Here is a 56,280-nt window from a genome sequence, read left to right on the forward strand (position 1 = left end):
GAGCGTAACGGTTAAACCAATGTGTTCGGGGCGCAACTCGCCGCAGGTATGAGTCCGGAGCATTTTGTTAGAGCTGAGAAGTGAGACCTTAGCACTAAGAGGATAGAAGTAGCGCGGGCCGGTCGGCTTTTCTCACTTCTGGCTCCTCAGAGCTAAGTTCTATAATAGCGGCGAAGGTAGGCAGGAAATTCAGTCAAATGCTGAAAAAACGTCGGGCCGGGAACGGTACTGCAGCGGTACTGAGTTGAGGAAAACGATGATTTCATCGGTGCCACTGGCTTTTTTGTCGGCTACCCCTAAATCCGGCACGGAGTATGCAAACCGCATTTCCAGAACCAACATTCAGGTGCCACAACCTTTTTTACGCTATATGAAACGCCCCGTTCTGCTCGCCCTGGCTGCCACGCTGCTCTCTTTTTCAGCCGCCCAGGCCCAGACCAAGGTTAAAACCAAATCCAAGGCTGCTAATGGCACGGAAGTAAAGGCCAAGTCGGAGGTAGAGCCGGTAACGCTGAACGGGCCCATTAAGCGCGTGGAAACACTCTCGGGTATTGATGTATTCCCGTCGTCAAGCGGCCAGAGCATCATGCTTAGCTTCACCCAACAGTTTACCAAGCCCGGTACGCTGGTGATGACCAACTATAAGAAGCAGGCTGTGTATACCACCGAGCTCGACCCGCAGAACAACACCGGGGAGCCCGTAGATCTGGGGCGCATTCCGGCTGGTACTTACCTCATCGAGGCTAAAACCGGCAACTACGTGTACTGGAAGAAAGTGAGCATCAAGTACCCATCGGCTCCGGTTTCCAAGAAGCGCCGCTAAATCACGGACTAAACGGATTTGTCGGATTGCACGGGTTCGTTTTGTTGTTTGATCCCCGTTAGGGCAGATTTTTTTACGCTCCGAAGTCGTTAGGGCTTCGGAGCTTTGCTTTTGCGGAGCGCCGGCTATTCAGTCCAGACCTAGTAGGCTGGCGTTTCCCTACCCCCTCTCGCCTTCTGAACCCTCTATGACCATGACTCGTTTTTTCCGATTTACTTCCTTGCTGCTGGCGCTGGGTGCTCTGGTGGCTTTTGCCGGGCCCAAGCTTAAAAAAACGGCCATTGGGCAAAACATTACGCTCGGGGTACCAGAAGGCTTCGCGGCCCTGCCCGATGATGGTATTGCCGCCAAGTACCCGGCAGCGCGTAAGCCCCTGGCTGTATTCAGCAACCCCAGCGGCCGCATCGACCTGAGCGTGGCCCAGAAGCCGACCACCTTCAGCAACCGTGACTACGCCCTGCTGCTCAAGATTTACAAGGCCAGCATCCAGAACATGTACTCCAAGGTGCAGTTTTTGCAGGAAGACATTCGCACCGTGAATAAGCGCGACTACGTGGCCCTGGAATTCGTTTCGACGGTAACCGACAACCGCCGGGGTGGCAACTTGGCGCCCGTGCGCAAGTACCAGTTCGTGCAGTACGCCATTGAAGGCAACCAACTCTACGTTTTCACCTTCGTGGCCCCCGCCGAAGAGCAGGCTCAGTGGCAACCTACCGCCCAGGCCGTAATGGGCAGCGTAACGATGAAGTGAAATGGTGAGATGGTGAAATAGTGAGTTTGATGTTCTATTTGCACCCTTGAAGTTACCCAAACATCAAACTCACTATTTCACCGCCCATGACTCTTTCGCTTTATTCCGACGAGCAGTACATGCGGGAGGCGCTGAAACAGGCGCGCTACGCTTTTGAGGAGGAAGAAATTCCGATTGGTGCGGTGGTCGTGCTGGACAAGCGCATTATTGCCCGGGCCTATAACCAAACCGAGAAGCTGCAGGACGTAACGGCCCACGCCGAAATGCTGGCCCTGACGGCCGCGGCCAACCACCTGGGCAACAAATACCTCACCGACTGCACCCTGTACGTGACCGTGGAGCCCTGCGTAATGTGCGCCGGCGCCACGGCCTGGGCTCAGGTACGGCGGGTGGTGTATGGAGCCCACGAGCCCAAGTTCGGGTTTCGGCGGCACGGCAACCTGCTGCACCCCCGGGCCGAGCTGGTAAGCGGCATCTTGAGCCACGAGAGTGAGGAGTTGATGCGGGAATTCTTCGCGCAAAAGCGGAAATAGCCTACTTTTGGCCGCCTCCGTAACCCTGAGGTGCCCGCGGCGGTTATAGCTGCAGGTACCCCGGAGCGGCGGCGTCGCTTCCTCTTTCCACCAATCAAACCTTTCTGTTATGGCTTTCGAACTGCCCCAACTGCCCTACGCCCACGATGCCCTGGAGCCGCACATTGATGCGCAAACCATGGAAATTCACCATACCAAGCACCACCAGGCCTACGTAACCAACCTCAACAATGCCATTGCCGGCACCGAGCTGGAAGGCAAGAGCCTGGAAGAGCTGATGCACAACATTGCCTCGGCTCCGGCCGCCGTGCGCAACAACGGCGGTGGTCACTGGAACCACTCCCTGTTCTGGACCATCCTGGGCCCGAACGGCGGCGGCGAGCCCACCGGCCCTATCGGTGAGGCTATTACCAAAGCTTTCGGCAGCTACGAGAAGTTCAAGGAAGAATTCACGAAGGCCGCTACTACCCGCTTCGGCTCGGGCTGGGCCTGGCTCTGCAAACAGTCCGATGGCTCGGTGCAGATTTGCTCGACGCCCAACCAGGATAACCCCCTGATGCCCGATTCTGGCTGCAAAGGCACTCCGGTTCTGGGCCTGGATGTGTGGGAGCACGCCTACTACCTCAAGTATCAGAACAAGCGCCCCGACTACATTGCGGCCTTCTACAACCTCATTAACTGGGACGAAGTGAACCGTCGCTTCTCGCAGGAGGCGTAGCTTAGTATCTGCCCACAAAAAAGCCTTCTAGAACAGCTAGAAGGCTTTTTTGTGGGCAGATATTACCAGCTCAGCCGCTGCTCAAGCGCTGGCCAGAGCGTGGTAGCGGACCAGGGCTTCCAGACAATATGCCGTGGTCATTTCTTCTGAGCCCCATCCGACGGCTAGCTTAGGGCCGCCATAGTATAGTAGCCAGCGCGGCCATTCTCCGGTAGCTCCCTGGGCCTGCAGAATATAGTGGATAGCGGCTTTCAGCTCAGGCGGCTGACACCCCAGGTTCAGTAAGCTACACACGGCCCAGGCCGTGTCAACCAGCGTTTCTCCCAAACGGCCGTCGGGCTTAGCCTGGGCCAGAATCCGGTCAATGATGGGCTGGCGCAGGGGCTCCAGCTTTGTAATACCCGAGTAATAACACCGGGTAAAGGAGTAGTACACGAAGAGGGGGTCCCGGTACCACAGGTCGCAGTTGCCTTCCCGTTGCTCAGCAATGATGCGCAGTAGGAAGGTAATTACCGGCTGAGTTTCTGGAATATCTCCCAGGTAGTAGAGCACGTTGGCATTTACTACCCCATCAACATCGTTGCGGCTGGCCTCCACTGACCGCCAAAACAGTATGCTCTGGATAGGGTGAAGCAATTCGCGCGCGGTTACCCGCCAGAAGGTTCGGCTCGGTATCCAGCGCAGCCGCATAATAAACCACGAATAGAACAAGCCCTGCCGGTTCCGGTTCATCAAAAACAGGGGCACGTTCGTTGGTACCGGGCAGTCAATTCCGCGGGCCCGCAGTATTGCTGATATACAGGCGGTGTCGTCCAAATCAAGCGGGCACAGATGCCGCAGCCGATGCGTGGTCGTGAAGTGGTTCCATAAGCCCCCAAAGTTCATTTGGTTTCGCAGAAACAAAGTTGTCCGGCTTAGCATCTGATCGGCCAGCGGATGTTCTGCTACGTGCAATAAGCAGTGCGCAATCAGGGCCGTCGGAAACAGGGTGCTATCCGTGGAAATCCAGCCCTGCATGGGCCCGTCGCCAGCGCAGTACGATGCAAATTGTCCTTCCGGAAACTGATGCTGATGTAAATAGCTCAGGGCAAGCTCAATAGCTTGCTCCAACTGTTTTTTATCGGGGGCTACCGTGGGCACCAGCCCAGCTGCGAGGTCCGCGTTTTTCTCCTGATTGCGTGTTGCGTTCAGCACGTAGATAAGCTTTAATCTCTTTTAGCCTGCAAGGTACCATTTGCTTTCCCGGCTTCAGGTCAGTCGGTAGTTAATATTAAAAAAGTTATAAAACTGTATTTCTGTCTTATATTTGAACTACAAGAATCCTACTATTCATCCAGTTAATAACGTCTGCTTGATGGCGGACGGCCTTTCATGTCACAAACAGCGTCTGCTTACGCCCCAACGTTAGGCAGTAAATTAGTTCAGATTACTCGGGTGCATTCGTGGTGGAGCTATAAGTTTTCGCCTGTTCTAGCTACTTTCTACGCAACGGCCTGCTTTGCTCACGCTCCCGTCTGGCCGTTGGTTCCCCGGCTGCTGCTGCTGCTGGGTGCCCTGGTAGTGGGCGCCATCTATGTTAGCGTAATCAACGACTGGACCGACCTCGACGATGACCGCCTGGGCGGGAAGTACAATCATATGGCCGACAGGTCAAAAGTTTTTCCGACCCTGCTGATTTTGGGATGCCTGTTGGCGGGTTTGGGCATGGGCGTTTACTTCTGGCACCGGAACCCTGTCAGCAGCTTGCTGTACTTGGGGTCGTGGGTAGCTTTTTCCTTATACTCCCTACCTCCCATCCGGGTCAAAAACCGGGGGCTTTTGGGTGTGCTGGCCGATGCTTCCGGCTCTCACCTGTTTCCTCAGCTGCTTACCGCCTCGTTGGCGGCAGCCTGGACCGGTCATACCTTACCCATCTTGTGGTACGTAGCGTTAGGGACCTGGGCCTGGGCTTGCGGCATCCGCAATATTCTGCTGCATCAGCTGGATGATGTGGAGGCCGACGCCAAGGCTGGCGTATATACCTGGGTGCGGGTGCGAGGTCCACAATTCACCCGCCGAATAGGTCAGGCAGTTATTTTTCCGGTAGAGGTAGTGAGCTTTAGTCTCCTGCTGGTACTAAATCAGCAGCTCTGGCCAGCATTATTTTTACTACCCTATCTGCTGCTGGAAGGCTTCAAGTGGCGCCTGTGGGGCAACCGGGCTCAAGTGCTGGAGCCGGGGGCGCGGGTGTTGCTTAATGAGTACTACGAGGTGTTTTACCCCCTCGGACTTTTGCTGGTGCTAAGCAGTCAGCACACCTCAGACCTACTGGTGCTTGGCTTGCACCTTCTGCTATTCGGCCGTTGTTTTTGGCAAACCGCAAAATACCTGGGCTGGGCCGGCGCCTTAACGGCCCGCAAAACCCTAGACCGGCTGTACTAGCGACAGACTATTCTGATACGAAAGGGCTGCCGCCTGTTTCGGCACAAGCTGGGCTTCGTACACTGCATTAAGCAGCTTACCGGCAAATGCTTCCAGGGCGTTGGCCGGTACAGCGGCCCGCGCCTGTCGCGCCGCCTCTGCCCCTACCACGGGCCAATCAGCCCGGGCAGCCCAGGCCTTCTCCAAGGCCTCGTCCAGCGCTTTTACCGTAAGCCCAGCCGCTAAAAACCCGGTTGCTCCGTCCGTCAGTAGCTCCGCTATACCACCGGCGTCAGCCGCAATAGCAGGCCGCCCCGCTAACATTGCCTCCACTAAAGCCAGTGGCAGGCCTTCGTAGCGCGAAGGTAACACCAGGGCATGGTGGGTGCGCCATATCTGCTCAACCTGGGTGTGGGATACATGACCGCCAAAATGCACCTGCTTCTGCAGGCCCAGAAAGTTTACCATCCCCCGAAGTGCCGCTTCATCGGGGCCAGCACCGTATAAAGTAAGCGTGAGGGGGCGTTGGCGCCACTTCGCCTGGGCCAACGTCTGGAGCAGAATGTCCTGGCCTTTGTCGGATAAAAACAAGCGAGCCACGCACGCCAGGCGCAACACTCCATCTGCCGCTACCGGCCAGGGCAGTGCCCCGTCGAAGGCAACGTTGTACGGGTTTCTGATTACCTCTGCCGCTGGTAACGGCATGCCCAGCTGAAGCTGGGTTAGCTCTAGGTTATGCTGCGACACAAAGTAGCTCCGCCGGGCCTGCCGATATACCTCCTGCGCCAAGTCACGCTCCAGTGCATCAGGGGCCCGCGAGTTGGTGGCCTTCTGCGCTACCAGTACATAAGGAATGCATAGCCGACGAGATACATCGGCAAATGCAATACCGTCGTAGTTCGACCCCTGCGACACTACCACTACGTGGGGCCGCAGGCGCTGCAGGTGCCTGAACAGCAGCTCCCGGCTGTTCTTTTGCCGAGTGTAGTGCCATTTATTAGGCAGCAGCCGGTTCGTTATGCGGTTAACTAAGGGAGGAGCCTTATCTAACTCGATAACACGGCAACCCGCGGCTCGTAGCTCCGCAATTCGTGGCTGGCACTCATCTACGTTGGTTTTGAAGGCATGAATGCTATGCCCGGCTTTTGCCAGCCACAAGGCAGTACCAGCCCATAATTCCTCACTGCCGCCCCAGCTGCCATCACAGGAGCTAATGAAAACAATGCGTAGGCCGGCGACGGTGACGGGCGTGTTGGGGTAGAAATTAACCACGAAATAGTAGCTCTACAGTATCCTTGAGGCTGATTGTTCTTGTTCACCGCTCAGCTCAACTAAGTTGCACCTCAAATATAGCTACTCCCCCGCTAGCAGACACAACCCGGCTCCTGCCCACTGCGGCGCGCACTCTATGGGTAGGAGCTGGGTTGTGTCTGCTAGCTTGACCAGGAGCAGTGCTCAAGGGTGGAGTTGGGGTGAGAGAACGTCCTTTTTCAAACTTCTCAGCAGCCCGGTTCATAGAACGAGCTATTGCCGCAGGCGCACCGATGCGCTTTCTGGAGGAACAACTTTGGTTTCCGGGCGAATTTTCACAGGACAGATTTCTTGTATCTTTAGGATCAAAATTGTGTTCCCCCCTCTTCTTCTCAACCGTAGTTGCATGAGTACCAAGCTGCGTCTCATTATTCTGAGCTTTTTACAGTTTTTTATCTGGGGCTCGTGGCTGATTACCATTGGCGCGTATTGGTTTCAGACAAAGCAATGGTCGGGGGCTCAATTCGGGGCTATTTTTTCCACCATGGGCATTGCTTCCATCTTCATGCCCTCGCTCATGGGGATTGTGGCCGATAAGTGGTTTAATGCCGAGAAACTCTACGGCCTGCTGCACATCCTGGGCGGGGCGGTACTGTGCACGGTTCCGCTGGTTACGGACCCCGGCACTATGTTCTGGGTGATGCAGCTAGCTATGATTTTCTATATGCCCACGCTGGCCCTGAGCATTGCCGTTTCTTACTCGGTACTGAAGCGCGAAGGCCTGGATGTGGTGAAAGACTACCCCCCTATTCGGGTGTGGGGCACCATCGGCTTCATTGCGGCCATGTGGACGGTAAGCGGCCTGGACTTTGAAAAATCGGCTAATCAGTTTTATGTAGCGGCGGCCGCGGCTTTTGCTCTCGGGGTGTATTCGTTCACGCTGCCCGCCTGTCCCCCACCCTCCAAGGGCACGGCTAGCCGCTCTTTGGTTGATGCATTCGGGCTGAAGTCGTTCGCGCTGCTGCGCGACCCGAAGATGCTTACCTTTTTCCTGTTTGCCCTGCTGCTGGGCGCCGCCCTGCAGCTCACCAACGCCTACGGCGACACCTTCCTGCATGATTTCGACAAGGTGCCTGCCTACCAGAACACGTTTGCCGTAAAGCACCCGGCCGTTATCATGTCCATCTCTCAGATTTCCGAGACGCTGTTCATCTTGGCTATTCCGTTCTTCCTGCGCCGTTTCGGCATCAAGCAGGTAATGCTGTTCAGTATGATTGCCTGGGTGCTGCGCTTTGGCCTGCTGGCGTACGGCACCCCCGATTTCCCTGGCATTACCCTGATCATTCTGTCGTGCATTGTGTACGGCATGGCCTTCGATTTCTTTAATATCTCCGGCTCGTTGTTCGTGGAAACTCAGACGGCTTCCTCCATCCGGGCCAGCGCGCAAGGCTTGTTTATGATGATGACCAACGGCTTCGGGGCTGTACTGGGCAGCTCGGTCAGTGGCATTGTCATCGAGAAGTATTTCACTGCTCCTGATGGCGTAACCAAAGATTGGCAAAGCATCTGGCTGACGTTTGCGGCCTACGCCCTGGTGATTGCCGTGCTGTTCGTCATCCTATTCAAGCACAAGCATAATCCGCAGGATGTAGAGGAAACGGCCCACGAGCCGTTGCTGAGCGTGGAGCAGGCATAGCGTACCGGCCGCGCCTACCCCCGCCTCCGGCCTGAACCGCTGGCTGGTCTGCTCAGGCAGGCCGACCAGCGGTTCTTTGGGTCCGACACGCAGTTCTATACTTCGCAAGCCTCTGATACTAACCCGACTTGTCCTTGCCCACTAAAAGGCGGCCCATAGTATGCCAGTAGTATATAATAAGTCTATAAACAGTCTGTTTTGAGTACACAAAAAAACCCGCACTGCGCGGCTGCAATGCGGGTTTCTAAATGCTCTGGGCTTCGGGTAGGAAGCAAGCCTCTCTACCTAAGCCGCTGACTTAGAACTGTTCGTCGGCGGTGAAGAAGAAGTTGCCTTCAATCTGAGCGTTTTCGTCGGAGTCGGAGCCGTGTACGGCGTTGGCTTCAATGCTCTTGGCATACTTCTTCCGGATGGTGCCTTCGGCGGCCTGGGCAGGGTTGGTGGCGCCAATCAGGGTACGGAAGTCAGCTACGGCGTTGTCCTTCTCCAGAATAGCCGCCACAATGGGACCCGACGACATGTACTTCACCAGGTCCTGGTAGAAGGGGCGCTCCTTGTGTACTTCGTAGAACTGGCCGGCGCGCTCGGGGGTCAGCAGTACTTTTTTCAGGCTTACGATGCGGAAGCCGCCCTCTTCAATCATGCTCAGGATACCACCGATGTGGTTTTCCTGGGTTGCGTCGGGCTTAATCATCGTGAACGTGCGGTTCGTGGCCATGGGGCTGTCGTATGGTTGGGGTTGAAATGGAATACTGCGTGAAAGGCAACCCGGAGTTTGCGGGCGCAAAAGTAGCGGGTTTAGCCGGCATTGCGAGGTGGAACTGAAGGATTACCCAAAAGTGTCTTGCTAATCTACCCCGGGCAACGAGCGCCTTAAACGCACCTTTCCTCCCGGGGTTTTGTTGGAACCCAGAATATTTACGACTTTTGCCGCCTTTGTACGCGGCCTAATCGACCGAAATTCAGTCACCTACCCCGTAGGCAATGTCCACAATATCTGAGCTGAAGGAGCTGCTGGCGCACCCCCGACAGATTTTCATTACCACTCACCACAAGCCCGATGCTGACGCGCTGGGCTCGTCGCTGGGCCTGGCCGGCTACCTGCGCAAGAAGGGCCACTCCGTCACGGTGGTTACGCCCTCGGACTACCCCAACTTCCTGGCCTGGATGCCCGGCAATGAGGAGGTAGTGGTATATGAGCCCACGGAAAACGACGCGCAGGTCCGTGAAATCATCGGGACGGCGGAGGTACTGTTCTGCCTTGATTTCTCCTGCCTGGGCCGCATCAACGAGCTGGGCGAGTACATCCGGCAGGCCCCCGGCACCAAAGTCCTCATCGACCACCACCAGGAGCCGGAGCAGTTTGCCGACCTCGACTACTCCAACTCCAAAGCCGCCGCTACTGCCGAGCTGGTTTTTGAAGTTATCCGCGACCTAGGCGACCAGGACCTGATTGATACGGGCATCGGGGAGTGCCTCTACGCGGGCATCATGACGGATACGGGCTCGTTCCGTCACCCCAGCACCTCGCGCAACGTGCACCTCATTATTGCCGAGCTGCTCAACGCCGGCATCAACCTCTCCGACGTGCACCGCCGCATCTACGACTCCCACTCCGAGGAACGCCTGCGTTTCCTGGGCTTCGTGCTGAAGGACAAGCTGACGGTGCTGCGCGAGTATAATACGGCCTATATTGCCATTACGGCCGACGAGCTGCGCCAGTACCACTCGAAAACCGGCGACACGGAAGGTCTTGTCAATTTCGCCCTCAGCATCGAAGGCATCGTGTTTGCCGCCATCCTCATTGACCGCACCCAGGCCGTGAAGATTTCCTTCCGCTCAGTGGGCGACTTCTCGGTCAGTGAGTTTTCGCGCCGACACTTCAACGGGGGCGGGCATCACAACGCCGCCGGCGGCATCAGCCATGAGCCGCTGCAGGCTACCGTGGACCGCTTCCTGAGCCTGCTGCCCGATTACCAGACGAAGTTGGTGACGGCCCCGCTGGCCGCCGCGCCGCCGTCGGCATAATTCAGTGTAACTTGGGCCCTCATTCCGTCATAACGCTAAACCCTTTCATGTTCCTTCAACGCAACTTCCTGAGCCTGGCCCTTGCTGCCGGCGTTCTGGGCCTCGCCTCCTGCAACAAAGGCGGTGATTTCAGCAAGACCAAATCGGGGATTGAATACCAGGTTTTCAAAAGCACCGGCGGCGGTAAGTATGACTCCCGCGAAGTAGGCGCCGAAGGAGATGCCACCTACAAAGACCGGGTGGGCAAAATCATGGCCCTGCACGTGGAGTACCGCACGGCCAAGGATTCCATCCTGTTCAACTCGCGCAAGCAACAGTTCGGCTATCCCGTACGCGTGCCCCTGGACTCGGTGCGGAAGGAGCAGCGCGGCGGCCTGGAAGAAGCCATCAGCCTGTTGCAGCCCGGCGACTCGGCCGTGTTCCGCTTCAACGTGGACAGCATTTTTGCCAAGTCGTTCCGCCAGCCGGTGCCGCCGTTCATGAAGAAGGCCGGCGCCACCATGACCATGTTCGTGAAGGTGGATAAGGTGCAGACGCGCGAGGAGGCCATGGCCGACGTGCAGAAAATGCAGGCCGAGCTGCCCCAGAAAATGCAGGCCCACGCCAAGCAGCAAATCAAAACCGATGATGTGGAGCTGCAGGCCTACATCAAGAAAAATAACCTGACGGTTCAGAAAGACACCTCGGGTGTGTACTACGCCGTGACTATCCCCGGCACGGGCGCCAAGCCCAAAGCCGGCCAGCTGGTATCGGTACTCTACAAGGGTTCCTTGCTGAAAAACGGCAAAGTGTTCGACTCGTCAGAAAAGATGGGCAATAAGCCCTTCGACTTTGTGCTGGGCCAGGGCCAGGTAATTCCGGGCTGGGATGTGGGCATTGCGCAGTTCGCGAAGGGTGCGAAAGGCTTCCTGCTGGTACCTTCGTCGCTGGCCTACGGGCAGCGCGGCGCCGGCGCCGACATTCCGGCCGATGCCATTCTGCGCTTCGACGTGGAGCTGGTGGACGTGAAAAACGCCCCGCCGGCCCCCGCCAGCCAGCAGCCCAACGCCGCGGACATCCAGCGCCAGCTGGAGGAGCTGCAGCGCCAGCAGCAGGGTAAATAGTTTACCCTAGCGCATCTACCAGAAAAGCCCCCGGTCCGGTGCAACCGGGTCGGGGGCTTTTTGCTCTTATCCGTAAACTGCCTTTTCTTTTGTAAGTATGCGCACATTTCTTCTCCGCTTCCGGGCGGCCGCCTGGCTTCCGGTATTCCTGCTCGGCTTCCTTGCGGTGGCGCTGTCGGCCTGCGAAAAAACCGAGGAAGACAACACGGACTACGCCGCCCGCGACGAAGCCACCATTCAATCCTACATTACTGATAACAAGCTTACGGGCTTCCAGCGTCAGGCCTCGGGCCTCTACGTGAACATTACCCAGCCCGGCACCGGCGCCCTGGCCAAAACAGACCAAGTGGTGCTTACCCGCTACAAAGCCACGCTGCTCGACGGCACCGTCTTCGAGTCGAACATGACTACGCTGGGCAGCTTTGAATTCGTACTGGGCAAGGGCAAGAATGCGGGCTGGGATGAGGGCTTTGCCTTGCTGAATAAGGGGGCTAAGGCGACCTTCCTGGTGCCCTCACCCCTGGCCTATGGCTCTTTGAGCAGCAACGTGGTACCCCCGCACGCCATCATCCGCTACGACGTGGAAGTGGTGGACGTTATTGATATTCCGGCCCGCGACGAGGCCAGCATTCAGGCCTACATTGCGGCCAACAACCTGACGGGTTTCCAGCGCCAGCCCTCCGGCTTGTACGTGGCCATTACCAAGCCCGGCACCGGCGACAACGCTAAGAAAAACCAGACAGTATCAGCCCGCTACACGGGCACTACTCTCGATGGGAAAGTGTTTGACAGCAATGCCAACGCCGCCAACCCTTTCTCCTTTACGGTGGGGGCCGGCCAGGTAATTGCCGGCTGGGACGAAGGATTTCTGCTGCTCAACAAGGGTAGCAAAGCCATCCTGCTGATTCCCTCGGGTCTGGCTTACGGCAGCCGGGCTGTCAGCACCATTCCGGCTAACTCTGTTTTGCGCTTCGACGTGGAAGCAGCGGACATTAAATAAGTTTCCATCTTCGGAAGGTTTTTTGTGACCTCCGGTTACCCTTTGCGTTTACCCCCATGAAGAAGTTTGCGCTGGCCCTTTCTTTTCTGGTGTTGCCGCTTGCTACCGTGCCGGCCCTGACCAGCTGCAACACGGAGCCGGACTATATCAAGCGGACGCGGCAGCTGGAAGAGGAGCAGAAAAAGAACGATGATGTTCTTATTCAGGACTACCTCACCCGCAACAGCATCACGAACTATACCCGTCTTACCTCGGGCATATACCTGATACCCGTAACGGAAGGCCCCACCAGCAACCCACTTATTAAAGCCGGCAACAAAGTAACCACCAAGTACATTGGCAGCTTTATTGGCAAAGACAATGAGGGGCTGGTGTTTGAGGCCTCCAGCGACAACCGCACTACCTGCGGCTGCTTTGGCTTTGTGAACGGCCAGACGGGAACTATTTCAGGCTGGAACACGGCCACGCTGGAAATGCGCAAAGGCGACCGGAAAAAGGTGATTATTCCTTCGTACCTGGCGTACGGGGCCGCGGGCTCGGCAGTTATTCCGCCCAATACGCCTCTGCTCTTCGACATGGAGATTCTGGATGTGCAGTAAGCAGCGCGGCAGGTGGCTGGTAGGGGCCGGCAGCCTGGTGTTAAGCCTGGGCGCTGTGCCTCTGGTTGGGCAGGCGCAGCAGATTCTGCCCGTGGCCGTGCCCACGGCCGACACCCTACTGGCGCAAGCCATTACTACTCCCTCCGGCCTGCGCTACCTGATTCGGCAACCCGGCACGGGCCCTACGCCCCGTCCCGGCGATAAAGTGCTGGTGCACTACACCGGTTTCCTGGGCAATGGGCGTATTTTCGACGCATCGGTCAGGCAAGGCGGACCGCTGAAAGTCCGGGCTGGCCGGGGCGAGGTAGTAAAAGGGTGGGACGAGGTGCTGCTGCTGCTACCCCAGGGCAGCCGGGCCCGCGTCTGGATTCCGGCCGCGCTGGGCTACGGCCCCGAGGGGCGCCCCGACCCCGACGATGAGCAACGCTACCTGATTCCGCCCAATGCTGACTTGGTATTCGAGCTGGAAGTGCTGAAAATAAAATAACTGCCGGCCCACTGGTTTCCCGCCAGTGGGCCGGCTTGTTTTTAACGGCTGCCCGCCGGCTGCGGCAACTGTTTCGGCTGGTGCCATAAATCCGGGCTAACTTGGCTTTCTGATTTGCTCTTTTCCTTGCTATGCTGCTCCTTCCGTTTCGTTACCGCCTTTCACTTCTGGCCCTGCTGGGCAGCACGTTCCTGATGGGCTTCCAGGGCGAGCCTACCCCGTTCAACCGGTTACGCTCCGGGCTGGAATACCGCATTTACCGGCGCGAAAATGGGCGCTACGTGCTGCGGCCGGCCCTACCCCCCACCGGCGACCCTGCGTACTCCACCCGCGTGGGCCGCATCCTGAGCCTGCACCTGGAGTTCCGCACCGCTACCGACTCGGTGCTGATGCACTCCCGCCGCCAGGGCGGCGGCCAGCCCGTGCGGGTGCCCCTGGATACGCTTCGGCGCCAGCAGGGCGGTAGCGTAGAAGAAGCCCTGTCGTTGCTGCAGCCCGGCGACTCGGGTGTCTTTCGCCTGAACGTGGATACGGTATTTGCCAAGTCGTTCCGGCAGCCGGTGCCGCCGTTTATCCGCCGGGCCGGCCCTACCCTCACGGTGCTGGCCAAGGCTGAAAAGGTGCAGACGGAAGCCGAAGCCCTGCAGGAAGTGCAACAGCAGGCGCAGCTGGCCCAGGAGCAAGCCAAAAAACAAGCTGCCCAGCAAGCCCTCAAGGACGACGCCCGCATTCAGGCCTACCTGAAGCAAAACAAGCTAAAGGCCCTGAAAACGCCCGGCGGGGTGTATTACGTGGTTACTAAAGCCAGCACCGGCCTCAAGCCCAAAAAGGGCCAGACGGTTTCGGTGCTCTACAAGGGGTTGCTGCTCAACGGCAAAGTATTTGATTCCTCCGAGCGAAACGGCAACCAGCCCATCGAATTCGCGCTGGGTACGGGCCAGGTTATTCCGGGCTGGGACCAGGGCATTGCCGCGCTCAACAAGGGTAGCAAAGCCATTCTGCTGATTCCCTCGGGCCTGGCCTACGGGCCGCGCGGCGCCGGCGCCGACATCCCGCCCAATGCTGTCCTTCGCTTTAACGTAGAGCTGGTTGGGGTGAAATAAGGCCAGTCAGCTTTGCCCGCCATCCGTGATTCTGGCCCCGCCAGAGCCCACTACCTCCCCGCGCCAAGCCCTACCGAAACCGGGCAAACCAATCTCGGTGGGGCTTGGCGCGGGGAGGGGTTGAGTAGATACCAGGGGGTAGGCGGAAGCCACTCTGGCAGCCCACGCGGCGCGGGTAGCAACCAGCTGAACGGCTGACGCCATTGGGCCGAAGAACGGCAGAGAGCAACACAGGGCTACAACTCCGCCAGCACTTCCGACAGTACGGCCAGGGAGCGGACGTCGCCGAGGTGCTCCACGTGCAGCTGGTAGTAGCGAATCAGCACGTCCAGCAGTTCCCGGCGCACCCGCCCGTTGGGAATGGTGGCGGCCCCGGGGTCGCGCAGCAACGCATCGAAATGCTCTTCAAACTCCTGAAAGCGCAGGGCTACGGGTCCGGTGCTACCGGGCCCAATGGTGGCGGCGGCGGCAAAGGCTACCTGCGAGGTAATCTGCTCCCCGGTTTCGGGCCCGAAGCCCAAATACTGGCTCAGGCCCAGCAAAAACACCAGGGCAAAGTTCTCGAAGCCTTCTTGCTGGCGGTCAAAGGCCAGAATGGAATCGTGCAGAAACCCGAACAGGGGCTCGTTCTTTTCCTCTTCCTGCAGCACGCGGCCGGTAATTTCGGACAGAAACAACGCGACGCTGCTCTTGCGCACATCGTAAGGTAGGGTCCGGAACGGCTCGGCGCAACGGTATTCCGAGAGCCGCGTGAGCCCACCGCTGCGGGAAGTGTACGCCACCAGATCGAGTAAGGTAAGGGGCTGAAACAAGGCAATGCGGCCCGGCGGCTTGGCCTTCCGGACCCCGTTTACCACGTAGCTCTGCAGCCCTAGCTGCTCGGTATAGATGCGCGCGATAATGCTGGTTTCGCGGTAGCGCATGTAATTCAGCACAATGCCGCGGGTTTTGATTAGCATGAAGAAATGAGCTAGTAAAGAGTACAGGACCAACCGGCGGGCGGCGCGGCCGGGCTACCCCAGGTGCCAGCCGCAGGCCGGATGCCACCCGCCAGACCGGGCAAGTAAGAACAACGCAAACCGGTAAATTGGCTCCTTTCGTCGGGCTAAAATTGCGTCCTTCATCAGGGCCTTAGCGCTCCACTACCGCTACTTTGCTGATGCAGCCGTTCTTGCCATCGGCATCCGACGAGAGCACCAGGTACACCCCCGACTGCACCCGGCGGCCGTTATAATCAGCGAGGTTCCAGGTGACGGTGCCGCCGTTGGCGCGGGTTTGGTACACCAGCCGGCCGGTTACATCCGTGATTTTGACCATGGCATTATTGGCCAGCCCCGCAATGCCCACCTGCCCGCTGAAATCGGTGCGCACGGGGTTGGGGAACACGCTGGCGCAGCTGGGTTTGCCTTCCGTTACGGTGGCGCTACCCCGGTAGGATACCACGCCCGCATCCGTCACCACGAAGACCTCGCCGGTTTTATCGTTCACCTCCACATCCACAATCCGGTCGGAAGGCAGGGGGCTGTTTTCGGTAGTGAAATGCTCCAGGGCCTCGTCGCCATCGGGGTTGAACAGCCACAGGCCGCGGTCAGTGGCAAACCACTTGCGGTTGCCCCCATCCACGGCAACAGCCCGCACGGCTTCATTAAACAAGGCCGCGAAGCCAGAACCAGGCCCGCGCCGCACAATAGGGGTAGTAAAACCCAGGGGCTCGGAGGAGTTGAAGGTGCCGCCCAGGTCGGTAAAAACGGCGGGGCCCTTTAGGGTTGCGGCCCAGATGTAGCCCTGCCGATCCTTCACCAGGTCGTATATCTCGGCGCTGGGCAGCCCATCGGTTTCGCCAAAGTAGCGGGTGCTGCCCGTGGCCGGATCGTGGGCAATGATGCCCAGGCTGCTGCCCCCGGCCCGCGCCCTCGACACCCAGGCCACCCCGGCGTCGTCCAGGGCCAGCCGGTCGAGGTTTTCGCTTCCTTCGAAGTAGGGAATAACGGTCCAGGCCGTAGCGGCCGGCTCGAACACGAACAGGCCCGACTGGCCGGCTACCTGGTGCCGGTTGACGACCCACACCCGGCCCGTCGCATCGGTAGTTACGTCGGTTACCCGCGTGAAATCAGGGTTGGCAATGGCGCTACGCAGCGGGTTGGGCAGGCCTGACGTCGGATTGAACAACCGAAATTCGCCGGGCCCCTTCCACTCCAGCAGCCCGTTGCCGTAGCTGGCCACGTAGAGGGTACCGTCGGGGGTGCGGGTACCCCGGGTCAGATCTTTGGGGTTGGGGTACTGCGCGGCCGAGGGCAGCGTACCGCTGGTAATATTGGTCCACTGCCCGTTTTTATACTCAAAAAAGCCCTGTCGAAATTCTCGCTGCACATACCGGTCGGTGTAGCCGCCGCTGAAAACGTCCACGGTATTGATGCGGGCATCGGCCAGCACGCTGAAAGCCTGAGCCTGGGCCGGTGCATTGGTGATAAACTGCTCGGCCTGCTGCCCGTTGGTAGTTTTCAGCAGCCCGTTGGCGAAATCGGCCAGGAAAAAGCTTCCTTCCCGGGAGCGAAAAGCCGCCCGCCCATCCTGCAGCAGCGCCGGGCGCAGCGTGTTACCCACCGCGCCGGTGGCCGGGTTCAGCACCGCCAGGCCTGCATTACTCATCACCAGCAGCCCCGCGCGGGACGGGGTTAGGGCCCGGAACTCCAGCCCCCGCAGCGGGCTGCCCACGGGCTGCCAGCCCGCGACAGGCGCGGCCACGGAGTAGCGGTACAGCTGGTCGCCGTTGCTGCCGGCCACTACGTAGCTGGCTTGCACAGCCAGGGTCCTAAAGGAGTCGGTGCCACGCGTGGGCAGGTCCGTCGTCCAGGCCCGGTAGTCGAGCAGGTTGCCCGTGAGCGGGGCCCGCATCAGGCCATTGGAGGTAGCCGCAAACAGCTGGTTGCCCGCCACGGCAGTAGCGTACACCCGCACCACCGTACCGCCGGGCCCGATGTTGGTGTACGTATCCCGGATTTCCAGCCGGGTCAGGTCCAGCGTTACAATCCCGAAGCTGCAGGCCAGGTAGGCCGTTTTGCCGCTGATGTGAATGTGGTTGATGGTTTTGGTGCCACTGAGCTCCTTGCGCACAATGTCGCTGAGGTTCAGCACGGCCCCATCCTGCAGGCGCAGAATATCCAGGTTGGCGTTGCGGTAAGCCACCACCACCTGCCGGCTCACCGAGTCGTAAGCCAGCGTGTTCACCCCCACATCGTGCAGGCCGTCGCGCCGCGAGAGGAGCCGGGTCGTGTTCAGGCTCTTGTCAAAGTAGAAGAAGGCATCCTCGGCCGCCACGTACACCCGGTCGCCTACCTCAGCCAAGGCCTTAGCCCGGTTCGTGGGCAAATGCAGCTGCCAGTCGCCGTAGCCAGCCGCAGATTGGGCCCGGGCAGTTGTCGTTGTTGCTAGAGCAGACAGGAAAAAAGCCGCGAGGGTAGCCCCCCGGCGCAGGCGTAGCACAAAAGTCATCGGCAAAGAAGTAGGGCGCACACGGGGCGCAGTGGCAAGATAACGCCCCCGGCCCGGCTTTCGTACGGCGGCAGCTACCGACCTGCTGCTTACTTCAGCTCGGCCTGGCTGGTGGTTTCAGCGGCTTTCTCGCGCATGCCTTCCTGAAAGCAGTAGCGGCAGCGGGCTTCGTAGGCGTCGGTTTCGCCGAGCAGAATCTTGCTTTCCGCCGCCGTTACCCGAAATGAGTACGATGCCAGCTCGCCGCAGCACACGCAAATGGCGTGTACTTTGGTCACAAATTCGGCCACGGCCATCAGGGCCGGCATGGGACCGAAGGGCTGGCCCATGTAGTCCATATCGAGGCCGGCCACAATCACGCGAGTGCCGCGGTTGGCCAGTTGCACGCATACATCCACCAAGGACTCGTCGAAGAACTGGGCCTCGTCCACCCCCACTACGTCGCAGCCGGCGGCCAGCAGCAGCATTTCCTGGGCCACGGGCACGGGCGTGGAGCGGATGCTGTTCTGGTTGTGCGAGACAACATCCTCGGCGTGGTAGCGGGTGTCGAGGGCGGGCTTAAAGATTTCAACCCGCTGCCGGGCAATTTTGGCCCGGTTCAGGCGCCGGATCAGCTCTTCCGTTTTGCCCGAAAACATGGAGCCGCACACGACTTCAATCCAGCCCCGACGGGCACTATCACGACCGGTACCGACGCGGGGTTCGATAAACACAGGAGGAGAAAATAAGAAGGTGAGCGAATACGTCGGCAAACGGGCCGGGCAGTAAGCCAATTACCGAAATTACGCGTTTGCTTCCGGATACCAGCAACCCGTGGGCCTCCCCTTTAGCGCGCCCCGCCGCAGTTCGGATGGCTTACCTGCTTATACTGTGCGCCATACCTTGGCCGGGGCGCTGCGCATTTTTCTGGGGCTAGCGGCGGCGCCAGCTCCCGCGCAACTGGCTGCCCCGGTAACGGAACCGCCCCGTTTCACTCAGAATACGGAATGTGCGGGAGCTTGGTGGCATCGGGCACCCGGCCTACTACCTCGCCCGCGGGCAGATGGGTCTGGCAGGTGAGGCGCTCGGTTGGGAGCAGCCGGCCCGCGGCCTGGTAGCGCAACTCCGGCCCGGTGGGCGGCGTTAGCAGCTCAAGGCCCCGGACCACCTGCACCCGGCAGGTGGTGCAGCGGCCCCGGGCACCGCAGGCGTGCAGCCAGTCGTGGCCGGCGGCCTGAATAGCGGCCAGCAAGGTAGCGCCGGGCGGTACGGCAATGGCCCCGCCGGGCAGATTTTGCACAAGTAGAGTGGGCATCTTTCCCTAAATTGCCCGTTGAATCAGGCTTTTCATGAAGACCAAATATAGCCACGCCAAGCGTGAACAATACGGCCGCCTGCTGGCCTCGCTGCTCTGCGACCAGCACTTCGGGGCCCGCCCCACGGCTACGCTCGACGGACCGGCCGTGCTGCGCTTCACTCCCATCCGGCAGGTAAACCTGTTTGTGCTGCAGCAGTTACTAGGTAAATGGACGGCGGAAATGGCCAAGCTCCGCAGCTCCTACTTCGATTTTGAGGATGCCGACGTGCGCCAGGCCCTGACCCAGTTCATGAACATTCTCTCGCGGCGCATCAAGCTCAGCCGCCCCGTGTTCGAGCCCCTGCTGGCCCAGGCCATTGCCGATACGCTGGCCGGAACCCTGGCCCCGTCCGAAACATTCACGCAGAAGCTGCTGGGCGAGGCCACTACCTACACACCGGAGCAGCTGCGGGAAGGCCTGCGCTACCTGGACCTGAACAAGCCCTTGTTTGAGGCCTTTCTGGATGCGCTGCCGGCCGGCCAGGAGCAGGAGCGCGACTACCTGCTGAGCCGCTTCCGCCTGCACGAGGAAGCCGCCGCTGCCACGCTGCAGCCCGTTGCGGAAGTGCTGGAGCAGTTCAACGTTCTGCTACCTCTCTCGGAAAAGGATTTGCTTGAGGAAGATGCTCCTGCCGTTGCGGCTCCGGCGGCCCCTACCCCGCCGGCAGCACCAACCCCTCCCGTAGCAGCAGCGCCTACGCTGCCTCCTACCCCAGCAACAGCGCCCAAGCCGGAACCGGCGCCGGTAGCCACCGCTCCGACGGCCCCAAACCGCCCCACGCCTACCCCGGAAGCTCTTACCAAAGCACGGCGGCCTTTGGCGGAGGTAGCCGCGGGCAGCGCCGTGCCGCTGTATGAGAAGTTAAAGGCCGAGCAGCCAGCCGCTCCCAGCCTGAGCGAGACCCTGCGCCAGGAACGGAGTGCCGCCACGCTGGCCGATAAGGCTCCACGGGTCGAGTCGTTGCGGGAGGCCATTTCCATCAACCAGCGCTTTAGCTTTATCAATGAGCTGTTCAATGGCGAAAATATGGAGTATCACACCGTTATTCAGCACCTGGACACGCTGCCTGACGCCAGCACGGCCAAACGCTACGTAACGGAAAATCTGCAGGCTCAGTACGGCTGGGTACGCAAGGAAGAGCACATCAACAAGCTCCTGAAGCTCATCGACCGGAAGTTTAGTCTGTAGCCTCGTGGCGGGCCGGTAATGCGGGCCGTTTGGGTCGGGGCGCTTTGCAGCGCGGCGGCCGGCTGGCAGTACGTCAGTCGGCCGCCGCGGCTTTCGGGGCCGCTATGCTACCGGACTGCTTTATCTTGCCTGGCTTGCCAAGGCGAAATTTTCGCTGCTTAGTGCTTTGTATGGCCCCTATGCCCTCTCCTGCATCCTTCCTGCCAACGCTCCGCTGGCCGCGCTGGCTGCTGGTGTACCTGCTGGCGCTGGGGCTGGTAGCGGGCCCGGCGTACACCATGTACGTGCACTACGATTTCTCCCACTCCCTTGATACGCGCAGCTACCTGCGCGTGGCCCGGGGCGAGTTTGCGGGCGTTAGTATTACGCGGCGCTACCGGGTGCTGGTGCCCTGGGCCGCGGCGTCCGTAGCCTGGCCGCTGGAGAAAGTGTACGCCCGCATCTGGCCCCACCGCGCCACCACCGACTGGCCGCTCCGGCTGGGGTTTTACGCGGTAAACTGCCTGCTGATGGCTGGGTTTGGGTTGGTGCTGTTCCGCAGCTGCCAGCTATACGGGGCCTCGCCCCCGGCTGCGGCGCTGGCCGTGGCCGCCGTGCTGGTGAGCCGCTGGGCCGTGTACACGGCCGGCCTACCCCTGGTCGACAGCCTATACCTGCTGGTGTTTGCCCTGGCCTTCTACGCGGTTCGCCAGGGCTCGGGCCCGGCGCTGGTGGCCGTACTGCTGCTGGGGCCGCACGCGAAAGAATCGTTTGTATTTCTGGTGCCGTGGCTGCTGTGGTGGGGGCAGCGGGCCCTGCGCTGGCCCGCCCAGGCTGGCTGGCTGCTGCTGAGCGGCGCGGTGGTGCTGGCCCTGCGGCGCTGGATTGATGCCCGCATTGGGGCAGCAGCGGCCGAGAGTGTGCACAACGCGCTGGCGCACACGGAAAACCTGCTTTATTCCCTGCACCGCCTGTTCTCCGTGAAAGGAGCCGGCGAAATCTTCAGCATCTTCGGGTTTTTCAGCCTGGTGCTGCTGGCTGGGCTGCGGGGCCGGGCGGCGCGGGCGGTCTGGCTTAGGCCGCTGGGCTGGCCGGCCCTGAGTCTGCTAGCTGTTGTAGCCATCCACATGCTGCTTTCCGGCGACCTGGGGCGGATGGGCTACCTGGCGGCACCGGTTTTTGCCGTGGCTTTCTCCCTGATTCTTACCCATCATCCCCTGTTCCAGTGGCTGGGCGCAGGCTTTGCCAGGCAGCGCCCACCGCTGAGCGAAACGCCGGACCAGCCGTAAGCCCGGCCCCAGCGGCGGCCAGCAGCAACGGCAGCACCGGCACCACAAAGCGCGACGCTCCCAGCGGCCCCGTCAGGAAAGCAACGTACCCTACCAGGGCCAGCAGCAGCAACCGGGAAACCCGGCTATAGCTCCGGCTTGCCAGGAACCGGAGCACTAGTACCAGCCGTAGTAGGTTGGCCGCCAGTATCAGCAGCAAGCCGGCCAGCAGGCCCAGCGGCAGGTGCCGCAGGTACTCCCACAGGGCCGGGGAGCCCCGCTGATTCAGGTGGTGCAGCAAGCCCGGGCCCGCCGCATCTTGCAGGCCCAGAAAGTACACCAGGTCAAACCGGCCAGGGTCCAGAAAGAAAGTGAGCATGCCGCGCAGGTGCTGCCCCGCGTAGGCCAACGGGTAGCGCCACAGCACGGTCATTCCGGCCCGCTGAACGTAGTGCTGCTGGTCCCGGAAGGCGGGCAGACGCTCACTCTCCGCCAGGGTACTGCGCACGAAGTTTTCCGCCGCGGCCGGGCCTTCGGCGGCTTGCAGCACGCCCCGCACGTTGTAGCGCAACAGATTAATTTCGGTAATGCTGGAGAAGTGAAAATACCCCGTCCGTGCTTCGTTGCGGCTCATCCAGAGCAATGCCACCAGCACGGGAACCGCCCCCCACACCGCCAGGGCCGGCCGCTGCCGACGCCAGCCCGTAACCAGGCCCAGCACCAACAGGAAAGCCGCCGCCGGAAAAAACACCGGCTTACTGAGCAGCGCAGCCGCCGTAGCCAGAGCGGCTACCGCAAAGGCCCTGGTAGGGCGGGCCGGCTGCCCAAATGCCAGCAGGGCCCGCCACAGCACCACCACCGCCGTTTGCAGCAGCAGCTCGCTCATCAGCACGTTGGCGTAAATAATCTGGGCCGGAGCGGTAGCGGCCAGCAGCAGCACCAGGCCCCACTGGCGCGGGCTTAGCCTGCTGCTGGCCAGCCAGCGCAACGCCAGCGTCAGGTTCAGCAGGCTTAACCCATTTTGCAGCAGCAGCATAATCAGCGGCTGCCGCCCCGCAGTGTCTGCTCCCGTTAGCAGCAGTAGCAGGGGGTAGGCCGGGGGCCGAATGGTGAATTCCTGCGGCCTGAGGGCTGGCCCGGCCAATGATTCGGCGTATAGAGTGCCGTGCGTGCGCAGGTTGTGCGCGGCCTGCACGTAGCGGCCGGAATCAGGAAAATACGGTTGCTGCCGCCGCAGCTGCCACCCCAGCGCTACCAGATGCAGCAGCACCAGTCCCGCCCACACCCACCTAGGTACGTGGGAAACAGGGACAGGCGGAGCCGCGGCGGGGTAGTTCATGGGTGCAAGTTGCTATAGCCCGCGCGGGGAAGCAACGCGGCGGCCTAATACCGCTCCAGATCCTGCTTGCGGTAGGCATCAATAGCCAGCAGAATGAACAGCAGCGTAGTGAACGACCAGAGCGAGGAGCCGCCGTAGCTGAAAAAGGGCAGCGGAATACCCACCACCGGCGCCAGCCCAATCGTCATGCCGATGTTCACGCAGAAGTGAAAGAAGATGATACTGGCTACGCAGTAGCCGTAGGTGCGCCCAAACACCGATTTCTGCCGCTCCGCCACGTACACAATGCGCATCAACAAGGCCATAAAAACCACTACCACCAGCGTGGTACCCAGCCAGCCCCACTCCTCGCCAATAGTACAGAAAATAAAGTCGGTGCTTTGGGCGGGCACGAAGTCGAACTTGGTTTGGGTGCCCTGCAAAAATCCTTTGCCGGCAAAGCCGCCCGAGCCAATGGCAATTTTCGACTGCGTGACGTTCCAGCCTACCCCCAACGGATCGGCGGAAGGGTTGATGAGCACTTCAATGCGCTTGCGCTGGTGGGCTTGCAGCACGTTGTTGAAAAAGAAATCAACCCCGAACACCATGCCAATCACCACAACCCATACGCTGAGCGACAAGGGCAGATGGTGCCGCCATAGCCTGGAGTTGAAGGCAAACAGCAGGCCCAGCACCAGGGTAAACGCGCCTACCAGCCACAGCTTGGGTACCAACAGGGCCAGAATAAGAATAATCCCGCCGGCCGCCAGAATCACCAGAATCAGCGGCGACATGCCTTCCCGGAAATACGCCAGCAAAAACGCGGCGAACACCAAGGCCTGCCCGGTTTCATTGGCCGCCAGGATAAGCAGCGGGGGCAACAAGGTGATGCCCGCCAGCACCAGCTGGTCGCGGAAGTTTTGCTGGCGCAGATTGATGCTGGCCATGTAGCGTGACGCCGCCAGGGCCGTCACGAACTTAGCAAACTCCGCCGGCTGCAGGCGCATGGGCCCCAGCTCCAGCCACGACCGGGAACCCCCAATGGGCCGGGCAATAAATGGGGTGATGACGAGCAGCAGAATCATGCCCCCGTAGAGCACGAACGCAAACGTGTCGTAGGCCTTATAATCAACCACCAGCAGAATAACGATTAGCACTACGGCGGTGGCTACCCACAAAATCTGCTTAAACCAGTCGTAGGCCATTAATTCCTGAAAACCCAGGGAGCTGAGCGGGTTGGCCGGCGCATCGGGCGAGTAGCTGGCCGCGTACACGTTCAGCCAGCCCAGGCCTACCATCAACAGGTAAAGCAGGACCGTTGGCCAGTCGATGCTGCGGCTGTAGCGAGCGGGAGAGGAATTCAATTAAAAATTGAGAATTAAAAATTAAAAATTATTTCTGCTCTGGTTTAGCATTTTGGCGGGAAGAGAGAATGATGCTGCTAGCAGCTTTTTCAACTCTTCGGCTTCTTCCAGCAAGGAATCAGCCAGCCGCGCTTCCAAACACTCCGTGTCGCGCAGCAGGCGCAGCCAAACGTGAGTTTCTCGTGCCTCCTTGTATGCAACGCTGCACTTCGCTATGAAATCGCGCCGCGAAAAACCACCTATTGCCTCTTCCACATTGGCTCCCACTGAGGTTCCGCTGCGCAATATCTGCGCGGCCAACGGAGGTGCCTCGCCTTGCCGCCGCAGATGTTTATATAACCGCACACTCCGCACCGCAAACGCATAACTTTTCGCAAGAACTATATCATCCTGCTTCATCCACATTTTTAATTCTCAGTTTTTAATTAACCTAACGGCGTCTTACAAACTTTTCGGCGGGGCCTTGCAGCCAGTACTCCCAGCGCTTGCGCCAGGGGGCAATGTTGCCGCGCAGGTACTTCTCCATCATCAGGGCCGCCATTGGTGCGGCGGAGGTTCCGCCGAAGCCGGCATTTTCGATGAAGACGGCAATGGCAATTTTGGGGTCTTCGGCCGGGGCAAAGGCGGCAAACGTGGCGTGGTCGTCGCCGTGAGGATTTTGTACCGTGCCGGTTTTGCCGGCTACTGAAATACCAAACTCGGCCAACGAAGCCAGGTTACCCGTGCCACCGCGCCCATCCACTACCGCCTGCATGCCCGGAATCAGCGCCTCGAAGTGCGGCGCATCCACGCCTACCGTGTGCCGCTCCCGGAACTGCGGCAGCGGCCCGCCCTGGCCCACGCTTTTTACGAAGTGAGGCGTGTAGTAATAGCCCCGGTTGGCAATGGTAGCCAGCACGTTAGCCATCTGCAGGCCGGTAATCCCGATTTCGCCCTGCCCAATGCTGAGCGAGTACACCGTGCGGTAGTTCCAGCGGTGAAAGCCATTGCGCTTGTCGTAGAACTCGGGCGAGGGAATCAGCCCTTTTTTTTCCTGCGACATATCTACCCCCAGCTTCTCGCCCAGGCCAAACTTCATGACCTGCCGACGCCACTCTCCCAGGCCCAGGCGGGCGTCCTCGAAGCGGTTGGTGGAGCGGCCGCGCAGCACGGCGGCCCGCATTACCTGGTAGAAATAGGGGTTACAGCTCTGCTTAATGGCAATGCCCACGTTGCTGGGGTACTCGTGGTTGTGGGTGCAGCGCACCAGGCGTTGGTTGCAGGGAAAACCCGTACTGGCCGTTACCACTCCCATTTGCATGGCCACCAGCTCATTCACCAGCTTAAACACCGAGCCGGGGGGGTAGGTGGCCATCAGGGGGCGGTTGAACAGGGGCCGCTCGGGGTTGTTGAGCAGCTCCATGTAGCGGTTGCCCATGCCCTTGCCCGACAGCGTGGCCGGGTCAAACATCGGGGCCGATACGAAGGCCAGAATTTCGCCGGTTTTGGGGTCAATGGCCACAATGGAGCCCCGCTTGCCCTGCATGAGCAGCTCCCCGTAGGCCTGCAGCTCCGAGTCGATGCTCAGGTGCAGGTCCTGGCCCGCTACCGACAGCGTATCGAACTCCCCGCCCCGAAACGCGCCCTTCTCGATGCCGCGTACGTTTACCATGCGGTACTGCACGCCGCGGCGGCCCATCAGCTGCTGCTCGTAGTATGATTCCAGCCCGGTAATACCCAGAAAGTCGCCGGCCTGGTACTTCGAATACTTGGGCTTTTCCAGGAAGGCCGGCGGGATAGAGCCCACGTAGCCTAGGGCGTGCGCCAGGGTGTGCGTGTTGTAGGAGCGGGCCATTCGGGCCTTGATGCTGAAGCCCGGAAAGTCGATGAGGTTGTCTTGGATGGCGGCCAGCTCGGGGGTGCTCAGGTTCTGAACCAGCGGCGAGGCTTTCACCCGGCTGAAAGCCCGGGCTGCTTTGAGGGCGGCGCGCACTTCCTCCGGGGGTAGCTGCAGCAGCTGGCAGAACCGCACGGTATCGAGCTGTTTCACTTCCCGGGGCGTCACCATCAGGTCGTACACGGGCGTGTTCTGCACCAGAATCTGGCCCTTCCGGTCATAGATAAGGCCCCGGTAGGGGGTTTGCACAATGCGCTGGAGGGTGTTGCGGTCGGCGGCCAGCTTGTAGCTGCCATCCAGCACCTGGATGTAAAAGAGGCGCGTCGCAAACACCAGCGCGACGGCCAGGAAAATCGCCTGGACTACGTACTTGCGGCCTTCGAGGTATTGCAAAGCAGAAAAAACTGGGGAGTAACGAGTTCCGGCGCCTGCGCCAGATTTGCAAAGATACTATGCCGTAAGGTGGTGCAACAGGGAAATGGCGAGTTTGATGCCGAACCGGCACAAAAGTCCCGGCAGAACCGTACAGCAGCGGCAGCGCCTACCCCTCCAAGCTAGCCGAACGTCAAACTCACCCCTTCACTTCTCACCTGCTTCGGCGGCGGGTTGGGAAGAACACCAGCTGAATAATCAGCAACGTAAGCCCAGTGTAAAGAGTGCTGACCACAATTTTAGCCAGCGTGATGCCTGGCACCTGAAAGGAGCCCAGCTCCAGCAGGAAAAACGCCGCGTGGTGAATAGCCGTGAGCAGGGCCAGGTACACCACCATCCACTGCCAGCCCATCTGGTGAATGTTCACCGAGTCCTGGGTGTCATAGCCGTCGCGCGGGGTGAGCAGGCGCAACACCCAGGGCCGCAGGTACATCAGCAGCACCGTAGCGGCGGCGTGCACCCCACCGGTATCAAAGAAAATATCGAGGGTAATGCCCGTCAGGAAGCCCAGCAGCAGCTGCACCACAATGGGGGTAGCAATGGGCAGAAACAGCAGAAAGCCCAGGTAAATAAAGCACCAGCCCAAATTGAACAGCACGAAATCGGTGCCACTGATCAGCAGCACGTAGAGGGCCAGGTAGCCTACCCCGCGCAGCAGCTGCCACACCATGCCTAGTACGCCGCCCCTCATGGCTTGCCCTCCCCTTCCGGCAATACGCCGGCCCGCGCTTCCAGCGTGTCGCGCTCGGCTTTGGGCCGGCTCGTGACCAGATACACGTACATCAAGCGCGAAAAATCCACGGCCAGCTTTACCCGCACAGTCCAGAAATTTTTGTCCGGCTCCCGCACAAACGAGTCAACGGTGCCAATGAGTACGCCCTCCGGGAAAACGGCATTGTAGCCCGAGGTAACCACGGTGTCGCCGCGCACCAGCTGGTTCTGGCGCGGCACCTCATCGAGCAGCACGTGGGCCGGGTCTTCGCCCAGCCACCGGATAGTGCCAATGGTACCGTCGCGCTGAATACGGGCCGAAATACGGGTTTTGGAGTGCAGCACGGAGGTAATGGTAGTGTAGTGCTCAGAAGCCACTTTTACCCGGCCTACCACCCCAGCCGCCGAAACCACGCCCATGCCTTCCTTTACCCCATCCACGGTACCCACGTTCAGGGTCAGGTAGTTATCTACGCGGCGCAGGGTAGCACTGACCACCCGGGCCGGAATCAGGGGGTAGTCGGGGTCACGGGCGGGCAGCTGGCGCAACCCCAGCAGCAGCGAATCAGGCCGGCCGAGGCGGGCCAGCCGCACCTGGGTTAGGCTGTCCTGGCTGACGGGCAGCGAATCGGTTTCCCGGCCTCCCAGGTCGGAGCGGTACAGCTGCTGGCGGAGCAGGGCATTTTCCCGCATCAGCCCCTTATTCACGTCAATCAGCCGGAAATAATCCTGCACCTGGTTGCGCCAGTCCAGCACCAGCCCCACGTAGGCGTTCGAGGAGTTGAAAAAGGCCGCGCGCTGGTAGGTGCTGTTCCGAATCAGGAGATATAAACTCAACACCTCCAGCAACGCAAACACGAGGATGCCCCGGTAGCGAAATAGAAAGGCGAGGAGGTTATTCATGTCAATTAAAAATTAAAAATTAAGAACTAAGAATTACTGACCGTTCGGAGTAGCCCTCTGCCTAAGCGAAATGGCTGCATGAACGACCAATTTTTAATTCTTAATTCTTAATTTTTAATTGACGCTAGGTCAGTAGAACGCTGCGGAAAGCGGGAATATTCTTGATGGCAGCGCCGGTGCCGCGTACTACGGCGCGCAGCGGGTCTTCGGCAATGTGGATGGGCAGCTTGGTTTTCGCGGCCAGGCGCTTGTCGAGGCCGCGCAGCAGGGCCCCGCCCCCGGTCAGATGAATCCCGTTTTCGTAAATGTCGGCCGACAGCTCGGGCGGGCTGATTTCCAGGGCTTTGAGCACGGCCTCCTCAATTTTGGCCACCGACTTATCCAGAGCAATGGCAATTTCCGACGACGTTACCTTGATAACCTTCGGAATGCCGGTCATCAGGTCGCGGCCGCGCACCTCAAAGTCGGCGGGGGTTTGCTCCAGCTCCGTGAGGGCCGCGCCTACCTCAATCTTAATGCGCTCGGCGCTCCGCTCCCCAATCAGCAGGTTGTGCTGGCGGCGCATGTAGTCCAGAATGTCCTGGTTGAACACGTCGCCGGCCGTTTTAATGCTCTGGTCGCAGACGATACCCGAGAGGGCAATTACCGCAATTTCGGTGGTGCCGCCCCCGATGTCGATAATCATGGAGCCGACAGGCTGCTCCACGTCGATGCCGATGCCGATGGCGGCGGCCATGGGCTCCTGAATCATCCAGACCTCCTTGGCCCCGGCGTGCTCGGCGGAGTCGCGCACGGCGCGCTTCTCTACCTCCGTAATGCCCGAGGGAATGCAGATAACCATCCGGTGCGAGGGCTGAAACAGCCGCGTCCGGGTGTCAATCATCTTAATCATGCCCTTAATCATTTCCTCGGCGGCGTGGAAATCGGCAATGACGCCGTCTTTCAAAGGACGAATGGTTTTGATGTTGTCGTGGGTTTTTTCGTGCATTTGCTGCGCCTGCCGCCCCACGGCAATTACTTTATTGGTAGTGCGGTCTTTCGCAATGATGCTCGGCTCATCCACCACGATTTTGTCGTTGTGAATGATGAGGGTGTTGGCCGTGCCCAGGTCAATGGCAATATCGCTGGTCAAAAAATTGAAGAAACCCATCGAGTAACGGCAAGTAAATGAGAACGGGCCGGTTGGCCCGTCAAAAGTGGGGCAAAAGTAAGCAAGTTTCGGTGAAGCCCGATGCCCGTTGCTGCTGCTGCGCCAAAAGACGCCGCCAAGCGCCGGCCTCACTCGCGAAGGAAACGTTCGGCAAGCCCGAGTTCGTACGCCAGCAAACCGCAGCCGGACAGGTAGTGACAGAACCCAGTATATGTATTTTTATCTATATACCAATTAAACTGCCCATTGCGCGCGCATTAGCGTAGTAGTCAGCACGACTGTTTTGCCGGAGCGTTGCCCTACTGATTACCCGGACCGCTCCTCTGTTCTATCGACTTTTTATTTCTATGTTGCGCCCTACCCTGCCCACCAGTGCCTCCCCTCCGCCCGCCTTGCCCGACCTTGGCGTGTACGCCGAGTTGCAGGAGCGCTACGAGCAGCTGCAGCGGGCTTATGCCACCGCCGAAGCTAGCCTGGCCTACTACCAGAGCCTGCACGAGCACGCCCCAATAGCCTATTGCACGCTCAGCCCCGACGGCGCCGTGGTGCACCTGAATCAGCAGGCCGAGCGCCTGCTGGAGCGCAGCACCGAGCAACTGCGGGGAATTGTCTTTGCCACGCTCGTGGACCCGCTGCAGCGCTGGGACTTTCTGCACTCGCTCAAGCAAATCATGACCAGCCTGCTTCCTCAGACCGGGGAAGTGGTACTGCGTACCGGCTACGGCCGCACGCTTACGGTGCAGCTGGAAGGCACTACCACCGTAACGCCGGCTGGGGAGCGGCACTACCTGCTGGCCCTGCTTGATATTACGGAGAGCCGGCAGGTAGCCGAGGTGCTGGCCGCCAGTGAGCAAAAATTCCGGCGCCTGTTTGAGCAAAGCACGGACGCGGTAGCCCTGATGCAGAACGAGCAGTTCATTGACTGCAACGCGGCCGTGCTTGCGCTGCTCGGGGCCACCGATAAGCAGCAGGTGCTGGGTCATTATCCCTGGGACCTGGCCCCGTACGAACAGCGGCCCGGGGTGCGCTCCAGTTCCTACTTCCGCGAATCGGTGGCGGAAGCTCTGCAGTCAGGCTCGAAGCGGTGCGAAGGCATTCTGTGCCGCTTATCCGGGGAGTTTATGTGGGTAGAAGCCGTGCTGACGCCGGTGAAAACAGATGGGGAGCTGCTACTGCACGTGCTCTGGCGCAACATCACGGCCCAGAAGCAGGAGCAGCACCGGCGGCAGGAATACGAGGAGCAGCTGCAGCTGGCACTGGAAGCTACCGGGACCGGCGTCTGGGCCTGGGACGTGGCCACCAATCAGGTGCACTGCAACGCGCAGGCCCGGCGGTACTTCGGGTGGCCAGCCGAGGAAACCACATCCGTTCCGCTGGACCTGCTGCAGGCCGCACTATCCCCCGCCGATGGCACGCTGCTACAGGAAGCTCTGGACCATGCCTGTCAGCCCGGTGCTATGCTTACCTGCACCGTGCGCGTTCTGGGGCCCGATGGCTCAGCACACCCGCTCGTCCTGCGAGGCATCCGGGTCAGCAATGAGTTCGGCCACCAGCAACGCATTCAAGGCATTGTGTACCCCCCACGCGCTGACGCCGGATAACAGTAACGAAGCATAACAGCGCTGCCGCCGGCTGCTACCCTGCATGTGGAGTAGCAGCCGGCGGCAGCAAACTTCTGGACAGCCAACGAGAGCAGAGCGAAGGCCCTACCTCGTTGGCCGCTTCTTTAGTGCTTGAAGTGGCGCACGCCGGTCAGGACCATGGCCATACCCAGGCGGTTGGCGGCGGCAATGCTGTCCTGGTCTTTGATGGAGCCGCCGGGCTGCACCACGGCCCGGATGCCGGCTTCACCGGCAATTTCTACGCAGTCGGGGAAGGGGAAGAAGGCGTCGGAGGCCATAACGGCACCTTGCAGATCGAAGCCGAAGCTGCGGGCTTTTTCGATGGCCTGGCGCAGGGCATCTACCCGAGAGGTTTGCCCTACCCCGGAAGCCAGCAGCTGCCCGGCCCGCGCCAACACAATGGTGTTGCTTTTGGTGTGCTTGCAGATTTTGAGGGCAAACTCCAGGGCCGCCACTTCCTCCGCCGTCGGGGCCGACTCGGTTACGGAGCGGAACTCGTTGGCGCCTTCCACCACGCGGTCAAAATCTTGCTCAATAATGCCATTGAGCAGCGTTTTCACTTGTTTGGCTGGGAACTGCACCGGCTTCTGGCGCAGTAGAATGCGGTTCTTTTTGCTTTGCAGAACGGGCAGAGCATCGGCAGCAAACTCCGGGGCAATCAGCACCTCGAAAAACAGCTTGTTCAGCTCTTCGGCGGTGGCTGCATCCACGGGCTTGTTCACGATAATCACCCCGCCAAACGCCGACACTGGGTCGCAGGCCAGGGCGTTGAGGTAGGCTTCGTGCAAGGTATCGGACTGGGCTACCCCGCAGGCGTTGGTGTGCTTGAGAATGGCGCAGGCCGCCTGCTCATCGGTGGCAAACTCCTGCATCAGCAGCACGGCGGCGTCCACATCTACCAGGTTGTTGTAGCTGAGCTGCTTGCCGTGGAGCTGGTCGAAAAGGGCCGTCAGGTCGCCGTAGAAGGTGCCGGCCTGGTGGGGGTTTTCGCCGTAGCGCAGGGGGGTAGCGGGCTTTTCGCTGAGCTTGAGGGTAGCATTGCTGAGCTCCGTACCCTGGGCCATGTAGCGGAAAATCTGGGTGTCGTAGTGCGAGGTGGCCTCGAAGGCGGCGGCGGCGTAGTGGCGGCGGTCCTCCAGGTCGGTGGCGCAGCCCTTGGCCTGCAGCAGCTCCGTTACGGCCGCGTACTGCTCGCGGCTGCTGACCACCAGCACGTCGCGGAAGTTTTTGGCGGCGGCCCGCAGCAGGGAAATACCCCCAATGTCAATCTTCTCAATTACCTCCTGCTCGGCGGCGCCGGAGGCTACGGTTTCCTCGAAGGGGTAGAGGTCCACGATTACCAGATCGATGGGCGGAATCTGGTGCTGCTCGGCTTCCTGCAGGTCGCCGGCCTCATGGCGGCGGTGCAGAATGCCGCCGAACACCTTCGGGTGCAGGGTTTTTACGCGGCCGCCAAACACGGCCGGAAAGCCAGTGAGAGTTTCTACGGCCGTTACCGGGGCGCCCTGCTCCTCGATAAACTGCTGGGTGCCACCCGTAGAATAAATAGTTACGCCGTGCGCTTTCAGCAACGCTACCAGGGGCTCCAGACGGTCTTTGTAATAGACGGAAACAAGGGCGGAACGAATGGGCTGCGACATGGCAAGCAGGGTTTGATGAGAGGTTGAAATGCGCCGCGAAGGTAGGCAGCCCCCGTCAGAGCGGTGTTACGGAATTATTAACAGCCACCGGGCGCCGGAGTTGGCGGCGGCGGGGCTTTCGGCCATTACGGCTGGGTTTGCCGTATAGCCAAGCCCGACCATTTATCGGCGTGCTTGTATGACCGTTTCCGCTACCCCTGCCCTGGCTGCCAACCCGCTGACTACCCCCCAAGCGGCCGAAGAAGCCGCGGCCGCCTTGGCCCCGCGCCTGTTTGCCCACGCGCCCCACTCCGACCAGGAAGGCGGCTTTCCGACCGAGGAGTTCGACTGGCTGCGTGAGGTGGGCTTGCTGGCGGCTCCGTTGCCTCCGGCCCTGGGTGGCTCCGGCTTATCCGAGGCCGCCTGCACTGCATACTTGCTTAGCACCCTGCGCCACATCGGGCGCGGCAACCTGGCAGTGGGGCGGGTGTACGAGGGCCACGTAAACGCGCTGCAGCTGATTGCCCGCTTCGGGCGGCCCGACCAGCAGGCCCGCTGGGCCGCCGATGCCCGCTCGGGCCACTTGTTTGGCGTGTGGAACACCGAAGCCCAGGACGGGGTGAAACTGGAGCCGCTGCCTAACGGCCGCTACCGCCTGCGCGGCAGCAAAACGTTTGGGTCGGGAGCGGGCCACCTGACGCGCCCGTTGCTCACCGGGGCTCTGCCCGATGGGGGCTGGCAGATGCTGGTGCTCCCCGCCGATGCCCTACCCCCCGAGTACAACAAAACGTTCTGGCGGCCCCTGGGCATGCGGGCCTCGGCCAGCTTTCGGGTTGACTTTACGGGCCTGGAACTGGACGCGCAGGAGTTGCTGGGCGCCCCCGGCGACTATTACCGGCAGCCCTGGTTTAGCGGGGGCGCCATTCGGTTTGCCGCTGTGCAGCTGGGCGGAGCCGAAGCCATTTTCGATGAAACCCGCCGCTTCCTGCGCAAGCTGGGCCGCACCGACGACCCCTACCAGCGCCACCGCCTGGGCGAGATGAGCCTGCTGGTAGCCAGCGGCCAGCACTGGCTGCGCGCCGCCGCCGATTTTGTGGCTCATTCCACGGCAGAACTTACCGGACCCGAGGCGGCGGAAGCCACTGTGGCCCATGCCAACCTGGTGCGCTCGGCCATCGAGGAGCTTTGCCTGCGCCTGATGCCCCTGGCCGAGCGGTGCGTGGGGGCCCGGGGCCTGCTGCGCCCGGAGCCCTTCGAGCGCCTTCACCGCGACCTGACTCATTACCTGCGCCAGCCCGCCCCCGACGCGGCCCTGGCCGACGCGGGTCGCTACGCCCTGCAGCAGGAGCAGCCCGCCTACCGGCTCTGGCAGGGGTAAGTACGTATCCGTTTGTAGCATCCGTTTTTCCACTGCTGCAGTTGTAGCGCATTTGGCACATGGTTTCCTCTCTCTTCGCCTCCTACCCTTCCCTACCCCTCGAACAGGTAGTAACCTTCGGCGCCACCACCATTGTGGCGCCACACCCCGATGATGAGTCTTTGGGGTGTGGGGGGCTGCTGGCACTGCTGCGGCAGGCGGGCGTACCAGTGTGGTGCGTGCTGGTGACGGATGGCACGATGTCGCACCCCAATTCACGGAAGTTTCCGGCCCCGGCCCGCCAGGCGCTGCGGGAACAGGAGCTGCGGACGGCCTTGGCTATATTGGGCGTAGAGCCGCAGCAGTTGCTTCCCCTGAACCTGCCGGATGGGGCCGCCGCTGGGCCGGACACGCCAGTTGGCCGGGCCGCCGTGCAGCGTTTGGTTTCGTTTTGGCGGCAACACCCGCCGGCCACGGTGCTGGTGCCATGGCGGCGCGACCCTCACCCCGACCACCGCGCCACCAGTCTGCTGGTGCGGGCGGCGCTGGCCCAACTGCCCGCTCTGCCGCGGGTGCTGGAGTATGTGGTCTGGGCCTGGGAACGGGCTACCCCCACCGATTTGCCTACCCCGGGGGAAGTCCGGGGCTGGCAGCTCAGCATCGGGGCCGTGCTGGAGCAGAAACAACAGGCAATGGGGGCGCATCACTCCCAGCTTCCGGGCTCACCCATCGACGATGACCCCGACGGCTTTACCTTATCAACTGCCATGCTGGCCCACTTCACGCAGCCCACGGAAATCTATCTGGAAGCTACTGATGGTTATTTTTCATCCCAAGCCCCTGCCACCCATGCAGCCCAACCATAACCAGCCTCATACCCTAGGCCCCGACTATTTTGCGGCGGTGTACGAAGCCAACGCCGATCCGTGGGGCTTCGAAACCAGCCCTTACGAGCGGGAAAAGTACCAGACTACCCTGCGGGCCCTGCCCCGGCCGCGGTATGCTAGCGCGCTGGAAATAGGCTGCTCCCTGGGCGTACTCACGGAGCAGCTGGCAACCCGGTGCGGGCATTTGCTAGCCGTAGATGTGGCCGAAGCTGCCTTGGCCCGGGCCCGGCAGCGCTGCGCCCATTTGCCCCAGGTAGAGCTGCGGCAACTGCGTATTCCGGAAGAATTTCCGCCTCAGCAGTTCGAGTTGGTTCTGGTTTCGGAAGTAGGCTACTACTGGAGCCCGGCTGACCTGGCCCGCGCTTCTGATTTGATAGTGCAAGCCCTGCCGGCCGGCGGCCACCTGCTGCTGGTACACTGGACCCCACCCGTGCACGACTACCCCCTGACCGGCGACGCGGTACATGAGTTCTTTCTGGCACAAACAGGCGCTGACGGCCCCCTGCGCCACCTGCACGGCGAACGGCATGCCACCTACCGCCTCGATTTGCTGGAACGGCGCTAAGCCAACGCACACTGCCCCTCCGGGCTGTCCACCAGCGCCCGATGCCCCCGCTCCTGGCGCGCCAGCTCCTGCCGCAGCTGCTGAATTGCTCCGGACACGGGAACTGGCGGCCACCGCCGGTGCGCATGATACAGAAACCGCGTCCGCATTTTTTCCCAGAGCTGTCCAAACGTGGCATGCCGGGCCAGTTCCTGCTGCAGATATGAACTGCCTTCCCTCCTGGGCTGCGGCAACACGAGGCTGCCATTCAACAACTGCTCCCCGGTATGGCAGTGCCATAACCGCCGTAGATGAGCCCGCAGACGCCACTCCGCCATCAGAAGAACGGGGTTCGTAACGGTGGGCTCCTGCCGGGCCGCGTGCTGAGCAGCCCACTGGCGCAGCTGCCACGAGAGCCCTACGGGCACCCGCCCTTTCTGGCGGCTGGAAGTAAACACCCGCACGGCCGGACTGTGGCGCAGGCGCTGATCATGCCGGAGCAGGGCCTGGTACAGGGCTTCATCCTCTAGGTAGGGCACCACCGGCAACCCACCTACGCGCCGGTACGCCGCGGCCGTCAGGGCCAGGCTGGCCCCAAAATGCTGGTGGTGCCGGGGCCAGGGGTCGTGGGTGATGGGGTCGAGGAGCTGCTCCAGTCGGGCCCGGAGGAGGTAGTATGCCGCATCCTGCAGCTGATGGCGGCGCAACGGGCTTCGGGAGTCCGCATCGTAGGCCAGAATGCGCCCGCCTACGGCATCGGCCCCCCGGGCCAGCTCGGCGGCAATGGCAGCCAGCCAGGTGGGCGCCACCCGGGTATCGGCATCGGTGCTGGCAATGAATGCGCCCGCCTGCCCTACCTGCTCCAGCCGCTGGCAGGCCTCGTCCATCAGCAAGCGGCGGGCCTTGCCTACGTGCGCCTCGGCAGCCGACAATGTTACTTCCGCTACGTGCACGACCAGCCGGGGGTAATGCGCCGCGCAGGTGCGCGCTACCTGGGCAGTACGGTCGCGGCAATTATTGGCCAGTACCAGCACTTCAAACCAGCCTTCGGGTAGCGGTTGGCCTTGCTCATCTACCTGAGCGGCCAGGGCGGCCAACGCCGCCGGTATGTTGGCGGCTTCGTTTTTGGCCGGAATAATAACTACTGCTCCCAGACTGGCGGCGGGTGGTGGAGCCAGGTGCCAGGGGGCAGGGTGGCCGCCCGTTGCGGCAGGCGCAGCATGAAAACGCAGGGGTAGGGCTTGCTTCATCAGCACTCTTGTACGGTTGGGCTAAGCAGAACGGTAATGCTGCCCCAAGAAGTTGTTCATTCTCTCCTCCCGGCGGCGGCTTTCCCTTGACTTGGGACCGTCACTTTCGGGGTAGCATACCTGCCTGCCGGAAAACAGTTGTGCCGGATTCAGACGGTGGCAGCCTGAACCCGGCACTTTCTATTCGCGACGCGGTAAGCTCAGAAAGCCTCGCCCACGGCGAAGATGATACCTGAGTTGCCCCCGGAGCCTACCCCGTAATCGAGGCGGACGTTCACCCGGTCGCGGCGGTTGAGGCGGAAGCGGGCCCCTACCCCACCGGCGTACTTCATCTCATCCAGCTTGTAGTCGCCGAGGCGGGGGGCTACCTGCCCCACGGCCCCAAACACTACCCCGTCAAAGCGCCAGAACAGCTTTTGCCGGATTTCGCCCTGGAAGGTGGAAAACTGCCGGTCGCGGAAGCGAGCCTCGTAGATGCCGCGCATCAGGTAGGCGTTGTTGTAGAGGGAGCCGCCCAGCGTGGCACCCATGCCGCCCAACTCGCGGAAGGGCACGCTGCCGGTGTGGTACTGGCCCAGAAACTGCAGGGCCAGAATGGTGTTGTTGGAGCCGAAAAGCGGGTTGAAATGGCGGGCGTCCACCATGTAGCGGGTAAACGTATAGTCGCTGCCCAGGGCGCCGCCGTTAAACAGAATGTGGGCATCTACGAAGTTGCCGCGGTAAGTGGCCAGCACGTTGTCGCGCCCATCGTAGAGCAGGGCTGGCCCCACGCCCGAAGTCAGGTAACCGTTGCGCTCCTTCGAGGACAACAAGTTATAGGGCGCCGGATTGCCCTGGTCTTCGTCGTTTAGCTCTACGTTGCCCAGGTTGGTAAGGCGGTAGCGCACCCCCACAAACAGGTTGGGCACCACCTTGGTCAGCACCTTTTCATCGAACACCCACAAGGGATATTGAATGTGGGCCTCGTTGCTCTTGCGGGTATCGTTGCCAATGCCGTAGTAGTTGAAGGCCAGGTCGTAGTAGCTCAGCTCGCCCTGGAAGAAGAACTTTTCTCCCTTGGTGAAAATGGTGTGCGTGAGCTGAACGGTGGTTTGCTTTTCTTGGGAAAACCAGGCAATCAGGCGGGCATTGGACTTACGCACGGTAGTATCCTGCCCAAAGCGCCACACGGGCAGAATGGCCGCGCCCACCGCAAAGCCGGTTTCCTGCTGGTAAAAGGCAATAGGAACCGGCAGAAAAATAGGTTTATCAGGGTCGTCGGGGATAAGCTTAAAGCTTGACTTGGCACTCAACGCCCGATTCAGGCCAACAGGCGCCCCTTCAGCAGGAGCTTCAGTGGCAGCGGTAGTAGAGAGCGGAGCGGCCGAGGCAACCAGCGCGGCGGCAGAATCGGGAGCTGACTGCGCCAGGGCAGCCGGAGCAGCCAGCGCGCCAAGCGCCAGCAGCGGGTAGAGAAAGCGCATACGTAGATGGCTGGGGTCAGAAATGGAGTTGGCAGCCGACGGCTTCTTGCCCCGCGGCCAGCAAGCGGGCCGGTTGGCATACCGTCGTCAGTACCTCTGCTAACGCAACTGTACCCTCCGCGGTTGTCAGCGGCTCTTCCCCCTGATTGTTTGCCAAGGCCTGCCCTCTTGGCCCGCCTAGTGTCCTAGTATCGTCATGGATAGCACCCCGGCTAGCATCACCCACTTACACCAGGCGCTCAAGACCGTGAAATCGCGCTTTCGGTCGGCCCGACGCAGTTTTTGGCCTAGCCCCGCCAGTGGCACCAGCACCAGCACCAGCAGCCAGCTCCCCAGCACCGGCCGCTGGGTAGCCAGGGCGTTGTAGGCCGCGCCCACCACCAGCAAACCCAGGCAAAACAGGAAAAACCCCGCCACCCACTTGGTGCGCGCTACCCCCCACACAATGGGCAAGGTCCGGCAGTCGTGCTGGGCATCGCCGCGCATATCCTCCACGTCCTTTACAATCTCCCGCACTACCGTCAGCAGAAAGGCAGCCAGCGCGTAGCCCCACACGGCGCTGTTCCCTGTGCGGGCCTGCAGCTCGGGCAGTAGCACCAAGGCGGCGGTTAGGGTGGCAATGCTCACGTTGCCGACCAGGGCCACCCGCTTAAACCGCACCGAGTACCCCCACAGCAGCAACGCCGAACCCAGATTTACTACCCCCAGCAGCGGCGATAATGCCCCGCTTACAGCTATGCCCAACCCCGACAGCAGCAGATGAGCCAGCATGGCGTGGCGCCGGTTGATTACCTTGCCTACCACCAGCCGCCCCGGCCGGTTGATGGCATCAATCTTAACATCGTAATAATCATTGATGATGTAGCCGGCTGCTCCCACGCTCAGGGCGGCCAGGGCCAGCAGCCCGAAAGAGGGGGCCAGCACCTGCCGCCACGGTGCCCCCGGCAGCAGCAGGCACGCCCGCACCAGCAGCAGGCACAAGCCCATAATCAGGAGGTTGGGCAGGCGCACCAGCCGGGCCAGCTGCTGCACAATGCCACGCTCCGGGGCCAGAGCCTCGCCTTCTTCTGAAGTAGGACGCGCAGAATTGGAGGAAGCAGCAGACATACAGAAAACCCAAACAGCACCGGGCCTGGCAAAGATGCACTCCCCCTCTTAAACCAGCATAAGAAAGCCTCTCCCGAGTTCGGAAGAGGCTTTCTATTTATGCTAAAAACCCGAGTAACCAGTGGTTACAGTTTCTTCACATTTACCGCGTTTACGCCCTTACGGCCTTCCTGAGTGTCAAACTCTACGCGGTCATTCTGTTGGATCTGGCCCCCGTTAAGGCCGGTAATATGGACGAAGAAGTCTTCCTTCGTACCGTCTTCCGTAATGAAGCCGTAGCCCTTCGACTCATTAAAGAATTTTACGGTTCCTGTTTTCATGTAAAAAAGAAAAAGAATAAGGTGAAAGATGGTTGGGGTAAATATAGAGGGATTTTAGAAAAGCACAACCCGAGTTTCGGCAAGCGCTGATGCGCCTACGGAACCTGTAAGTACAATATGGTATAGATAAGGTACTAGCCAATAGAGTTGAGCTACCACTTGTTCTGAGCTTTCAGCACAGCTTCAATCAGCTCCCGCACGGCCCCGTGGCCGCCCGGCAGCACGGCCGTGTAATTGCTGATGGCGGCCACATCGGCGGCGGCATCGGCGGGGCAGGCGGCAATGGCGCAGCGGCGCATTACCTCAATATCGGGCATATCGTCGCCCATGTAGGCAATGTGGGCGGGGTCGAGGCGGTAGGTGTTGATGTAATTATTGAAGATTTTCATCTTGTCATCGACTCCCAGAAAAATATCCCGCACATCCAGGGACTCCAGGCGCTTGCGCACGCCTTCTTCTTCCCGGCCCGAGATAACAGCAATCCGGTAGCCCTGGCGCAGCGCGTGCCGGATGGCATACCCGTCGCGGATGTGAAAAGCCCGGGCCTGCTCGCCGGAGTTAAGGGCTAGCAGCGTTCCATCGGTCAGCACCCCGTCCACATCCAAAATGAATGCCTGAATGGCTGATAAATCGGGCGGGGTAGTGGGTGAAATCATACTAGAAACTACTAAGAAATAGATTGCCGCGGGAGTAGCAGCGGCAAGAATCAGCGCCTTCCCCTTATTGATTATCGCGCCACTCGTACACCCACTTGGCCTGAATTTGCTCCAGGTGACCTTCGTTGGCTTGCTCGCGGGTGCCCTCAAAGTTGGGCAGGCTCAGCACCCACTCCAGCAGGTCCGTGAACCGGACACGGTAGATTTTGGCCTCGTTGAAGTCGTCGCCGAACTTCTCGTAAAGCGCCATGGCAATATCCTCATGGTCGCTCCACTGCATGGGGGGCTCGAAATGGTTCATCTAAATGAGTGGGGTTGATATGGGAGAATAGGCTGAATGTGAACAGAATGAGTGGGCAGCACATCGGCCACATTCTCACATTCACCACATTGAAAACTAGTGGCCCAGGAAGTTCTGCGGCGGAATCAGCACTACAACATCCTGATTGCCCTGTACTACACACTGGCAGCCCAGGCGTGAGTTGATGCGCGGATCCACGGCGCGGTCAATGAAATCTTCTTCCTTGTCGGAGATTTCGGGCAGGTCGTCTTCGCCTTTCAGAATATATAAGTGGCAGGTGCTGCAGCCACAGACGCCCCCACAGTTGTGCTGGAGCTGAATGTCGTTATTCAAGGCCACATCCAGCACCGATTCGCCCTGGGCGGCCACATGGGTCTGGTCGGGCTGGCCGTCCTGAAACTTAAAGGTGATGTTTACGGCTTTCACGGCGTAACGCTAGGAGAACGATGCAAAAATGCGGGTGCGAAGGTACGCATACCGCTACCCGAATCAAAGCTACACAACCCCCTCATTGTTTGGAGTAGCTGCTCCGGAAGCCTGCTGAATGCTTACAGTCAGGTCTTTATACAAAGCCTGCCACGCCGGCTTACCCGCCAGCGCGGCTTCGTGCCGGGCCAGGGTGGCGGCATCATGGCGTACTGCCGGCCCGGTTTGCACCGCAAACGGCGGCTCCGCCAGGGCTTTATCCAGGGTTTCGCGGATGAGTGGGTGGAGCAGCGGCCAGGGCAGGCCGGCTTCGGCCAGCAGTGCCCGGCTTATGCCCAGCAAGTGGTTGGGGAAATTGCAGGCCCATACGGCGGCTACGTGCAGCTGTAGGCGCTGCGCGGAGTTTACCAGCCGGACATCGGCACTCAGGGAGGCGGCTACCGTGCGCAACAGCTCCAGATCAGGCGCGGTAGTGGCCTCCAGGCACAGCGGCACAGTTCGCCACTCAATAGCCCGGCCCGGGCTAAACGTTTGGAGGGGATACAGCACGCCCCCCCGCACCTGCGCGCGCGCAGCAAACACACTCAGCGGTAGGGCCCCGGCCGTGTGCGCTACCACGGCGCCCGGCGCAAACCCGGCCGCCGCCAGTACCTGCGGCACGGCCCCGTCGGGCACGGCTAGTAGGTACAGATCGGCGGGGGGAAGGGCGCGGAGGTCGGTACCGGCGGTGGCGCCCGGAATAGTGGCCGCTACCGCCCCGGCCGAAGCCTGCGTCCGGCTCCAGACGTGCAGCACTGCATGGCCGGCCTGGGCCAGTGCCGGCCCCAGGTGCTGGGCTACCCGGCCGGCCCCCAGCAAAACAATAGTATAATGAGACATAAGAAAGTTAAGCCTGCTGTCCTCCGCTCCCATACCCTGCTGTTGAGGTGTGCGGCCGGAGAAATGCAACGGTCATTACTGGAGTAAGTCAGCCAGCGGCCATTGAGCCGGGCATTTGCTTGCGGAGAGGGAGGTAAGCACCCCAACACGAAGCTAGCTATTTGGGCCGTTCAGACCGGCTGGTGCTTTCTGAAACAATTACATCTAAAAGCCCTCTAAGGCTTGTTTTTAGCATTTTATCGACAAAAAATAAATCAATATTACATTATATGTCCCCAAAAATGGCTTTACTTTGAAAAGGGGATATCATGCCCTCTTCCTGTTGCTTCTCTACATCCACTCTTCACATTTTTTTCATGTCAAAAATTTACCCAGACTTGCTCACTCCCAAGCGGCTGGCGCTTGCCACCTTATTGAGTGTGGGCACGTTATCCGCGCAAGCGCAGGCCCCGGGGCAATTTGCCTATACTCCTCTAGCCAGTTTGTCCGGCACCATTGCGTACACTGATTTGGCCAGCACCGGTACTGCCATTGCGACGCCGAACACCGACGACGCCAACTCAGCCGCCACTCCCATTGGCTTCTCTTTTCAGTACAACGGCCAGACGTTCACGGACTTTGTACTAAACACGAACGGCTTTCTAAAGCTGGGAACTACGGCTCCGGCCGCCCCTTACTTCTATGAAGGCCCGCAGAGCCCATTTAAGGGCCCGCTGGATAACAACGCGGAAACCAACCTGATTCTGCCGTTTAACCTTGACCTGGAAGGCTCGACCACCACTGAATACCGGGTAGCTACTACCGGCACGGCCCCGAACCGGGTGTGCACCATTCAGTGGAAAAACGTGAGCGACAAGGCTTCGGGCAACGTTGCCAAGCAGTATTCTACGGCCAGCTTTCAGGTAAAGCTCTACGAAACCCTGAACCGGGTAGATTTCGTGTATGGCACGTTCACGGCTAATGCCGGCACTACGGATGCCTTGCGCACGGCGGCGGTAGGCCTGAAAGGCTCGGGGCCCGCGGCCGGCCAGACCCTAACGGTGCAGAAAACATCTACGGCGGCCTGGTCTGCGCCCGTCTTCCTCTCGGGTAACTACATCGGCGACGTGTTTAACGTGCGCAGCACCTCCCGCCCGGCGGCCGGCTTAGTGTACCGCTTCAATGCTGCGCAGCCCAAGGATGTTTCCGTACAGGTTATCCACTCGATGGGGAAAATTGCTACCCCCTACTCCCTGCCTCATACGGTAGCGGCCGCCGTGCAGAACCGCGGGCTGGAGGCCCTGACCAACGTGCCCGTTACCCTGACCGTTAGCGGGGCCAACACCTTCACCAGCACCAAAACGGTGCCTATTCTGTCGCCTGGTGCGGTTGCTACCGTTACGTTTGATGCTTACCCCGCCACGATGGCCGTAGGCACCAACAACCTGACGGTATCGGTTGCCGCTGACGACAACAACGACAACAATAGCCTGCCCTACACCCAGGTAGTGACAGCCGGCCCTGTGGCGTACATTGACGACACGCGCGCCTTTAACGCCACCGGCGTAGGCGTGGGAGCTGCCGGCGGCATGCTGGCAGCCAAGTACACGGTTAGCCAGGCTACTTACGTAAACGAAGTAAAGGCCACTTTCGCGGCTTCGGCCGGTAATACGGCGTCTTACCAACTGGTAGTGCTGGATGCTTCCGGCGCGGGCAGCACCCCGGGCACGGTTCTGTATGCCTCCCCGGCCCGCACCCGCACGGCCGCCGCCAGCACCGTAACCCTGCCCGTACCCAGCGTACGTGTAACCGGAGCTTTCTACGTAGCAGTTCGCGAACTGAGCACGAACGTGGCCCTGGCTTATCAGGTAGAAGATCCGCTGCGCGCGACTACCTTCTACTTCCAGTCGCCGGGCGCCGCCTGGACGCCGATCAACTCCACTACCCTGCGTACCCGCCTCGCACTGGATGCTACCGTAGGTCCTCAGCTGAGCTGCCCCATTGTGGGCGGTGCTACTATTTCTGCCATCACGCCTACTTCGGCAACCATCACGCTGTCGGGCGCACCTACGAGCGGTACGGGCTACTCGGTTATCTACGGCCCGGCCGGTTTTGATCCTGCCACCGCCGGCACCACGGTAACGGGTACCGGCCCGGCGTTTACCCTCAGCAATCTGGCCAGCAGCACAGCTTTTGACGTGTACATCCGCAGCAACTGCGGCGCCACCGACCAGAGCACCTTAACCGGCCCCTTCAAGTTCACCACGGCCTCGGCCTGCCCAACATCTACGCTGGTAAGCACCTTCCCGTACCGGGAGGGCTTTGAGGGCAACGGCGCCGGCATTCTGCCTTGCGGAGTTACCGTAGTTAACGCCAACAACGACGCTCAGACCTGGCAGGTAGCATCTTCTTACCAGGAAGGGGCCAATACCCTACCCCTGGGCGATGCCTCAACCAACGCCATGCTCTACCGCTTCAGCTCCAGCGCGGGCGCCGACGACTGGTTCTTCACCCCCGGTCTGGCCCTGCAGGCCGGCACCCGCTACCAACTTTCCTTCCGCTACGGCATGTACAACATTTTCTCTGCCGCGGTGTATCCCGAGCGTATGGAAGTGAAGTATGGCACCAGCGCTACCGTTGCCGGCCAGACTACTCTGCTCTGGAACAACGAGAACATTGTGAGCCCCGCCGGCGGAGCTGCTCCTTACCAGACAGCCAACGCCTCAAGCACGCCCGCCGTGGCCTCCATCACGCCTACCACCTCGGGCACCTACTACATTGGCTTCCACGCCAAGAGCGTAGCCGATCAGTACCTGCTGCTGGTTGACAACATCGAAGTAACGGCAACGGCCGTAACGGCTTCGTCGGATGAGTTGCTGCGCGCCATCACGCTGTACCCCAACCCCACGGCTGGTGAGCTGAAAATTGATGTGCGGGGCGCCAACACCAAGGGTGGCCTGCAGGTAGAAGTGCTGAACATGCTGGGTCAGCGCGTAAGCACGGCCTCCATCCGCAACAACTTCGAAAACAAAGTAGATCTGTCAAACCTCGCGAACGGTATGTACATGGTGAAAATCATGACCGGCAACGAGTACATGGTGCGCAACATCACTATTCAGAAATAACTACTCCCCTCGTGGGTCAGGAAAAGGGCAGCCCCATGGCTGCCCTTTTTTATGCCTGACGCTTGCGGCAAAGGGTCACGGCAAAACCCCACTTACGGAACCACCATCTGACCTCAACAGCATGGAATACAAGCAAAGCTGTTCTAATAGCAGATTCAGAAACGGTGCAGAGACGAATACTTAAGTACGGCGTCGTTTAAGAGGAAATCTTAGAGCCCTGCCCCGACTTTCCCAGTGCAACGCGCCGCCCCGGGCAACCGCCAACTACCCCCCAACAAAAAGCCCCGACCGGAATACCAGTCGGGGCTTTCTGCTGCGGCTAAGGCAATGCTTAGGCTACTTGGCGCGCCTTGGGCTGAGGCGTTACGTTAAGGACCTTTTCGCCGTCAGCAGGATCCACAAAGGCCTCCGTTTCGCGGCGGCGCTTGTAAATGGCCATACCAAAGCCGACGGCCATGAGCAGCGTACCGCTCCAGAGCAGGTTGATAAAGGGCTTCTCTACGGCTTTCAAAATGATGTAGTCCTTCTGGGTGGTGCTCACGCCGAACGTAAACTTGCCCTTTTCCGGATCGACGTTCAGGAAGCTCAGGCGCAGGCCCAGGTCTTCTACCTCGTCGGGCACGCGGCCAATCAGACGGTTGCGTACCACAAACACGGGGTGGACGTGGTACTGCTTCTTCTCTCCCATCACCAGGAAGTCGCCCTGAATGGCCAGGTCGCCTTTAGTCAGGCCCAGGCCGGCGGTCTGGTGGGCGGGCTCTACCCCGCGGAACACAGCTAGGTAATCGTTCAGGAAAATAGTGTCGCCTACGCTCAGCACGTGCTCTTTCACCTCGCTCCAATCCTTTTCCTTATCGGGTGGGGGCACGGCACTTACGTGAGAGTAGATGTCGTGGCTGAGGAATTGCTTGATATCAGGAGAGGCCAGCAGACCGTCACCCATTTCCTCGTTGATCTGGGCGCGGGGGTAGAGCGTGAAGGCTTCGCCGGTTTTGCGGTCCTTGTACTCGACGCGGTAATAGGTATTTTCCGGCAGAATCTCCACGGTGTCGCCGGCTTTGTAGTACAGTTTGTCGCCGCGCTTAATGTCAGCGCGGGCCAGGGCTTTGTACTCGTCGGCGGTGCGGAAGAGCAGCTGCTTATCTACATAGCCCGGTACGCCGGGCACATCGAGATACTGACCAGTGTAGCTGACGTCGTACTTGCCCATGGGAGCTTTGTCGTTGCGCCACAGCAGCACGTTGTCGCGGTTGGTGGTTTCATCGAACTCCCGCGAGTAGAGCAGGCCCGATACGTTCTGGCTGATGATATTGGAGTAGCCTGCCGAAGCCAGAATACCCAGCAGCATCAGGGCAATGCCGATGTGCGCGACGCCCCCGCCGGAAAGGCTCACCTTGCGCTTCATCAGAGTGAACACCATGCCCAGGTTGGCCAGCACCCCGAATAGGGCGGCCGTCAGGAGCACGATGTAGGTCGCCTCCATTTTCAGGCCGTAGTACTGCACCAGCAGAATCACCAGCGCGGCACCCAGCAGCGTCAGGATGCCGGGTACGGTCAGGGAGCTGGTCAGAGACTCCTTGTTGTTCTTTTGCCACCACATCACCTGGGCCAGCCCCGAGAAGAAGGCTACCCCTACCCCCATCCAGAGCTGGGCCTTGGTGTAGTGCTGAATCTGGTCGGCGGGCAGGGCCACATTCGTGGTAATCCCAATAAAGCCCATGAAAGCCTTATACACCGGAATGCTGGTGGTCCAGAGCACCTGGAAAGCGCCCAGGCACAGTACGGTAGCGCCCACAAATACCCACAGCTCGGCATTGTAGGTGGTCAGTTCTTTCTCCGAAACCGGAATCTGCTTCCAGCGCCATACCAGCAGGGCAATGGCCAGCACCACAAAGGCCATCAGGTAAATAATCAGCTGCCCGGAAAGGCCCAGGTCGGTGAAGGAGTGCACGGAGGCGTTGCCCAATACACCGCTACGGGTGAGGAAGGTAGCATAGAGCACCAGCAGGAAGGTGGCAATAACCAGCACGAAGGAAGTGCGCAGGGCCGTACGGCTCCGCTGCCACAGCACCAGGCCGTGCAAGGAAGCCACCAGCACCAGCCACGGAATGTACACGGCATTTTCTACCGGGTCCCAGTTCCAGTAGCCCCCGAAGTTGAGGGTTTCGTAGGCCCAGTACGCGCCCATCATAATCCCTACGCCCAGCACCAAGCCGCCCCACAGCGTCCAGCGCATGGCCGGGCGCACCCACTTGGTGAACTCGCCTTTCCAGAGGCCGGCAATGGCGTAGGCAAACGGCACCAGCGTGAGGGCAAAGCCCAGGAACAGCGTGGGCGGGTGAATCACCATCCAGTAGTTCTGGAGCAGAGCGTTCAGGCCAGTACCATCCTTGGGTACGAAATCAGGGTTGAGCTTGAATACCGGCAAATCCGGCATAAAGTCGCGCAGCAGAATGAAGGGCGAGGATCCGATTTTCAAGCCGCCCAGCACCACTCCCAGAATCATGGACGTCAGGAAGAGCTGCACGCCGGCAAACACCACCATCACGGGGGCCTCCCAGCGGCGGCTGTAGCGCATCAGCACAAAGCCGATGAGTACGTGCCAGAAAATCCAGAGCAGGAAGCTACCCTCCTGCCCTTCCCAGAAGCAGGAAATCATGTAGTACACGGGCAGGTGGTTGCTGCTGTGGCTCCAGGCGTAGTAGTACTCGTAGCGGTGGCCATGGATGATGCCGAACAGGGCGGCAATAACCACAAACACGGCCAGGCCATGCAGGGCAAATGCTCCCCGGCCCAGCCGCAGCCACGCCGCATCCGTGTCGCCGAGGACGCGGCCCTGCGAGGCTTTGTAGTAAGAGTATGCCGCTACAATGGCCGCTACAAACGCCACGATGACCCCTAAGTGTCCTACGTCGCCGATTAGTGTATTCAACATGTGCTACTGCATTGAAGAGAGAATGTTAGCCCGACGGTATACTACCCGGCCAGCATGAACTTGTTTTTAGTACTAGTGCCGTTGGCCGGCCAATCGTTTTATTCGGGCCCGGTGGCTGCGCCGCTCCCACGTCTGCTGTGTCTTGGCTGTTCGTTTAGCAGCCTCGGCCGCAGCCTGTATTTTGGCTTTATCGGACTGCGGCAGGGGTAGGCTGTAGGCGTACCATTGCTGCTGCACGATGGCCGGCGGCTGGCCCTCATCGGCATCGGTTATCACCTGATAGAGGTAGCGGCCGGGGGCCGTGAGCGTATCAGTCCAGGTGTACTCCGGGCTGGTGGCGCCGTACGTGGTGCGCTGCACCGGTACCACCGCTACGGCAGTGGCCCGAAACGCGGCCGCTTCGCGCCGCAGCACCCGAAACTCCCGCGGCGCCCCCAACGAATCGGGCAGCGTCCAGCGCAGAGAAACCAGCCGGCTCGTGGAAGATGCCACCGACGCTACCTGGGGCGGCGTCAGGGCGGGCAGCCCGCGGGGCTTGTCGCTGACGGTAAGCGTAAACTGGCAGAAGTCCTTGAGGTAGCCATCCACATCCAGCAAGTAGGGCTGGCCGGCCCGCAACGAGTCCAGCGTCACAAACACATCATCCTGGCTACCCAGCGAGGTGCAGGAAAGCACCCGGTACGTAGCCGGCTCGCAGGGCTGGCCCGTCAGGACCACCAGCTGCACGCCGCGGGTGTCGCGGCACTTCTGGCCTTCGATGTTGACGAAGTAGCGGCCCGAAGTACGGGGGGTAAACTCAAACCACTGGTCGTTGTGGTATTCGATGCACTTGCCGGTGAGCTTTTCCTCCACGCACGACCACTGCACGGTGCAGTTGGTGGTAGCAGAGGTGGCGGCTTCGTTTTGCCGCAGCACCCGCCGCTGCTCAATGTTATCGTTCGGCACCTGCGCCGGGGCAGCCTGTAACGAGCCGACAACCAGCAGCCCTGACATACTTAAAAAGCGCAGCCCGAAAGGGGCGGATTGCTTCTTAAATTGCTTCGTGCACCGGCCACTGCTCATTCCGGCTGTTTAGTTAACCGAGGCAGTTGCATCCTTAATATCTTTCTCCACGTACTTGGAGGGGCACTTCAGCAGGATTTTATCGGCCACAAACAGGTCGTTGCGCATGGCGCCGGTAATTACTACCTGCTCCGACTTGTCGAAGTCCTGGGGCTTGGGGTTGAAGTACACCACGCGCTGGGCAATGCGGTTGGTATCAACCAGCGTGAAAGCAAAGTAGTTGGGGTCCAGAGTAGGATTGTACTCCAGGCCCATGATGTTCTGCTGCACGTCGCGGGGTAGGCGCCCCACTACGTGCACTTTGGTCAGGTTTCCCTCGGCGGCCCGCTCCCGGGCTTCCTTGAATGATACATACACGCTGGCATCACCGGCGGCGCTCATGATGATACCAATAGCCACGGCAATAACGGCAATGGCAAGGATGTGGGCTTTTTTCATGTCGGGGTACAACAGGTTGGCTCCACCCGGAGCCGAGGACATTCAGAACAACAAAAGCAACTGCAAAGGTCCGCCGAAATGGTGAAATAGCGTGATTATCAACGGATGATTTTGCTTAGCTCACCGAGCAGCAGGCACCTGCCGGCTTACTCCCTGACTTCTTTTTCCAGCCGGCTCAGCTTGCGGTCCAGCGAAATCAGAAAGAACAGCAGCCCGGCCAGCACTACGGCAATGACGGCCACTACCACGTAAATTTTACCGTTTTGGCGCAGGGTGTCCGCCATTTCAGGCTCGTTGGGCGCGGTGGCCTGAGCGGCTATCCGCAGGGCCGGCAGCAGCAGCGCTACCAGCAGCAAAAGCCCGGTGCGCAGCTTAGGCAAGCTGTTTTTCATACACTTTTTGTTTAAGCAGGGAAACGCGGCTAGCTAGCTGGGCCAGCCAGAAAGCCAGTAAAGTCCAGCCGATAACGGCCGGGTAGAACACCAGCCGCATGTCGCTGTCGAGGTCGTACTTGGCGAAGGCCGGGTTGCCGCCCGCGCCGGGGTGCAGCGAGTCGGTGAGGCGGGGCAGGATGTAGAACAACGGCATGGCCGTGGCAAAGGCGAAGATGTTATAGATGGCCGATATACGGGCCCGCTGCTGCTCATCGGTAAAGGAGGAGCGCAGCACCAGGTAGGCACCATAAATCAGCATGGCAATGGCCGCCCCGTTCAGCTTAGGGTCGTTGGTCCACCAGGCTCCCCAGGTAAAGCGGGCCCAGATGCTACCCGTGGCCAGCCCGACCAACCCCATCAGAATACCCGTGCGGGCCGCCTCGTGCGCCCGGATGTCCAGCTCGGGCGTAGGCGTGCGCAGGTACCGCACCGAGTAGTACACTGAGGCCAGCAGAATGGCCGTCATCCCGAACCACATGGGCACGTGGAAGTACAGGTTGCGGATGCTTTCGTTGAGGATAGCCAGCCGGGGCACCGGCATCAGCAGCCCCGCAACGGCCACGTACAGCAGCAGCACCACGCTCAGGGCTTTCCACCAGTTTCTTCTAGACATGGATACAGAGAGGTGAGAAGTGAAACGCCGCCGGAACCCGGCCCGAGTGGCCGGGCATCTGGCTCGGGTTGGCAATGCTCCAACAAGCCAGATGCTTATTTTGTGCAGGAATCGGAAGCTGTTTCTTACTGGTCATAGCACACACTACGGCGCCCCATCAGGAGCGCCACAGAAAAGGAAACAACAGGTAGGAAACAGCGCCCACAATCATGTTCAGGGCCAGCAGCGTCAGCAAAGAAGTTTGGCTAGCATCGAATTCCAGCCCGTCCAGCGCGTTCTTGGAAACCTTGATCAGCAGCAGCAGCATGGGCACCATCAGCGGAAAGCCCAGCACGGCCATGAGGGTACTGCTGTTGGTAGCTTTGGCCGCAATGCCCGAAACAAGGGTAAGGGTGCTGGCAAAGCCCAAGGCCCCAAGTACCACGTTGCCCACAAACAACGGCACGTTCTGCACCGGATTGCCCAGCACCGTGGCGTATAGCCCGAAGGCGACCAGGGCCAGCCCCAGCAGCAGCAGGGCGTTGTAGCTTATTTTGGCCAGAATCACGGCCTGGGGCCGCACCACGGTGTAGTAGTAGAGCATACGCCCCCGGCTTTCCTGCAGAAACCCTTTGGCTACGGCATTCACGGCCGAAAACAGCAGCACAATCCAGAACAGTGCATTCCAGGCCGGGGCCGGCAGCTGTCCGCCGCGCAGTGAAAAGCTGAGGTAGCATACGAACACCGTGCTGCCGACGTAGAGGAGCATCCCGTTCAGGGCGGCCCGCTGGCGCCATTCCAGACGGAAGTCCTTCTGCATCAACACCCAAATTTCGCTTAGTAGCGTCACGGCAACACGGCTGGTAAAAGGACCACAAAGATACAACCCAACTCCCGGATTACCCCGCATTACTCCCCGAATAGCGCAACGCGGCTAGCGGTGGCCGCCTTTAGGGGCGGTCAACACAAAAAGCCGGCCCTCCCCCGCTACAAGGGAAGGCCGGCTTTAGCACTGGCGCGGGCTACACAAGCCCAGGGCTTAGGTTAGAAATCGTAGCCCAGGGTTACGTACACTTTGGGCCCTTTCTCGGTGTACTGCTCCCGGCCCCAGGCCACGTCGCCTTTCACGTAGAAGCCCAGCATGGTGGTCCGGATGCCCGCCCCGTAGCCGTACAGCATGGGGTCGGCGAAGTTGATAACCGTGCCGGTGAAGCTATTGCCATTACCCAGGTTACCGGGGTTAATCTGGGTATTATTGGAGTTGTTAACGCTGAAGGGGTTAGCCCCTGAGTACGTAGTGCCCATATCCCCGAAGGCCGTCAGCTGCAGATTACGGAAGAAGCCCGACTCGATGGGATTACGCGAGAAGTACTGGATAATAGGCAGGCGCAGCTCGGTGTTCAGGAGCACGTACTTCTGCCCTACCCGCTTGCTGTAGTCAAACCCGCGCAGATTAGTTACAAACTGCTGGTAAAACATTTGCGTCGGGGGCAGCTCTGAGATGTCCGGGGTTTCTCCATCAGCCGAAATAATCTGGTCGTCCTCGTAGCTGGCGTTCAGCCAGTTATCCATACCACCCAAGCGAAAGAAGGGCTGCGACGAGCCGCCATCAATGTACTGCCCGAAGCTGACGCGGTTGGCCCAGATCAGCTGGCGGTGAATTTTCTGGTAGTGACGCAGGTCAACGTAAATCTTGGTGAAATCCTGGTTGCTGCCGTCCGTGTCGTAGAGGCGGGTCATGCCGACCTTCATGCGCGTGCCCTGCAGCATGTTTACCCCGGTCACAATAGAATTGTCGAATACAATTTCGCCGGCCCCGCCCAGATAGTTCGTGTTGCTATCCTTACTGCCGGGCAGGTCCCGGAAGGAGCGGCGGCTCACGTTCACGAAGCGCGGGCCGCCGCGTACGCTTAGGTTGTGGGTGAGGGGGTAGGCAATGGTAGGCGCTATTTCATGACGCCCGAACCGAACCCGGTCGCCCTGTTCGGTGTCAAAGAAATAAGCTTGCTTCTGATAGCGCACGCTCCAGTCATAGCGGTGCTTCAGATTGGTGTACTCCGCGAAGATGTTGCTGGTGCGCAGGTCCGTGAGGGCGAAAATTCCGGCCCGGATGCGGTGGTCTTCCATCAGGTCCGACATGTTCACCTCCCCTATCAGCCCCAGACCCAGCAGCGGATCGGCGTACAACGACGACACTACGTTATCGATGCTGAAGCGCGTATCGTACCGGAACGGTCCTACGGGCGCAATCGACTCGGCGGGGGCAGCCTGGGGCAGCGCCACCATCGGAGCAGCACGCCGCTTAGCGGCCGGCGTGGGGGTAGCCCGCGAGGCCGGAATGTCTTCGTCAAACTCGTAGTCGCTGGTGTTAATGCGGCCAGTTGACTTGGGGGCCGGAACCGGAGCCGGTGCCGCCGCAACCGAGTCAGGCGTAGCCGTGGGGGTAGGCGCTGCCGGTGTTTCAGGGGCGGTGGTAGCTGGCTGGCCCTGGCTTTGCTGGGCAGCATTGGCTACGGTTGGGCCCGGGCGGTTGGCGGCCGGCACGGCGGCCTTCGCCGGTTTCGAGCGGTCTTCCAGGGTTTCCTGGCGCGCCGTTTTATATAACGTCAGGTTTTCCGGAAGCTGGTAGTTCTGATACAGATACACATAGTCGCGGGCTTCTTCGGCGGCTACCAACCCCAGCGTGCCCGTGGCGGCATTGTAGTCGTAGTCCTCGATGTTGGCCAGGAAGCTCGTGACGGGGCGGTACTGCTTGGTAGCCAGCGAGAGGCGGTAGAGGCTCCGCACTCCACTTTCCTCGCTGGCAAACAGAATTTCGGAGTCAGAAATGGCCCGGGGGCGTCCTTCGTTGGAAATGGTGTTGGCCAGCACTTCCACCGGCTGCTGCCGGCCATCGAGGTGGTAGAGGTAGAGGTCGTAGTTGTTGACGACCGTGCCGAAGCTGCCCTTGGCCGTCCCGGCCGAATCGAGCCAGCGGTTGGAGCTGAACACAATGCCGCTGCCACCGGGCAGGAAGGCTGGCTCCACGTCATCAAATACGTCGTTGGTCAGCTTTTCCGGCGTCCGGCTACCGGCCCGCAGCAAATATAAATCGGCCTGCCCGTTGCGCACCCCGCTAAATACGAGCGACTTGCCATCGGGCGAGTAGCTGAGGTCGGTAATCTGCGAGAACTGCGCGAACAAAGACGTACTCCGACCAAAAGAGGGCAGCAGGCTTTTCAGGCGCGCCGCCATGTTGGCAATGCCCCCGTCGGCGTCCCGGAGCTGCAGGGTCAGGTAGCCCTTGTCCATTTCGGCCACGGCCAGTTGCCCATTGCTGCGCCAGGCTAGTACCGGCAACCGCGTTTCCACCTCCTGATCGGGGGTTTTGTAGCCACCCCGGTGGATAATGTCGCGGCCCCGGCCGTTCTTGTTAATTACTACCACCCGGTAGCGGCCCATGTCGTTCTGCACGTACGCCAGCCGCTGGCCGTTCGGGCTGAAAACGGGTTGGCTGTAAATGGTGCCCTTGCGGTTGTTACGCACAATGCGCCGGTCTTTGCTCAGGTCCAGGTAGGGGGTCTGGGGTTGGGCGTTGAGTTGGCGGTAGTAGCCCAGCCAGTCTTTCAGGAACACTTTGTACGGCACGTTCAGCGAGGAGCTGATGCCCACTTCCACGTCGCGGGTAATGCGCGTCAGGTTCAGAATGTTCTGCACCGACGTATAGCCGTAGCGCTCGGCAATGTAGTTCCAGATGCTTTGGCCCGCTAACTCGGGGTTGCGCAGAAAGAAAGGTGCCGTCCGGTTGCCCTCGTACTCCTTGGTCATGGTACGCATGTAGTCGTCCATTTCCACGCTCCAGCCCTGGGAAGCATACGCCGAGGCCCCGCTGATAAACCAGTTCGGCAGTTGCAGCAGGTAGGTGCTCTGGATGACTTCCTTCAGCGAGCCGCCGTACATCATGTCATTGAGCAGCACTCGGGTAATGCGGTTGCTCAGCTCCTGCTTGAAGCGGGTTTGCTGCCCCTGAAAGGCTATCTGCACCTTGGTGGAGCGTACCAGGGAGGTTTCGCCGCCGGTAGCGTACTTGTCAGCATCCAGCCCCACGTTGCTCTGCCGCAGGTCACCGACAGAGTTAAAGAGCATAATGGTGGTTTTGGAGTACGGATAGTACCCAATCAGCCCGGTAATGCGCTGCAGCTCCTTTTCAGCGTACTCGGCCGCGTGGCGCGCATTGGCCTCGCCGCCGGCGTAAAAGTAGATGTTGAAGTTTTGGGTGCTGAGTTGCTGCCAGTTGAAGTCTTTGTACTGGATGCGCACCCGCCCAAATGGCTCCTGAGCCGTTTGGGCCACCGCCGTAGAGTTAGAAAAAGCCAGCCCCAGCAGCAGAGCCGCTAGGCCGGCCGGCCGACGTACATCGGGCCGGCAAAGAAAGAATATGTGCCTCATAGAAGAATGCTAGGAGCGGGATGCAGGAGAAGCCGGCCCGGTAGCAGCCGGGCCCGGAGAATATAACGTAAAATACCGCCGAATATTGACCTCCGGCCAAGGCGCAAGGTCTTTTTCCAGCCAGTCGGCCATTACCTGAGCCAGCCGGGGGGCCATCATCACCCCTTTCGAGCCCAAGCCATTGAAAATATGTACGTTCGGCAGGGCCGGATGGGTTCCCAGCAGCGGCTTCCGGTCGCGCACGGCGGGGCGCACCCCGGCCCGCTGCCCCGTCACCTGAAAAGGCTGGTCGGTTAGCTCGTGTAGGCGCTGACTTAGCTCCTGGCGGGCTTCCGGGGTAGTGCTCACCGCGAAAGGTGGCCACCGGTAGGTAGCGCCCACCCGAAACTGGCCCGCGCCCAGCGGTACTACGTAGGCGCCTTTGTTCAGAACCTCCGTTTCGGGTAGGCCGGGGCAGGCCACGTCCAGCACTTCGCCTTGGTTAGGCGTAACCGGTAGCCACTGAAAGTAGGGGTTCTGGGCAACGGCCGCGCCTTCGCAGCACACCACGTGGCGGGCCTGCACCCGGCCGGCGTAGAGGTAGCCACCCTCCGGCTGGGCAACCAGCTGGGCCCAGTCGAAAGTTTCGGGCCGGAGCCAGCCTTCCTGCCGGCCTTCTGCGGCCAGCGCGGTCAGCAGCTCTTCTACCCGCACGTAGCCCCCGCGCCGGATACAAAGGCCGCCCAGCTCCTGCCGGACGCCGGGCCGGGCTGGTAGCGGAGCGCCGGGGTCTTCTACAAAATCCTGCCAGGGCTGGTCGGCGCTGCGGGCTATAGTGCTGTTCTGCTCACCTACCGATGAAAATAACTTCAGAATGGGCAGCTCAAAGAAAAACCGCTGCCCCAGCCGGCGTTCCTGCGCGCGATAGAACGCCGCCGCCGCTGGTAGCAACTCAGCGGCCCGCCAGGCTAGTGCAAACCGCTTGCCCGCCACCGGATTTATCAGGCCCGCCGCCACCCGCGAGGCGGAGTCCGGCTGGGGCGTATCCAGCACCAGCACCTGCCGGCCCCTACCCCGTAGCTCGGCCGCCAGGGTAGCGCCGGCAATGCCATATCCTATTATAAGGTAGTCAATGCGTGTCATCGGGGCAAGGTACAGAGAGATATGAGGAACTAAGTAGCGCAGTAACCGCGCAACACGCAGGAAGAGTTTCGTGGTGACGGCCGCCACTGGCCTGGCGGGCTCCGCTAGTCTATTTACTCCTTCGTAACTTACCCTCCTAAATCTGCCCGGCGCTACGTCGGGCCTTTTTCTACCGCATGACTGTTTCCGGCTTTACCTTCAACGCCTTTTCCGAAAACACCTAC

The 56,280-nt window shown here is 60.4% G+C and carries 53 protein-coding genes (2 of these 53 only partly in view); 20 read left to right on the forward strand and 33 right to left on the reverse strand.

Annotated features, from left to right (window positions below):
* Both aspS and GGU46_RS16765 read right to left on the reverse strand, forming a co-directional pair.
* On the reverse strand, positions 1-63 hold the beginning of the coding sequence (aspS, locus tag GGU46_RS16760) for an aspartate--tRNA ligase (protein ID WP_183404711.1). It extends 1,701 nt beyond the left edge of the window; 63 of the gene's 1,764 nt are visible here — the first part of the coding sequence; the start codon lies at positions 61-63; the stop codon falls past the left edge of the window.
* Between the two features lie 126 nt (positions 64-189).
* A complete protein-coding gene (locus GGU46_RS16765) occupies positions 190-327 on the reverse strand; it encodes a hypothetical protein (protein ID WP_183404712.1) in 138 nt (45 codons plus the stop codon).
* 43 nt (positions 328-370) lie between these two features.
* Between GGU46_RS16765 and GGU46_RS16770 the strand changes: the two genes are divergently transcribed.
* From GGU46_RS16770 to GGU46_RS16785, 4 genes are all read left to right on the forward strand, one after another.
* A complete protein-coding gene (locus GGU46_RS16770; protein ID WP_110978663.1) occupies positions 371-823 on the forward strand; it encodes a hypothetical protein in 453 nt (150 codons plus the stop codon).
* A 187-nt stretch (positions 824-1,010) separates the two neighbouring features.
* Positions 1,011-1,574, forward strand: coding sequence for a hypothetical protein (locus GGU46_RS16775; RefSeq protein WP_215906375.1), 564 nt, complete (start codon positions 1,011-1,013; stop codon positions 1,572-1,574).
* An 86-nt stretch (positions 1,575-1,660) separates the two neighbouring features.
* Entirely contained in the window at positions 1,661-2,107 is a 447-nt protein-coding gene (locus GGU46_RS16780) for a nucleoside deaminase (RefSeq protein WP_183404714.1), read from the forward strand.
* A gap of 109 nt (positions 2,108-2,216) precedes the next feature.
* Positions 2,217-2,825, forward strand: coding sequence for a superoxide dismutase (locus GGU46_RS16785; protein WP_183404715.1), 609 nt, complete (start codon positions 2,217-2,219; stop codon positions 2,823-2,825).
* An 81-nt stretch (positions 2,826-2,906) separates the two neighbouring features.
* Here the strand turns inward: GGU46_RS16785 and GGU46_RS16790 are convergent, their stop codons facing one another.
* A complete protein-coding gene (locus GGU46_RS16790) occupies positions 2,907-4,019 on the reverse strand; it encodes a hypothetical protein (RefSeq protein ID WP_183404716.1) in 1,113 nt (370 codons plus the stop codon).
* Positions 4,020-4,196: 177 nt separating this feature from the next.
* Between GGU46_RS16790 and GGU46_RS16795 the strand changes: the two genes are divergently transcribed.
* Positions 4,197-5,246, forward strand: a complete 1,050-nt coding sequence (locus tag GGU46_RS16795; RefSeq protein ID WP_262890954.1) for a UbiA family prenyltransferase — start codon at positions 4,197-4,199, stop codon at positions 5,244-5,246.
* Here GGU46_RS16795 and GGU46_RS22485 read toward each other — a convergent pair.
* Positions 5,229-6,497 carry a glycosyltransferase gene (locus tag GGU46_RS22485; protein WP_183404718.1) on the reverse strand — a complete coding sequence of 423 codons (1,269 nt, stop codon included), beginning with the start codon at positions 6,495-6,497 and terminating at the stop codon, positions 5,229-5,231. The genes GGU46_RS16795 and GGU46_RS22485 overlap by 18 nt on opposite strands.
* Before the next feature lie 385 nt (positions 6,498-6,882).
* On the opposite strand from GGU46_RS22485, the gene GGU46_RS16805 reads away from it, so the two are divergent.
* On the forward strand, positions 6,883-8,172 hold the full coding sequence (locus GGU46_RS16805) for a nucleoside permease (protein WP_183404719.1): 1,290 nt from the start codon (positions 6,883-6,885) through the stop codon (positions 8,170-8,172).
* Positions 8,173-8,470: 298 nt separating this feature from the next.
* On the opposite strand, the gene GGU46_RS16810 is transcribed toward GGU46_RS16805, so the two are convergent.
* The gene (locus GGU46_RS16810) at positions 8,471-8,890 is read right to left on the reverse strand and encodes a nucleoside-diphosphate kinase (RefSeq protein WP_183404720.1); all 420 of its coding nucleotides are present in this window, start codon (positions 8,888-8,890) and stop codon (positions 8,471-8,473) included.
* A gap of 266 nt (positions 8,891-9,156) precedes the next feature.
* Between GGU46_RS16810 and GGU46_RS16815 the strand changes: the two genes are divergently transcribed.
* From GGU46_RS16815 to GGU46_RS16840, 6 genes are all read left to right on the forward strand, one after another.
* Positions 9,157-10,200 carry a DHH family phosphoesterase gene (locus GGU46_RS16815; protein ID WP_183404721.1) on the forward strand — a complete coding sequence of 348 codons (1,044 nt, stop codon included), beginning with the start codon at positions 9,157-9,159 and terminating at the stop codon, positions 10,198-10,200.
* 47 nt (positions 10,201-10,247) lie between these two features.
* On the forward strand, positions 10,248-11,303 hold the full coding sequence (locus GGU46_RS16820) for an FKBP-type peptidyl-prolyl cis-trans isomerase (RefSeq protein WP_183404722.1): 1,056 nt from the start codon (positions 10,248-10,250) through the stop codon (positions 11,301-11,303).
* Positions 11,304-11,400: 97 nt separating this feature from the next.
* On the forward strand, positions 11,401-12,303 hold the full coding sequence (locus GGU46_RS16825) for an FKBP-type peptidyl-prolyl cis-trans isomerase (RefSeq protein ID WP_183404723.1): 903 nt from the start codon (positions 11,401-11,403) through the stop codon (positions 12,301-12,303).
* A gap of 56 nt (positions 12,304-12,359) precedes the next feature.
* Positions 12,360-12,902: an FKBP-type peptidyl-prolyl cis-trans isomerase gene (locus GGU46_RS16830; protein ID WP_183404724.1), complete on the forward strand. Its 543-nt coding sequence runs from the start codon at positions 12,360-12,362 to the stop codon at positions 12,900-12,902.
* A gap of 55 nt (positions 12,903-12,957) precedes the next feature.
* On the forward strand, positions 12,958-13,389 hold the full coding sequence (locus GGU46_RS16835; RefSeq protein WP_183404725.1) for an FKBP-type peptidyl-prolyl cis-trans isomerase: 432 nt from the start codon (positions 12,958-12,960) through the stop codon (positions 13,387-13,389).
* 131 nt (positions 13,390-13,520) lie between these two features.
* Positions 13,521-14,492 carry an FKBP-type peptidyl-prolyl cis-trans isomerase gene (locus GGU46_RS16840; RefSeq protein ID WP_183404726.1) on the forward strand — a complete coding sequence of 324 codons (972 nt, stop codon included), beginning with the start codon at positions 13,521-13,523 and terminating at the stop codon, positions 14,490-14,492.
* Positions 14,493-14,728: 236 nt separating this feature from the next.
* Here the strand turns inward: GGU46_RS16840 and recO are convergent, their stop codons facing one another.
* The 4 genes from recO to GGU46_RS16860 form a co-directional block, all read right to left on the reverse strand.
* Positions 14,729-15,451: a DNA repair protein RecO gene (recO, locus tag GGU46_RS16845; protein WP_183404727.1), complete on the reverse strand. Its 723-nt coding sequence runs from the start codon at positions 15,449-15,451 to the stop codon at positions 14,729-14,731.
* Positions 15,452-15,623: 172 nt separating this feature from the next.
* Entirely contained in the window at positions 15,624-17,984 is a 2,361-nt protein-coding gene (porZ, locus tag GGU46_RS16850) for a type IX secretion system anionic LPS delivery protein PorZ (RefSeq protein WP_183404728.1), read from the reverse strand.
* A gap of 89 nt (positions 17,985-18,073) precedes the next feature.
* Entirely contained in the window at positions 18,074-18,697 is a 624-nt protein-coding gene (locus tag GGU46_RS16855) for a thymidine kinase (RefSeq protein WP_183404729.1), read from the reverse strand.
* Between the two features lie 257 nt (positions 18,698-18,954).
* Positions 18,955-19,278, reverse strand: coding sequence for a 2Fe-2S iron-sulfur cluster-binding protein (locus tag GGU46_RS16860; protein WP_183404730.1), 324 nt, complete (start codon positions 19,276-19,278; stop codon positions 18,955-18,957).
* A 34-nt stretch (positions 19,279-19,312) separates the two neighbouring features.
* Between GGU46_RS16860 and GGU46_RS16865 the strand changes: the two genes are divergently transcribed.
* Complete coding sequence (locus GGU46_RS16865) at positions 19,313-20,509, forward strand: hypothetical protein (RefSeq protein ID WP_183404731.1); 1,197 nt, start codon at positions 19,313-19,315, stop codon at positions 20,507-20,509.
* Positions 20,510-20,688: 179 nt separating this feature from the next.
* Positions 20,689-21,777, forward strand: coding sequence for a hypothetical protein (locus tag GGU46_RS16870; protein ID WP_183404732.1), 1,089 nt, complete (start codon positions 20,689-20,691; stop codon positions 21,775-21,777).
* On the opposite strand, the gene GGU46_RS16875 is transcribed toward GGU46_RS16870, so the two are convergent.
* From GGU46_RS16875 to GGU46_RS16905, 7 genes are all read right to left on the reverse strand, one after another.
* Positions 21,692-23,095 carry a hypothetical protein gene (locus GGU46_RS16875; protein WP_183404733.1) on the reverse strand — a complete coding sequence of 468 codons (1,404 nt, stop codon included), beginning with the start codon at positions 23,093-23,095 and terminating at the stop codon, positions 21,692-21,694. The genes GGU46_RS16870 and GGU46_RS16875 overlap by 86 nt on opposite strands.
* Before the next feature lie 44 nt (positions 23,096-23,139).
* Entirely contained in the window at positions 23,140-24,438 is a 1,299-nt protein-coding gene (rodA, locus tag GGU46_RS16880; RefSeq protein WP_139924618.1) for a rod shape-determining protein RodA, read from the reverse strand.
* Between the two features lie 21 nt (positions 24,439-24,459).
* Positions 24,460-24,843 (reverse strand): four helix bundle protein, encoded by a 384-nt coding sequence (locus tag GGU46_RS16885; protein ID WP_246399070.1) that lies wholly within the window; start codon positions 24,841-24,843, stop codon positions 24,460-24,462.
* A gap of 25 nt (positions 24,844-24,868) precedes the next feature.
* Positions 24,869-26,707 carry a penicillin-binding protein 2 gene (gene mrdA, locus GGU46_RS16890; RefSeq protein WP_139924619.1) on the reverse strand — a complete coding sequence of 613 codons (1,839 nt, stop codon included), beginning with the start codon at positions 26,705-26,707 and terminating at the stop codon, positions 24,869-24,871.
* A 193-nt stretch (positions 26,708-26,900) separates the two neighbouring features.
* Positions 26,901-27,437, reverse strand: coding sequence for a hypothetical protein (locus GGU46_RS16895; RefSeq protein ID WP_183404734.1), 537 nt, complete (start codon positions 27,435-27,437; stop codon positions 26,901-26,903).
* Positions 27,434-28,360 (reverse strand): rod shape-determining protein MreC, encoded by a 927-nt coding sequence (gene mreC / locus GGU46_RS16900; protein ID WP_183404735.1) that lies wholly within the window; start codon positions 28,358-28,360, stop codon positions 27,434-27,436. Before mreC ends, GGU46_RS16895 begins: the two co-directional genes overlap by 4 nt.
* A 124-nt stretch (positions 28,361-28,484) precedes the next feature.
* Positions 28,485-29,510: a rod shape-determining protein gene (locus GGU46_RS16905; RefSeq protein ID WP_139924622.1), complete on the reverse strand. Its 1,026-nt coding sequence runs from the start codon at positions 29,508-29,510 to the stop codon at positions 28,485-28,487.
* A gap of 347 nt (positions 29,511-29,857) precedes the next feature.
* Between GGU46_RS16905 and GGU46_RS16910 the strand changes: the two genes are divergently transcribed.
* The gene (locus tag GGU46_RS16910; protein ID WP_183404736.1) at positions 29,858-31,111 is read left to right on the forward strand and encodes a PAS domain-containing protein; all 1,254 of its coding nucleotides are present in this window, start codon (positions 29,858-29,860) and stop codon (positions 31,109-31,111) included.
* A 125-nt stretch (positions 31,112-31,236) separates the two neighbouring features.
* Here GGU46_RS16910 and purH read toward each other — a convergent pair whose 3' ends face one another.
* The gene (gene purH, locus GGU46_RS16915; protein ID WP_183404737.1) at positions 31,237-32,772 is read right to left on the reverse strand and encodes a bifunctional phosphoribosylaminoimidazolecarboxamide formyltransferase/IMP cyclohydrolase; all 1,536 of its coding nucleotides are present in this window, start codon (positions 32,770-32,772) and stop codon (positions 31,237-31,239) included.
* Positions 32,773-32,950: 178 nt separating this feature from the next.
* Between purH and GGU46_RS16920 the strand changes: the two genes are divergently transcribed.
* The 3 genes from GGU46_RS16920 to GGU46_RS16930 are packed head-to-tail and all read left to right on the forward strand — an operon-like array spanning position 32,951 to position 35,560.
* On the forward strand, positions 32,951-34,129 hold the full coding sequence (locus tag GGU46_RS16920; protein WP_183404738.1) for an acyl-CoA dehydrogenase family protein: 1,179 nt from the start codon (positions 32,951-32,953) through the stop codon (positions 34,127-34,129).
* Positions 34,130-34,188: 59 nt separating this feature from the next.
* The gene (locus GGU46_RS16925; protein ID WP_183404739.1) at positions 34,189-34,974 is read left to right on the forward strand and encodes a PIG-L deacetylase family protein; all 786 of its coding nucleotides are present in this window, start codon (positions 34,189-34,191) and stop codon (positions 34,972-34,974) included.
* Positions 34,958-35,560: a class I SAM-dependent DNA methyltransferase gene (locus GGU46_RS16930; protein WP_183404740.1), complete on the forward strand. Its 603-nt coding sequence runs from the start codon at positions 34,958-34,960 to the stop codon at positions 35,558-35,560. Before GGU46_RS16925 ends, GGU46_RS16930 begins: the two co-directional genes overlap by 17 nt.
* Here the strand turns inward: GGU46_RS16930 and GGU46_RS16935 are convergent.
* From GGU46_RS16935 to GGU46_RS16970, 8 genes are all read right to left on the reverse strand, one after another.
* Entirely contained in the window at positions 35,557-36,789 is a 1,233-nt protein-coding gene (locus tag GGU46_RS16935; protein WP_183404741.1) for a glycosyltransferase, read from the reverse strand. The genes GGU46_RS16930 and GGU46_RS16935 overlap by 4 nt on opposite strands.
* A 200-nt stretch (positions 36,790-36,989) precedes the next feature.
* Complete coding sequence (locus GGU46_RS16940; RefSeq protein WP_183404742.1) at positions 36,990-38,252, reverse strand: BamA/TamA family outer membrane protein; 1,263 nt, start codon at positions 38,250-38,252, stop codon at positions 36,990-36,992.
* Positions 38,253-38,429: 177 nt separating this feature from the next.
* Positions 38,430-39,359, reverse strand: coding sequence for a geranylgeranylglycerol-phosphate geranylgeranyltransferase (locus tag GGU46_RS16945; protein WP_215906378.1), 930 nt, complete (start codon positions 39,357-39,359; stop codon positions 38,430-38,432).
* Positions 39,360-39,484: 125 nt separating this feature from the next.
* Positions 39,485-39,679, reverse strand: a complete 195-nt coding sequence (locus GGU46_RS16950; RefSeq protein WP_110978692.1) for a cold-shock protein — start codon at positions 39,677-39,679, stop codon at positions 39,485-39,487.
* A gap of 152 nt (positions 39,680-39,831) precedes the next feature.
* The gene (locus GGU46_RS16955) at positions 39,832-40,335 is read right to left on the reverse strand and encodes a KdsC family phosphatase (RefSeq protein ID WP_183404743.1); all 504 of its coding nucleotides are present in this window, start codon (positions 40,333-40,335) and stop codon (positions 39,832-39,834) included.
* Positions 40,336-40,399: 64 nt separating this feature from the next.
* Positions 40,400-40,636, reverse strand: a complete 237-nt coding sequence (gene iscX / locus GGU46_RS16960) for a Fe-S cluster assembly protein IscX (RefSeq protein WP_183404744.1) — start codon at positions 40,634-40,636, stop codon at positions 40,400-40,402.
* Between the two features lie 96 nt (positions 40,637-40,732).
* Positions 40,733-41,062: a 2Fe-2S iron-sulfur cluster-binding protein gene (locus GGU46_RS16965; protein ID WP_183404745.1), complete on the reverse strand. Its 330-nt coding sequence runs from the start codon at positions 41,060-41,062 to the stop codon at positions 40,733-40,735.
* Between the two features lie 69 nt (positions 41,063-41,131).
* Entirely contained in the window at positions 41,132-41,941 is an 810-nt protein-coding gene (locus GGU46_RS16970; RefSeq protein WP_183404746.1) for a Rossmann-like and DUF2520 domain-containing protein, read from the reverse strand.
* A gap of 482 nt (positions 41,942-42,423) precedes the next feature.
* Between GGU46_RS16970 and GGU46_RS16975 the strand changes: the two genes are divergently transcribed.
* Positions 42,424-45,045, forward strand: coding sequence for a T9SS type A sorting domain-containing protein (locus GGU46_RS16975; protein WP_183404747.1), 2,622 nt, complete (start codon positions 42,424-42,426; stop codon positions 45,043-45,045).
* Positions 45,046-45,376: 331 nt separating this feature from the next.
* Here the strand turns inward: GGU46_RS16975 and ccsA are convergent, their stop codons facing one another.
* From ccsA to GGU46_RS17015, 8 genes are all read right to left on the reverse strand, one after another.
* A complete protein-coding gene (gene ccsA, locus GGU46_RS16980; RefSeq protein ID WP_183404748.1) occupies positions 45,377-47,980 on the reverse strand; it encodes a cytochrome c biogenesis protein CcsA in 2,604 nt (867 codons plus the stop codon).
* A gap of 72 nt (positions 47,981-48,052) precedes the next feature.
* Complete coding sequence (locus tag GGU46_RS16985; RefSeq protein ID WP_183404749.1) at positions 48,053-48,973, reverse strand: hypothetical protein; 921 nt, start codon at positions 48,971-48,973, stop codon at positions 48,053-48,055.
* Positions 48,974-49,051: 78 nt separating this feature from the next.
* A complete protein-coding gene (locus GGU46_RS16990; RefSeq protein WP_183404773.1) occupies positions 49,052-49,480 on the reverse strand; it encodes a cytochrome c maturation protein CcmE domain-containing protein in 429 nt (142 codons plus the stop codon).
* Between the two features lie 146 nt (positions 49,481-49,626).
* Complete coding sequence (locus GGU46_RS16995) at positions 49,627-49,872, reverse strand: CcmD family protein (RefSeq protein ID WP_183404750.1); 246 nt, start codon at positions 49,870-49,872, stop codon at positions 49,627-49,629.
* Positions 49,853-50,527, reverse strand: a complete 675-nt coding sequence (locus GGU46_RS17000) for a cytochrome c biogenesis protein (protein ID WP_183404751.1) — start codon at positions 50,525-50,527, stop codon at positions 49,853-49,855. Before GGU46_RS17000 ends, GGU46_RS16995 begins: the two co-directional genes overlap by 20 nt.
* Before the next feature lie 157 nt (positions 50,528-50,684).
* A complete protein-coding gene (locus GGU46_RS17005) occupies positions 50,685-51,326 on the reverse strand; it encodes a heme exporter protein CcmB (protein ID WP_183404752.1) in 642 nt (213 codons plus the stop codon).
* Positions 51,327-51,550: 224 nt separating this feature from the next.
* A complete protein-coding gene (locus tag GGU46_RS17010) occupies positions 51,551-54,934 on the reverse strand; it encodes a PD40 domain-containing protein (protein ID WP_183404753.1) in 3,384 nt (1,127 codons plus the stop codon).
* 9 nt (positions 54,935-54,943) lie between these two features.
* On the reverse strand, positions 54,944-56,056 hold the full coding sequence (locus GGU46_RS17015; RefSeq protein WP_183404754.1) for an NAD(P)/FAD-dependent oxidoreductase: 1,113 nt from the start codon (positions 56,054-56,056) through the stop codon (positions 54,944-54,946).
* A gap of 176 nt (positions 56,057-56,232) precedes the next feature.
* Between GGU46_RS17015 and GGU46_RS17020 the strand changes: the two genes are divergently transcribed.
* Positions 56,233-56,280 carry the start of an MBL fold metallo-hydrolase gene (locus tag GGU46_RS17020; protein ID WP_183404755.1) on the forward strand. 588 nt of this gene lie beyond the right edge of the window, so only the first 48 of its 636 coding nucleotides appear in the window; it begins with the start codon at positions 56,233-56,235; its stop codon lies off the right edge, out of view.

The organism is Hymenobacter latericoloratus, assembly GCF_014199535.1.
Taxonomy (GTDB): Bacteria; Bacteroidota; Bacteroidia; order Cytophagales; family Hymenobacteraceae; genus Hymenobacter; species Hymenobacter latericoloratus.

What these genes read in the sequence shown, in the direction of transcription:
- GGU46_RS16765 (WP_183404712.1), bottom strand. Translation starts at nt 327, where the DNA reads ATGCGGTTTGCATACTCCGTGCCGGATTTAGGGGTAGCCGACAAAAAA.
- GGU46_RS16770 (WP_110978663.1), top strand. Translation starts at nt 371, where the DNA reads ATGAAACGCCCCGTTCTGCTCGCCCTGGCTGCCACGCTGCTCTCTTTT.
- GGU46_RS16775 (WP_215906375.1), top strand. Translation starts at nt 1,011, where the DNA reads ATGACCATGACTCGTTTTTTCCGATTTACTTCCTTGCTGCTGGCGCTG.
- GGU46_RS16780 (WP_183404714.1), top strand. Translation starts at nt 1,661, where the DNA reads ATGACTCTTTCGCTTTATTCCGACGAGCAGTACATGCGGGAGGCGCTG.
- GGU46_RS16785 (WP_183404715.1), top strand. Translation starts at nt 2,217, where the DNA reads ATGGCTTTCGAACTGCCCCAACTGCCCTACGCCCACGATGCCCTGGAG.
- GGU46_RS16795 (WP_262890954.1), top strand. Translation starts at nt 4,197, where the DNA reads ATGTCACAAACAGCGTCTGCTTACGCCCCAACGTTAGGCAGTAAATTA.
- GGU46_RS16805 (WP_183404719.1), top strand. Translation starts at nt 6,883, where the DNA reads ATGAGTACCAAGCTGCGTCTCATTATTCTGAGCTTTTTACAGTTTTTT.
- GGU46_RS16810 (WP_183404720.1), bottom strand. Translation starts at nt 8,890, where the DNA reads ATGGCCACGAACCGCACGTTCACGATGATTAAGCCCGACGCAACCCAG.
- GGU46_RS16815 (WP_183404721.1), top strand. Translation starts at nt 9,157, where the DNA reads ATGTCCACAATATCTGAGCTGAAGGAGCTGCTGGCGCACCCCCGACAG.
- GGU46_RS16820 (WP_183404722.1), top strand. Translation starts at nt 10,248, where the DNA reads ATGTTCCTTCAACGCAACTTCCTGAGCCTGGCCCTTGCTGCCGGCGTT.
- GGU46_RS16825 (WP_183404723.1), top strand. Translation starts at nt 11,401, where the DNA reads ATGCGCACATTTCTTCTCCGCTTCCGGGCGGCCGCCTGGCTTCCGGTA.
- GGU46_RS16830 (WP_183404724.1), top strand. Translation starts at nt 12,360, where the DNA reads ATGAAGAAGTTTGCGCTGGCCCTTTCTTTTCTGGTGTTGCCGCTTGCT.
- GGU46_RS16840 (WP_183404726.1), top strand. Translation starts at nt 13,521, where the DNA reads ATGCTGCTCCTTCCGTTTCGTTACCGCCTTTCACTTCTGGCCCTGCTG.
- recO (WP_183404727.1), bottom strand. Translation starts at nt 15,451, where the DNA reads ATGCTAATCAAAACCCGCGGCATTGTGCTGAATTACATGCGCTACCGC.
- porZ (WP_183404728.1), bottom strand. Translation starts at nt 17,984, where the DNA reads ATGACTTTTGTGCTACGCCTGCGCCGGGGGGCTACCCTCGCGGCTTTT.
- GGU46_RS16860 (WP_183404730.1), bottom strand. Translation starts at nt 19,278, where the DNA reads ATGCCCACTCTACTTGTGCAAAATCTGCCCGGCGGGGCCATTGCCGTA.
- GGU46_RS16865 (WP_183404731.1), top strand. Translation starts at nt 19,313, where the DNA reads ATGAAGACCAAATATAGCCACGCCAAGCGTGAACAATACGGCCGCCTG.
- GGU46_RS16870 (WP_183404732.1), top strand. Translation starts at nt 20,689, where the DNA reads ATGCCCTCTCCTGCATCCTTCCTGCCAACGCTCCGCTGGCCGCGCTGG.
- GGU46_RS16875 (WP_183404733.1), bottom strand. Translation starts at nt 23,095, where the DNA reads ATGAACTACCCCGCCGCGGCTCCGCCTGTCCCTGTTTCCCACGTACCT.
- GGU46_RS16885 (WP_246399070.1), bottom strand. Translation starts at nt 24,843, where the DNA reads ATGTGGATGAAGCAGGATGATATAGTTCTTGCGAAAAGTTATGCGTTT.
- GGU46_RS16895 (WP_183404734.1), bottom strand. Translation starts at nt 27,437, where the DNA reads ATGAGGGGCGGCGTACTAGGCATGGTGTGGCAGCTGCTGCGCGGGGTA.
- mreC (WP_183404735.1), bottom strand. Translation starts at nt 28,360, where the DNA reads ATGAATAACCTCCTCGCCTTTCTATTTCGCTACCGGGGCATCCTCGTG.
- GGU46_RS16905 (WP_139924622.1), bottom strand. Translation starts at nt 29,510, where the DNA reads ATGGGTTTCTTCAATTTTTTGACCAGCGATATTGCCATTGACCTGGGC.
- GGU46_RS16910 (WP_183404736.1), top strand. Translation starts at nt 29,858, where the DNA reads ATGTTGCGCCCTACCCTGCCCACCAGTGCCTCCCCTCCGCCCGCCTTG.
- purH (WP_183404737.1), bottom strand. Translation starts at nt 32,772, where the DNA reads ATGTCGCAGCCCATTCGTTCCGCCCTTGTTTCCGTCTATTACAAAGAC.
- GGU46_RS16920 (WP_183404738.1), top strand. Translation starts at nt 32,951, where the DNA reads ATGACCGTTTCCGCTACCCCTGCCCTGGCTGCCAACCCGCTGACTACC.
- GGU46_RS16925 (WP_183404739.1), top strand. Translation starts at nt 34,189, where the DNA reads ATGGTTTCCTCTCTCTTCGCCTCCTACCCTTCCCTACCCCTCGAACAG.
- GGU46_RS16930 (WP_183404740.1), top strand. Translation starts at nt 34,958, where the DNA reads ATGCAGCCCAACCATAACCAGCCTCATACCCTAGGCCCCGACTATTTT.
- GGU46_RS16935 (WP_183404741.1), bottom strand. Translation starts at nt 36,789, where the DNA reads ATGAAGCAAGCCCTACCCCTGCGTTTTCATGCTGCGCCTGCCGCAACG.
- GGU46_RS16940 (WP_183404742.1), bottom strand. Translation starts at nt 38,252, where the DNA reads ATGCGCTTTCTCTACCCGCTGCTGGCGCTTGGCGCGCTGGCTGCTCCG.
- GGU46_RS16945 (WP_215906378.1), bottom strand. Translation starts at nt 39,359, where the DNA reads ATGTCTGCTGCTTCCTCCAATTCTGCGCGTCCTACTTCAGAAGAAGGC.
- GGU46_RS16950 (WP_110978692.1), bottom strand. Translation starts at nt 39,679, where the DNA reads ATGAAAACAGGAACCGTAAAATTCTTTAATGAGTCGAAGGGCTACGGC.
- GGU46_RS16955 (WP_183404743.1), bottom strand. Translation starts at nt 40,335, where the DNA reads ATGATTTCACCCACTACCCCGCCCGATTTATCAGCCATTCAGGCATTC.
- iscX (WP_183404744.1), bottom strand. Translation starts at nt 40,636, where the DNA reads ATGAACCATTTCGAGCCCCCCATGCAGTGGAGCGACCATGAGGATATT.
- GGU46_RS16970 (WP_183404746.1), bottom strand. Translation starts at nt 41,941, where the DNA reads ATGTCTCATTATACTATTGTTTTGCTGGGGGCCGGCCGGGTAGCCCAG.
- ccsA (WP_183404748.1), bottom strand. Translation starts at nt 47,980, where the DNA reads ATGTTGAATACACTAATCGGCGACGTAGGACACTTAGGGGTCATCGTG.
- GGU46_RS16985 (WP_183404749.1), bottom strand. Translation starts at nt 48,973, where the DNA reads ATGTCAGGGCTGCTGGTTGTCGGCTCGTTACAGGCTGCCCCGGCGCAG.
- GGU46_RS16990 (WP_183404773.1), bottom strand. Translation starts at nt 49,480, where the DNA reads ATGAAAAAAGCCCACATCCTTGCCATTGCCGTTATTGCCGTGGCTATT.
- GGU46_RS16995 (WP_183404750.1), bottom strand. Translation starts at nt 49,872, where the DNA reads ATGAAAAACAGCTTGCCTAAGCTGCGCACCGGGCTTTTGCTGCTGGTA.
- GGU46_RS17000 (WP_183404751.1), bottom strand. Translation starts at nt 50,527, where the DNA reads ATGTCTAGAAGAAACTGGTGGAAAGCCCTGAGCGTGGTGCTGCTGCTG.
- GGU46_RS17005 (WP_183404752.1), bottom strand. Translation starts at nt 51,326, where the DNA reads ATGCAGAAGGACTTCCGTCTGGAATGGCGCCAGCGGGCCGCCCTGAAC.
- GGU46_RS17010 (WP_183404753.1), bottom strand. Translation starts at nt 54,934, where the DNA reads ATGAGGCACATATTCTTTCTTTGCCGGCCCGATGTACGTCGGCCGGCC.
- GGU46_RS17015 (WP_183404754.1), bottom strand. Translation starts at nt 56,056, where the DNA reads ATGACACGCATTGACTACCTTATAATAGGATATGGCATTGCCGGCGCT.